General features: G+C 68.7%; 63 protein-coding genes. 5 read left to right on the forward strand and 58 right to left on the reverse strand.

Annotated features, from left to right (window positions below):
* Positions 1-128 precede the first annotated feature (128 nt).
* Positions 129-1,334, forward strand: coding sequence for a class I SAM-dependent methyltransferase (locus tag ACWD6P_RS25955; protein WP_451446581.1), 1,206 nt, complete (start codon positions 129-131; stop codon positions 1,332-1,334).
* 6 nt (positions 1,335-1,340) lie between these two features.
* Here the strand turns inward: ACWD6P_RS25955 and ACWD6P_RS25960 are convergent, their stop codons facing one another.
* From ACWD6P_RS25960 to tsaB, 4 genes are all read right to left on the reverse strand, one after another.
* Complete coding sequence (locus ACWD6P_RS25960; RefSeq protein ID WP_451446582.1) at positions 1,341-1,706, reverse strand: hypothetical protein; 366 nt, start codon at positions 1,704-1,706, stop codon at positions 1,341-1,343.
* Positions 1,707-1,811: 105 nt separating this feature from the next.
* A complete protein-coding gene (tsaD, locus tag ACWD6P_RS25965; protein ID WP_451446583.1) occupies positions 1,812-2,957 on the reverse strand; it encodes a tRNA (adenosine(37)-N6)-threonylcarbamoyltransferase complex transferase subunit TsaD in 1,146 nt (381 codons plus the stop codon).
* A gap of 5 nt (positions 2,958-2,962) precedes the next feature.
* Positions 2,963-3,436, reverse strand: coding sequence for a ribosomal protein S18-alanine N-acetyltransferase (gene rimI, locus ACWD6P_RS25970; RefSeq protein ID WP_451446616.1), 474 nt, complete (start codon positions 3,434-3,436; stop codon positions 2,963-2,965).
* Between the two features lie 80 nt (positions 3,437-3,516).
* Positions 3,517-4,176, reverse strand: a complete 660-nt coding sequence (tsaB, locus tag ACWD6P_RS25975) for a tRNA (adenosine(37)-N6)-threonylcarbamoyltransferase complex dimerization subunit type 1 TsaB (RefSeq protein WP_451446584.1) — start codon at positions 4,174-4,176, stop codon at positions 3,517-3,519.
* Positions 4,177-4,264: 88 nt separating this feature from the next.
* Here tsaB and ACWD6P_RS25980 point away from each other — a divergent pair, with 88 nt between their 5' ends.
* On the forward strand, positions 4,265-4,834 hold the full coding sequence (locus ACWD6P_RS25980; protein WP_451446585.1) for a L,D-transpeptidase: 570 nt from the start codon (positions 4,265-4,267) through the stop codon (positions 4,832-4,834).
* A gap of 42 nt (positions 4,835-4,876) precedes the next feature.
* Here the strand turns inward: ACWD6P_RS25980 and ACWD6P_RS25985 are convergent, their stop codons facing one another.
* The 9 genes from ACWD6P_RS25985 to ACWD6P_RS26025 all read right to left on the reverse strand — a co-directional run bounded on the left by ACWD6P_RS25985 (position 4,877) and on the right by ACWD6P_RS26025 (position 13,374).
* Positions 4,877-5,086 (reverse strand): hypothetical protein, encoded by a 210-nt coding sequence (locus tag ACWD6P_RS25985; RefSeq protein ID WP_451446586.1) that lies wholly within the window; start codon positions 5,084-5,086, stop codon positions 4,877-4,879.
* Between the two features lie 135 nt (positions 5,087-5,221).
* On the reverse strand, positions 5,222-5,743 hold the full coding sequence (tsaE, locus tag ACWD6P_RS25990; RefSeq protein WP_451446587.1) for a tRNA (adenosine(37)-N6)-threonylcarbamoyltransferase complex ATPase subunit type 1 TsaE: 522 nt from the start codon (positions 5,741-5,743) through the stop codon (positions 5,222-5,224).
* 58 nt (positions 5,744-5,801) lie between these two features.
* Complete coding sequence (locus ACWD6P_RS25995) at positions 5,802-7,154, reverse strand: alpha/beta fold hydrolase (protein WP_451446588.1); 1,353 nt, start codon at positions 7,152-7,154, stop codon at positions 5,802-5,804.
* Entirely contained in the window at positions 7,151-8,356 is a 1,206-nt protein-coding gene (alr, locus tag ACWD6P_RS26000) for an alanine racemase (RefSeq protein ID WP_451446589.1), read from the reverse strand. Before alr ends, ACWD6P_RS25995 begins: the two co-directional genes overlap by 4 nt.
* 59 nt (positions 8,357-8,415) lie before the next feature.
* Positions 8,416-9,303 carry a L,D-transpeptidase gene (locus tag ACWD6P_RS26005; protein ID WP_451446590.1) on the reverse strand — a complete coding sequence of 296 codons (888 nt, stop codon included), beginning with the start codon at positions 9,301-9,303 and terminating at the stop codon, positions 8,416-8,418.
* Positions 9,304-9,421: 118 nt separating this feature from the next.
* Positions 9,422-10,846 (reverse strand): NAD(P)H-hydrate dehydratase, encoded by a 1,425-nt coding sequence (locus ACWD6P_RS26010; RefSeq protein WP_451446591.1) that lies wholly within the window; start codon positions 10,844-10,846, stop codon positions 9,422-9,424.
* 11 nt (positions 10,847-10,857) lie between these two features.
* Positions 10,858-11,226 carry a holo-ACP synthase gene (locus ACWD6P_RS26015; RefSeq protein ID WP_451446592.1) on the reverse strand — a complete coding sequence of 123 codons (369 nt, stop codon included), beginning with the start codon at positions 11,224-11,226 and terminating at the stop codon, positions 10,858-10,860.
* Positions 11,223-13,070, reverse strand: coding sequence for a glutamine--fructose-6-phosphate transaminase (isomerizing) (gene glmS / locus ACWD6P_RS26020; RefSeq protein ID WP_451446593.1), 1,848 nt, complete (start codon positions 13,068-13,070; stop codon positions 11,223-11,225). The genes ACWD6P_RS26015 and glmS overlap by 4 nt, the downstream gene beginning before the upstream one ends.
* Before the next feature lie 25 nt (positions 13,071-13,095).
* The gene (locus ACWD6P_RS26025) at positions 13,096-13,374 is read right to left on the reverse strand and encodes a hypothetical protein (RefSeq protein ID WP_451446594.1); all 279 of its coding nucleotides are present in this window, start codon (positions 13,372-13,374) and stop codon (positions 13,096-13,098) included.
* Between the two features lie 196 nt (positions 13,375-13,570).
* Between ACWD6P_RS26025 and coaA the strand changes: the two genes are divergently transcribed.
* The gene (coaA, locus tag ACWD6P_RS26030; RefSeq protein WP_451446595.1) at positions 13,571-14,560 is read left to right on the forward strand and encodes a type I pantothenate kinase; all 990 of its coding nucleotides are present in this window, start codon (positions 13,571-13,573) and stop codon (positions 14,558-14,560) included.
* A 14-nt stretch (positions 14,561-14,574) separates the two neighbouring features.
* Complete coding sequence (locus ACWD6P_RS26035) at positions 14,575-15,516, forward strand: DUF389 domain-containing protein (protein WP_451446596.1); 942 nt, start codon at positions 14,575-14,577, stop codon at positions 15,514-15,516.
* A 58-nt stretch (positions 15,517-15,574) separates the two neighbouring features.
* Here the strand turns inward: ACWD6P_RS26035 and glmM are convergent, their stop codons facing one another.
* The 4 genes from glmM to ACWD6P_RS26055 form a co-directional block, all read right to left on the reverse strand.
* A complete protein-coding gene (glmM, locus tag ACWD6P_RS26040) occupies positions 15,575-16,933 on the reverse strand; it encodes a phosphoglucosamine mutase (protein WP_451446597.1) in 1,359 nt (452 codons plus the stop codon).
* Positions 16,934-17,091: 158 nt separating this feature from the next.
* Positions 17,092-17,601, reverse strand: a complete 510-nt coding sequence (rpsI, locus tag ACWD6P_RS26045) for a 30S ribosomal protein S9 (RefSeq protein ID WP_451446598.1) — start codon at positions 17,599-17,601, stop codon at positions 17,092-17,094.
* Positions 17,602-17,643: 42 nt separating this feature from the next.
* Positions 17,644-18,087, reverse strand: coding sequence for a 50S ribosomal protein L13 (rplM, locus tag ACWD6P_RS26050; RefSeq protein ID WP_042155907.1), 444 nt, complete (start codon positions 18,085-18,087; stop codon positions 17,644-17,646).
* A 242-nt stretch (positions 18,088-18,329) separates the two neighbouring features.
* Positions 18,330-19,958, reverse strand: a complete 1,629-nt coding sequence (locus tag ACWD6P_RS26055) for an ABC-F family ATP-binding cassette domain-containing protein (RefSeq protein WP_451446599.1) — start codon at positions 19,956-19,958, stop codon at positions 18,330-18,332.
* 56 nt (positions 19,959-20,014) lie between these two features.
* Here ACWD6P_RS26055 and ACWD6P_RS26060 point away from each other — a divergent pair, with 56 nt between their 5' ends.
* Positions 20,015-20,881: a hypothetical protein gene (locus ACWD6P_RS26060; protein WP_451446600.1), complete on the forward strand. Its 867-nt coding sequence runs from the start codon at positions 20,015-20,017 to the stop codon at positions 20,879-20,881.
* 45 nt (positions 20,882-20,926) lie between these two features.
* On the opposite strand, the gene truA is transcribed toward ACWD6P_RS26060, so the two are convergent.
* The 41 genes from truA to rplJ form a co-directional block, all read right to left on the reverse strand.
* Positions 20,927-21,790: a tRNA pseudouridine(38-40) synthase TruA gene (gene truA / locus ACWD6P_RS26065; protein ID WP_451446601.1), complete on the reverse strand. Its 864-nt coding sequence runs from the start codon at positions 21,788-21,790 to the stop codon at positions 20,927-20,929.
* Between the two features lie 116 nt (positions 21,791-21,906).
* Positions 21,907-22,371 carry a 50S ribosomal protein L17 gene (gene rplQ / locus ACWD6P_RS26070; protein WP_451446602.1) on the reverse strand — a complete coding sequence of 155 codons (465 nt, stop codon included), beginning with the start codon at positions 22,369-22,371 and terminating at the stop codon, positions 21,907-21,909.
* A gap of 163 nt (positions 22,372-22,534) precedes the next feature.
* Positions 22,535-23,557: a DNA-directed RNA polymerase subunit alpha gene (locus tag ACWD6P_RS26075; RefSeq protein ID WP_003956430.1), complete on the reverse strand. Its 1,023-nt coding sequence runs from the start codon at positions 23,555-23,557 to the stop codon at positions 22,535-22,537.
* A 133-nt stretch (positions 23,558-23,690) separates the two neighbouring features.
* Positions 23,691-24,317, reverse strand: a complete 627-nt coding sequence (rpsD, locus tag ACWD6P_RS26080) for a 30S ribosomal protein S4 (protein WP_451446603.1) — start codon at positions 24,315-24,317, stop codon at positions 23,691-23,693.
* A 29-nt stretch (positions 24,318-24,346) separates the two neighbouring features.
* Positions 24,347-24,751, reverse strand: a complete 405-nt coding sequence (rpsK, locus tag ACWD6P_RS26085) for a 30S ribosomal protein S11 (RefSeq protein ID WP_004571845.1) — start codon at positions 24,749-24,751, stop codon at positions 24,347-24,349.
* A 95-nt stretch (positions 24,752-24,846) separates the two neighbouring features.
* Entirely contained in the window at positions 24,847-25,227 is a 381-nt protein-coding gene (gene rpsM, locus ACWD6P_RS26090; RefSeq protein WP_451446604.1) for a 30S ribosomal protein S13, read from the reverse strand.
* A gap of 183 nt (positions 25,228-25,410) precedes the next feature.
* Positions 25,411-25,524, reverse strand: coding sequence for a 50S ribosomal protein L36 (rpmJ, locus tag ACWD6P_RS26095; RefSeq protein ID WP_003956441.1), 114 nt, complete (start codon positions 25,522-25,524; stop codon positions 25,411-25,413).
* A gap of 59 nt (positions 25,525-25,583) precedes the next feature.
* Entirely contained in the window at positions 25,584-25,805 is a 222-nt protein-coding gene (gene infA / locus ACWD6P_RS26100) for a translation initiation factor IF-1 (protein ID WP_003956442.1), read from the reverse strand.
* Between the two features lie 174 nt (positions 25,806-25,979).
* Complete coding sequence (gene map, locus ACWD6P_RS26105) at positions 25,980-26,816, reverse strand: type I methionyl aminopeptidase (RefSeq protein ID WP_451446605.1); 837 nt, start codon at positions 26,814-26,816, stop codon at positions 25,980-25,982.
* A gap of 99 nt (positions 26,817-26,915) precedes the next feature.
* A complete protein-coding gene (locus ACWD6P_RS26110) occupies positions 26,916-27,569 on the reverse strand; it encodes an adenylate kinase (protein WP_451446606.1) in 654 nt (217 codons plus the stop codon).
* Positions 27,569-28,882 (reverse strand): preprotein translocase subunit SecY, encoded by a 1,314-nt coding sequence (gene secY, locus ACWD6P_RS26115; protein WP_451446607.1) that lies wholly within the window; start codon positions 28,880-28,882, stop codon positions 27,569-27,571. The genes ACWD6P_RS26110 and secY overlap by 1 nt, the downstream gene beginning before the upstream one ends.
* Positions 28,883-29,110: 228 nt before the next feature.
* Positions 29,111-29,566, reverse strand: a complete 456-nt coding sequence (gene rplO / locus ACWD6P_RS26120) for a 50S ribosomal protein L15 (protein WP_393487431.1) — start codon at positions 29,564-29,566, stop codon at positions 29,111-29,113.
* Between the two features lies 1 nt (position 29,567).
* A complete protein-coding gene (gene rpmD, locus ACWD6P_RS26125) occupies positions 29,568-29,750 on the reverse strand; it encodes a 50S ribosomal protein L30 (RefSeq protein WP_384429910.1) in 183 nt (60 codons plus the stop codon).
* Positions 29,750-30,352 carry a 30S ribosomal protein S5 gene (gene rpsE, locus ACWD6P_RS26130; protein ID WP_006604888.1) on the reverse strand — a complete coding sequence of 201 codons (603 nt, stop codon included), beginning with the start codon at positions 30,350-30,352 and terminating at the stop codon, positions 29,750-29,752. The genes rpmD and rpsE overlap by 1 nt, the downstream gene beginning before the upstream one ends.
* Positions 30,353-30,398: 46 nt before the next feature.
* Positions 30,399-30,782, reverse strand: coding sequence for a 50S ribosomal protein L18 (gene rplR / locus ACWD6P_RS26135; RefSeq protein ID WP_030074793.1), 384 nt, complete (start codon positions 30,780-30,782; stop codon positions 30,399-30,401).
* 3 nt (positions 30,783-30,785) lie between these two features.
* Positions 30,786-31,325, reverse strand: a complete 540-nt coding sequence (gene rplF / locus ACWD6P_RS26140; RefSeq protein WP_451446608.1) for a 50S ribosomal protein L6 — start codon at positions 31,323-31,325, stop codon at positions 30,786-30,788.
* A 22-nt stretch (positions 31,326-31,347) separates the two neighbouring features.
* Positions 31,348-31,746, reverse strand: coding sequence for a 30S ribosomal protein S8 (rpsH, locus tag ACWD6P_RS26145; protein ID WP_006604885.1), 399 nt, complete (start codon positions 31,744-31,746; stop codon positions 31,348-31,350).
* Between the two features lie 236 nt (positions 31,747-31,982).
* Entirely contained in the window at positions 31,983-32,168 is a 186-nt protein-coding gene (locus tag ACWD6P_RS26150; protein WP_003956452.1) for a type Z 30S ribosomal protein S14, read from the reverse strand.
* Between the two features lie 5 nt (positions 32,169-32,173).
* Complete coding sequence (gene rplE / locus ACWD6P_RS26155) at positions 32,174-32,734, reverse strand: 50S ribosomal protein L5 (RefSeq protein ID WP_016571061.1); 561 nt, start codon at positions 32,732-32,734, stop codon at positions 32,174-32,176.
* Entirely contained in the window at positions 32,734-33,057 is a 324-nt protein-coding gene (gene rplX / locus ACWD6P_RS26160) for a 50S ribosomal protein L24 (protein WP_030062892.1), read from the reverse strand. The genes rplE and rplX overlap by 1 nt, the downstream gene beginning before the upstream one ends.
* A 3-nt stretch (positions 33,058-33,060) precedes the next feature.
* Complete coding sequence (rplN, locus tag ACWD6P_RS26165) at positions 33,061-33,429, reverse strand: 50S ribosomal protein L14 (protein WP_003998823.1); 369 nt, start codon at positions 33,427-33,429, stop codon at positions 33,061-33,063.
* A 104-nt stretch (positions 33,430-33,533) separates the two neighbouring features.
* A complete protein-coding gene (gene rpsQ, locus ACWD6P_RS26170) occupies positions 33,534-33,815 on the reverse strand; it encodes a 30S ribosomal protein S17 (RefSeq protein ID WP_006604882.1) in 282 nt (93 codons plus the stop codon).
* Entirely contained in the window at positions 33,815-34,039 is a 225-nt protein-coding gene (rpmC, locus tag ACWD6P_RS26175) for a 50S ribosomal protein L29 (RefSeq protein WP_046927445.1), read from the reverse strand. The genes rpsQ and rpmC overlap by 1 nt, the downstream gene beginning before the upstream one ends.
* Positions 34,039-34,458 carry a 50S ribosomal protein L16 gene (rplP, locus tag ACWD6P_RS26180; protein ID WP_004571829.1) on the reverse strand — a complete coding sequence of 140 codons (420 nt, stop codon included), beginning with the start codon at positions 34,456-34,458 and terminating at the stop codon, positions 34,039-34,041. The genes rpmC and rplP overlap by 1 nt, the downstream gene beginning before the upstream one ends.
* Before the next feature lie 5 nt (positions 34,459-34,463).
* Complete coding sequence (gene rpsC, locus ACWD6P_RS26185) at positions 34,464-35,291, reverse strand: 30S ribosomal protein S3 (protein WP_069567069.1); 828 nt, start codon at positions 35,289-35,291, stop codon at positions 34,464-34,466.
* A complete protein-coding gene (gene rplV / locus ACWD6P_RS26190) occupies positions 35,291-35,638 on the reverse strand; it encodes a 50S ribosomal protein L22 (RefSeq protein ID WP_009997296.1) in 348 nt (115 codons plus the stop codon). The genes rpsC and rplV overlap by 1 nt, the downstream gene beginning before the upstream one ends.
* Positions 35,639-35,682: 44 nt before the next feature.
* A complete protein-coding gene (gene rpsS, locus ACWD6P_RS26195) occupies positions 35,683-35,964 on the reverse strand; it encodes a 30S ribosomal protein S19 (RefSeq protein ID WP_016571057.1) in 282 nt (93 codons plus the stop codon).
* 12 nt (positions 35,965-35,976) lie between these two features.
* The gene (gene rplB, locus ACWD6P_RS26200) at positions 35,977-36,813 is read right to left on the reverse strand and encodes a 50S ribosomal protein L2 (RefSeq protein WP_451446609.1); all 837 of its coding nucleotides are present in this window, start codon (positions 36,811-36,813) and stop codon (positions 35,977-35,979) included.
* Positions 36,814-36,852: 39 nt separating this feature from the next.
* The gene (gene rplW / locus ACWD6P_RS26205) at positions 36,853-37,176 is read right to left on the reverse strand and encodes a 50S ribosomal protein L23 (RefSeq protein ID WP_042155860.1); all 324 of its coding nucleotides are present in this window, start codon (positions 37,174-37,176) and stop codon (positions 36,853-36,855) included.
* On the reverse strand, positions 37,176-37,826 hold the full coding sequence (rplD, locus tag ACWD6P_RS26210; RefSeq protein ID WP_451446610.1) for a 50S ribosomal protein L4: 651 nt from the start codon (positions 37,824-37,826) through the stop codon (positions 37,176-37,178). The genes rplW and rplD overlap by 1 nt, the downstream gene beginning before the upstream one ends.
* Before the next feature lie 8 nt (positions 37,827-37,834).
* A complete protein-coding gene (gene rplC, locus ACWD6P_RS26215) occupies positions 37,835-38,479 on the reverse strand; it encodes a 50S ribosomal protein L3 (protein ID WP_006604873.1) in 645 nt (214 codons plus the stop codon).
* A 14-nt stretch (positions 38,480-38,493) separates the two neighbouring features.
* Positions 38,494-38,802 (reverse strand): 30S ribosomal protein S10, encoded by a 309-nt coding sequence (rpsJ, locus tag ACWD6P_RS26220; protein ID WP_003948644.1) that lies wholly within the window; start codon positions 38,800-38,802, stop codon positions 38,494-38,496.
* Between the two features lie 417 nt (positions 38,803-39,219).
* Complete coding sequence (gene tuf, locus ACWD6P_RS26225; RefSeq protein WP_384429890.1) at positions 39,220-40,413, reverse strand: elongation factor Tu; 1,194 nt, start codon at positions 40,411-40,413, stop codon at positions 39,220-39,222.
* Positions 40,414-40,571: 158 nt separating this feature from the next.
* On the reverse strand, positions 40,572-42,692 hold the full coding sequence (gene fusA / locus ACWD6P_RS26230) for an elongation factor G (RefSeq protein WP_451446611.1): 2,121 nt from the start codon (positions 42,690-42,692) through the stop codon (positions 40,572-40,574).
* A 39-nt stretch (positions 42,693-42,731) separates the two neighbouring features.
* Positions 42,732-43,202: a 30S ribosomal protein S7 gene (rpsG, locus tag ACWD6P_RS26235; RefSeq protein ID WP_004571813.1), complete on the reverse strand. Its 471-nt coding sequence runs from the start codon at positions 43,200-43,202 to the stop codon at positions 42,732-42,734.
* 2 nt (positions 43,203-43,204) lie between these two features.
* Positions 43,205-43,576, reverse strand: coding sequence for a 30S ribosomal protein S12 (rpsL, locus tag ACWD6P_RS26240; protein ID WP_003948652.1), 372 nt, complete (start codon positions 43,574-43,576; stop codon positions 43,205-43,207).
* A 378-nt stretch (positions 43,577-43,954) separates the two neighbouring features.
* Positions 43,955-44,437, reverse strand: coding sequence for a DUF1707 and DUF4190 domain-containing protein (locus ACWD6P_RS26245; protein ID WP_451446612.1), 483 nt, complete (start codon positions 44,435-44,437; stop codon positions 43,955-43,957).
* 209 nt (positions 44,438-44,646) lie between these two features.
* The gene (locus ACWD6P_RS26250) at positions 44,647-48,558 is read right to left on the reverse strand and encodes a DNA-directed RNA polymerase subunit beta' (protein WP_451446613.1); all 3,912 of its coding nucleotides are present in this window, start codon (positions 48,556-48,558) and stop codon (positions 44,647-44,649) included.
* A 99-nt stretch (positions 48,559-48,657) separates the two neighbouring features.
* Complete coding sequence (gene rpoB, locus ACWD6P_RS26255; RefSeq protein ID WP_451446614.1) at positions 48,658-52,140, reverse strand: DNA-directed RNA polymerase subunit beta; 3,483 nt, start codon at positions 52,138-52,140, stop codon at positions 48,658-48,660.
* A 620-nt stretch (positions 52,141-52,760) separates the two neighbouring features.
* Complete coding sequence (gene rplL / locus ACWD6P_RS26260; protein WP_451446615.1) at positions 52,761-53,147, reverse strand: 50S ribosomal protein L7/L12; 387 nt, start codon at positions 53,145-53,147, stop codon at positions 52,761-52,763.
* A 109-nt stretch (positions 53,148-53,256) separates the two neighbouring features.
* Complete coding sequence (gene rplJ / locus ACWD6P_RS26265) at positions 53,257-53,784, reverse strand: 50S ribosomal protein L10 (protein WP_384429872.1); 528 nt, start codon at positions 53,782-53,784, stop codon at positions 53,257-53,259.
* Between the last annotated feature and the right edge of the window lie 327 nt (positions 53,785-54,111).

Consider the following 54,111-nt stretch of genomic DNA (forward strand, 5'->3'; position numbering starts at 1 on the left):
CACCAGGCCCCGGAGGACCGTCACCGGCAGCCGAACAGCCCCGCGCAGCGGCACCGCCCGCCGCAGGCGCAACGGCGACAAACCCCCACGGCGGGCCAGCCAAAAACGTGGGAAGAGACAATGGCTTCGTGACCGACCTCGACACCTTCGACGCTCTCCTCGCCCCGGAGGGGCAATCGCTCCTTGACGAGTTGCGGGACCACGACCCCGCCAACGAGCTGGCGGCGGCCACCCGGTTGCGCCGGGACCACCCGGCCCCGCTGGTCTCCGCCGCGCTCGGCCAGGCGCGGCTCCGGCAGCGGGCCGCGGCGAAGTTCGGGGCCGACGCCGGGCGGATGTACTTCACGCCGGGCGGGGTGGAGCAGTCCACCCGCGCCACGGTGGCCGCGTACCGCGCGGAGCGGCTCGCCGCGCTGGGCGTCCGTACGCTCGCCGACCTGTGCTGCGGAATCGGCGGCGACGCGATCGCGCTGGCGCGGGCCGGAATCCGCGTACTGGCCGTCGACCGCGACCCGCTGGCCTGCGCGGCGGCGCGGGCGAACGCCGAGGCGCTGGGGCTCGCGGAGCTGATCGAGGTGCGCTGCGCGGAGGTGGCGGAGGTGGACACCGCCGGATATGACGCGGTGTTCGTGGATCCGGCGCGGCGGAGCAAGGTGCGGGGCGGCCGGATCTTCGACCCGGAGGCGTACTCGCCGCCGTTGTCCTGGGCCGTCGAGGCGGCCCGTACGGCCCCGTTCGCGGCGCTGAAGATCGCGCCGGGGGTGCCGCACGAGGCGCTGCCCGAGGACGCCGAGACGGAGTGGATCTCCGACGGGGGCGAGGTGAAGGAGGCGGTGCTGTGGTTCGCGAAGTCCCCCGGCGCGCCCGGTCCGGCGCCCGGCGCCCGCCGCGCGACGCTTCTGCCGGCCGGTGACTCGCTGCTCGGCGCGGGCCTGCCCGACCCCGAGCCGGGTCCCGTGGGCCGCTATCTGTACGAGCCGGACGGCGCCGTCATCCGCGCCCATCTCGTCGCGGACGTCGCCCGGCAGGTCGACGGGCACCTGATCGATCCGACCATCGCGTATGTCACCGCGGACGCGCTGCGCCCGACTCCGTACGCCACCGCGTACGAGATCACCGACGTCCTGCCGTTCAACGTCAAGAAGCTCAAGGCGCTGCTGCGCGAGCGCGCGGTCGGCATCGCGGTGATCAAGAAGCGTGGCTCGGCGGTCGAGCCCGAGGAGCTGCGCAAGAAGCTGAAGCTGGGCGGCGGGGGCAACTCCTGCACCATCTTCCTCACCCGGGTCGCCGGCGCCCCCACCATGCTGCTGGGGCACCCGGCCGACGCGCGCTGACCGGTCTCACGCCAGGTCGGTGAGGTCCTCGGCGTAGATCTGGGAGAGCGGCTGCGGGCCGACGTACTGCTGGCAGGTGCACTGGCCGGCCTCGTACTGGACCGGCTTGTGGTCGGCGTCCCAGGCGACCGCGACCTCCACCCGCTCATGACACTTGCCCTTTTTGTCATGCTTGGCGAGGTGGTGGGTGCAGCCGCACACCGGCTCCGGCGGCTTGTGCGCGGCCGCCAGCTCCTGCCGCTCCTTGCGGGCGGACTCCAGGCGCTCCATCTTGCGCTCGTGGCGGGTGCGCAGGGCCGTACGGGCGGTGTCGGCGACCTTGGCGAAGCCGCCCGCCATGAAGAAGATGAAGACCCACCAGAACCAGTCCACAGCCTGCCGCCTCCCCACGCGCGCCCGGTGCCGCTCCAGGGTAAGACCTCGGGGCGGACGCGGGGCCGGAGGAGGCGGCGCTTGTCACCGATCCTCAGAAAGCCGTCACGAGTAGAGGTTCTGCTTGCTCGTCTCGTGGACGTGGTCATGGCTGTGGCCGTGGCCGTGATGGTGGTGCGCGGGCTCGTCCTCGGGGGCGGCGCCGGGCACATGCGGTTCGGTGACCGGGAGCGAGGAGTCCGCGGACAGGTCCCAGTGCGAGGCCGCGCGCCCGCGCGCCACCATCTCCGCGCCCAGGGCCGCGACCATCGCGCCGTTGTCGGTGCACAGCTTGGGGCGGGGCACGCGCAGCGTGATGCCCGCGTCCTCGCAGCGGCGTGCGGCCATGGCCCGCAGGCGGGAGTTGGCCGCCACCCCGCCGCCGATCATCAGATGCTCGACGCCGTTGTCCTTGCAGGCCCGTACGGCCTTGCGGGTCAGGACGTCGACGACCGCCTCCTGGAAGGACGCCGAGACGTCCGCGACCGGCACCTCCTCACCGGCCGCCCGCTTGGCCTCGATCCAGCGGGCCACGGCCGTCTTCAGGCCGGAGAAGGAGAAGTCGTAGACGGGGTCGCGGGGGCCGGTCAGACCGCGCGGGAAGCGGATCGCGTCGGGGTTGCCCTCACGGGCGTAGCGGTCGATGACCGGGCCGCCCGGGAAGCCCAGGTTGAGCACCCGCGCGACCTTGTCGAAGGCCTCGCCCGCCGCGTCGTCGATCGTCGAGCCCAGCGGCCGTACGTCGGAGGTGATGTCGGGGGCGAGGAGGAGGGAGGAGTGGCCGCCGGAGACCAGCAGGGCCATCGTGGGCTCGGGCAGCGGGCCGTGTTCGAGCTGGTCGACGCAGATGTGCGAGGCGAGGTGGTTGACGCCGTAGAGCGGCTTGCCGAGCGCGTAGGCGTACGCCTTGGCCGCCGAGACGCCGACCAGCAGCGCACCGGCCAGGCCCGGTCCGGCGGTGACCGCGATGCCGTCCAGGTCGCTCGGTGCGACCCCGGCCTCCTTCAGCGCCCGCTGGATGGTGGGGACCATCGCCTCCAGATGGGCCCGGGAGGCCACCTCCGGCACCACTCCGCCGAAGCGCGCATGCTCGTCGACGCTGGAGGCGACCGCGTCGGCGAGGAGGGTGTGGCCGCGGACGATGCCGACGCCGGTCTCGTCGCAGGAGGTCTCGATGCCGAGGACGAGCGGTCCGCCGCGTGAGTCAGCCATGATTCTCAAGTTCCTTGTACGGAGGGTGCTTCGGAGGAGGTCTGGGTGGTGCGGCGCATCACGAGGGCGTCGATGTTGCCGGGCTGGTAGTAGCCGCGGCGGAAGCCGATCGGCTCGAAGCCGAAGCGCTCGTAGAGGCGCTGGGCGCGGAGGTTGTCGACCCGCACCTCAAGCAGCACCTCATGGCACTCGAAGTCCGTTGCGGCGCCGAGGAGTTCGGTCATCAGCCGGGCACCGAGGCCGGTGCCCCACTGGTCGCGGGCGGTGGCGATGGTCTGGACGTCGCCGGTGCCGTCGATGGCGGCCAGGCCGGCGTAGCCCACGATCCGGCCTCCCAGCTCCGCGACCAGATAGCGGCGGGTGGCGAACGGGCCGCGGGCGTGCGCCAGCTCCGACCAGAACATGCCGGCCGACCAGGCGTCCTCGGGGAACAGCGCGCGCTCCAGCTCCAGCACCGGCGCTATGTCCCACCAGCGCATCTCGCGCAGCGCAGCGGATCGAGGGGTGCCGTCGCGCAGCGGCGCCGATGAGGGGCGGTGGTCGGGCGACGGGCGGGCGCTCACTTCGGGGTGACCACCTTGTAGTTGGCGGGCACCTGGGCGTCCGGGCGGCGCAGGTACAGCGGCCGCGGCGGCAGCAGCTCCTCGCCCGCGGCCAGCTTCTCGGCGGCCAGCGCGGCGAGGGCCGCGGCGGACTGGTGCTCGGGGCCCTCGCGCCGCAGGCCGGTGAAGACGGTGTCGTAGAGCACCGCGCCCGCGCCCACGGCCGGGACGCCGGCCACCTGGTCGGCGATGTCGGCGGGGCGGTCGACGGCCGGTTCGGTCAGCCGGGTGCGGGCATCGGCGTAGCGCGCCCAGTAGACCTCTTTGCGGCGGGCGTCGGTGGCCACGACGAAGGGCTCGGTCAGCCCGGAGGCGTAGGCCAGGCCGTCCAGCGTGCACAGGCCGTGGACGGGGACGCCGAGCGCCGCCCCGAACGTGTCGGCGGTCACCAGGCCGACCCGCAGACCGGTGTAGGGCCCGGGGCCCACCCCGACCACGATGTCGCTGACCTCGGCGAGCTTCCGGCCGGCCGCGCCCAGCACCCGGTCGACGGCGGGCAGCAGCAGCTCGCCGTGCCGGCGCGCGTCCACGTCGCGGGACTCGGCGAGGACGTCCGTTCCGTCATGGAGCGCGACGGTGACGGCGGGGGTGGCGGTGTCAAGAGCTAGCAGCAGCACGTCCTCAAGCCTACGGCGCGGCCGGTGGTGCCCCGTCCCCTGCTACCGTCGCCCCGAAGCAGGGGAACGTACGAAAGGTGGCACAGCGGTGCCCGCTAAGAGCAGCACGATCGTCACCGCGCTGACCGCGGCCGCCGTCGCCGTGGTCGGTTTCCTCGGGTACCAGGCCGCGGCGTCCGCCCCGGACACCCTCGCCCAGGTCCGCAAGGAAGGCCACCACGGCGCGCCCAAGGGCAGCGCGGACCGGCCCGGCAAGAAGGACAAGGCGCCGGCCCCGGTCGCGGTCCCCGCCTCCTCCGGCGAGGGCCAGCGGGTCGTCTACTCGCTGGGCGGCAAGCGGGTCTGGCTGGTCGGCGCGAAGGACCGGGCGCTGCGTACGTTCACGGTCGCGCCGAGCACGGTGAGCCCGCCGCTGGGCACGTACAAGGTCGGCTCGCGGTCGGTGAGCGTCACGGGCTCGGACGGGATCGCGATCGAGCACGTCGTGCGGTTCGCCGTCGTCAACAGCGTCACCGTCGGCTTCAGCGCGGCCGTCGACGGTTCCCGGCCCGACCCGGACTCGTCGAAGCGGACCGGGGGCATCCGCACGTCGCGGGAGGACGGCAAGGCGATCTGGGACTTCGCGCTGCAGGGCACCAAGGTCGTCGTGGTCTCCTGACCGCGCGCCGCCCCGGCCCCGCTGCTTCTTGGTCCTTACGGGCTACGCGGCGTCGCGTCCCCGGGTGGACGCGGGCCGGTCCCCGCCCTCCGCGGCGGGCCCGTCCGCGGGTCCGGCGGGCTTGCCCTTGCGGGGCGCACGGGCTTCCTCGGCGGCGTCAGGGGGCGTGGAGACGGCGTTGGCCGCGGCACACGCCGCCAGCAGCTCGTTCATCGTCGGCGTCTCGCGCGCATCGTGCTGGTGGGCGGACATGGACGCCTCCCGGGGCTCCTGGGGCAAGCGACAGAAGCTAGGCTCGCTACTTAGGCTGACCTAACTGAGGGTCTCCACCCATGTCACCACGCGCGGTACCGGCTGCGCAACATCTTACCGACGGCTTGTCGGAAACTACGGGACGAGCAGACCGTCCAGCTCGGTGCCCGACCACCGGGGGCCCAGGCCGGTGACCGTCACCTCGCGCACGTCGTCCACCTCTTCCTCCGGGTGCGGCGCATCGGCGCCCACCGCGCGGCCGATCACGACGTGCAGCCGGTCGTCGGACAGCTCCTCGACCTTGCCCTCGCCCCACTCCACGACCACCACCGACTCCGGCAGCGAGACATCGAGGTCCAGGTCCTCCATCTCGTCCAGCCCGCCGCCGAGGCGGTAGGCGTCGACGTGCACCAGCGCGGGGCCGCCGGTCAGCGAGGGGTGCACCCGGGCGATGACGAAGGTGGGCGAGGTCACGGCGCCGCGCACGCCCAGGCCCTCGCCCAGGCCGCGGGTCAGCGTGGTCTTGCCGGCGCCCAGCTCACCGGTGAGCAGCACCAGGTCGCCGGGGCGCAGGAGCGGGGCCAGCCTGCGGCCCAACTCCTGCATCTGGTCGGGGGACTTGACAGTGACATGGGCAATCGCGCCGGTGGAGCTCATGCCGCAAATGGTACGGCCCGACCACCGGCCCGCAACGACACCGCTGCGTCCCGCGCCGTCAGGCCCGCGCGTGCCGTGAGCTGCGGGCCGCCGCGCTCGCCCGCTCCACCAGCGACACCAGGTGCTCGTTGACCAGCTCCGGCCGCTCCAGCATCACCAGATGGCCGGCGCCCGGGACGCACACCAGCTCCGCGTCGGGCAGCACCTCGGCGATCGTCCGGCTGTGGTCGGCGGGGGTGATCAGGTCGTTCTCCCCGGCGAGCACCAGCGCGGGCACCGCGTCGTACGCCACCAGCGCCTCGGTCTTGTCATGGACCGCGAACGCCGGGAAGAACTCGGCGACCACATCGATCGGGGTCGCCTCGATCAGCCGCTCGCCGAACCGCGCGATGCCCGGGTCCACCTGCTCGGGCGACCCGAACGAGTACCGCTTGATCAGCCCGGCGAACAGATCGGCGGTGGCCCGCCGGCCCCGCTCGACGATCTCGTGCTGCCAGCCGAGCGCCCTGAGCACGCCCGGCGCAAGCCAGTGGAAGGCCTTCATGCCCATCGACGGCAGCCCGTAGCTGACCTCGCTGAGCCGGCCCGCGGACGTGCCGATCAGGGCCACGCCGACCACCCGCTCCGCGACGTACTCGGGGAACTGGTCGGCCAGCGCCATCACCGTCATCCCGCCCATGGAGTGCCCGACCAGCACGATCGGCCCCTCGGGCACCGCTGCGTCCAGCACCGCCTTCAGATCCCGGCCCAGCAGGTCGATGGTGACCTCTTCCGTGCCGTCGATCTGGCCGTGCCCGCGCGCCGAGCGGCCGTGGCTGCGCTGGTCCCAGTGCACGGTGCGCACCGTGCCGCGCAGCGCCGCGCGCTGGAAGTGCCAGGAGTCCTGGCTGAGGCAGTAACCATGGCTGAAGACGACCGTGGGGGCCGCCGAGCGCCGCCCCAGCGCCGCCGTCAGCCGCTTGCGCAGGCCGCCCTGGGCCTCCTGCACGGCGCGGGCCTCCTTGCCGCGGGGCGGCTTGGCGGACCGGTCGTGCTTGGTGCTGCGGCCGTGCCCGGCGGCGCCCTTGCCCGGCCGGCCGTCCCGCTCGGGCCGGTCCCCGTCGCCGCCCGGCTCGTCGACCTCGTAGTACAGCTCGGTGCCGTCCTCGGCGATCGCCGCGCCCGGTGTGCCGCGCAGCGTGCCGTACGGTCCCGCGGCGTCCAGCGCGAGCCGGGCGCGGCGCCGCATGCCGCGGCCGACCGTCATCCGCTCTATCGCCACACCGGCCGCGGCGCCCGCCGCGACCACGCCGATCGCGGCGCCGGCGAAGCCCGCGTGCCGGCCCGCCCTGGCCCAGTTGTTGACTGCCTCGGCCGCCGCCTCGGCGGCGTGCTCGACCGCCTGCGCGGCGGCCTCCTTGCCCTCGGTCATGCGGTACCCCCCGTGAGCGCGGTGTCTCCTTCGGCTTCTTCGGCTTCTTCCGCTCCGTTCCGTATGCCGCTGTCCACATAGACGCGCGGCACCCGGCTTCCGATGCGTGTGACGATTTCATAGCCGATGGTTCCGGCCGCGCGGGCCCAGTCCTCCGCGGTCGGCTCACCGCGGTCCCCCGGACCGAAGACAATGGCCGGATCTCCCGCCTCCGCGCTGTCGCCGCCGAGGTCGACCACGAACTGGTCCATCGCGATCCGCCCGGCGACCGTCCGCCACTTCCCGGCCACCAGGACCGGGCCGGTGCCCGAGGCGTGCCGCGGGATGCCGTCGGCGTAGCCGAGCGGGACCAGCGCCAGGGTGGTCTCCCCGGGCGTGGTGTACCGGTGCCCGTACGACACGCCGTGGCCGCCCGGGGTCCGCTTCACCGACGCCAGCGAGGCCTCCAGGGTCATCACGGGCCGCAGCCCGAAGTCCTGGGGGGTGCCGAGCTCGGGGCTGGGCGAGATGCCGTAGACGCCGATACCGGAACGGACCAGGTCGAAATGCGCCTCGGGGAGGGTGAGCAGCGCCGGGGTGTTGGCGATGTGCCGCACCTCGGGGCGCAGCCCGGCCGCCTCGGCGGTCCCCAGCGCCTCCCGGAAGGCGGTGAGCTGGGCGGCGATCGAGGGGTGGCCGGGCTCATCGGCGCAGGCGAAGTGCGACCAGACGCCGGTGACGGTCAGTGCGCCGGCGGCCTCGGCGGCGCGGGCCGCAGCGGTCAGCTCCGCCCAGTCGGCAGGCTGGCAGCCGCTGCGGCCCAGACCGGTGTCGATCTTGAGCTGGACCCTGGCGGTGCGGCCGCAGGCCCGCGCCGCGGCACTCACCTCGCGCAGCGCCCACAGCCCGCTCACCGAGACGTCGATGTCCTGCTCGACGGCCTTGCGCCAGGGCCCGCCCGGCGTCCACAGCCAGCACATCAGCCGCCCGGTGTCGCCGGCCGCGCGCAGCGCGAACGCCTCCTCGGGCAGCGCTGTGCCCAGCCAGCCCGCACCGGCCTCACGGGCGGCGCGCGCGCAGCGCACCGCTCCGTGCCCGTAGCCGTCGGACTTGACCACGGCCATCAGCTCTGCCCGGGGTGCGCGGTCCCGCAGTGCACGGACGTTCGACCGCACGGCGGCGAGGTCGATGGCGGCACGGGCGCGCTTCGCTGTCTCGTTCATCCCCCTCAGTGTCGCAGGCGACGCCGTGGCACCCGGGAGGACCGGCGCCGAAACCGTCCTCACCCGCTGGGCTTCCGCCCCCATACGTGCACGACATCGCGCGTCTTGAGGACGTCCCACAGTCTGCTGGCGTCCGTCCACGCCATGTTGATGCAGCCGTGCGAGCCGGCCCCCTGGTAGACGTCGTCGTAGACACCGTGCAGCGCCTCCCCGCCGTCGAAGAACTGCGCGAACGGCATCGGCGTGTGGTAGAGGTTCGACGTGTGGGCCCTTTTCCGCAGGTAGATCCGGTACGTACCGGTACGGGTCTCCCGCTTCGGCTGCCCGGACCGGATCGCCACCGGGTCGAAGACGACCCGCCCGCCCTGCTGCACCCACAGCAGCTGCCGGTTCAGATCGACGCACACGGTCCGCTCGCGGCGGTCGGGACAGTGCCCGGCCCGGTTGGGGTCCTTCCTGGCCCGCATCAGCCGCACCACCGCGCCGGTCACCGGCCCCGCGAAGCCGGTCGCCGGGGCGATGTGGTGCTCCTGCTGGAAGCGCCGGATCGCCCGGCAGTCCTCCTCGCTCTGCCGCCCGTCCGCCGCCCGCCGCAGATAGCGCTCGGCCTGCTGCTGGAAGGGCCCGGTGGACTCGCTGCAGTAGCCCTCCTCCCGGGTCTCCAGCCCCGCCTCGGACGGCGGTACGGCCTCCATGTGCAGCTGCCGCCCTCCGGGCCGCCCCGACAGCGGGCCCTGCGCCGTACGCTCCGACGCCTCCGACACCTCCGACACCTCCGCCGCGCGCGCCGCATCGCGCGGCTCGGGCCGCTGCGGGCCGGGCAGGACACCCGGCACCAGGTCGGAGTCCGCGTGCGCGGCCGGCGAGGGCGCGGCGGCCGCCTCGGGAAGTCCGGCCAGAGCGGGCAGCGAGGCGCACACCAGCAGCGCCACCAAGGAGCGTTTCATGCCCTCACGATGCCGCGACCGGGCCGCCGCACCGCCCGCCCCGGGGCCGGTTTCGCCCTGGTGCCCGCCTCTTTCCCCCGCCGGGCGTAACGCCGCGGGGGCGCAGGCCCGGCAGCTGTCAGCCCGTCACATCCCGCCAGGCGGCGTCCAGATGGTCCGCGACCTGGGAGGCGAGAATCGGCGCGCCGTCCGGCCCGGCGGCCCGGCGCGCCGCGAGGCCGTGCAGATAGGCGCCGACGGACCCCGCGTCAGGTGCCGTGAGCCCGGCGGCGAGCAGCGACCCGCACACCCCCGACAGCACGTCCCCGCTCCCGGCCGTGGCCAGCCAGCCGGTCCCCGTGGGGTTGACCCGCACCGGTCCGTCCGCGGCCGCGACCAGCGTCGTCGAGCCCTTGAGCAGCACCGTGGCGCCGTAGCGCGCCGCCAGCTCCCGTACGGACGCGAGCCGGGCCGCCTCGACCTCTTCCCGGCCCCGGCCGAGCAGCGCCGCCGCCTCCCCGGCGTGCGGGGTCAGCAGCGTTGCGGCCATGCGCCGGCGGACCCGCTGCGGCGTCAGCAGCCGCAGCCCGTCGGCGTCCACCAGCACCGGCACGTCCGACGCCAGTACGTCCTCCAGCGCATCCGACTCGTCCCCGATGCCCGGCCCGATCACCCACGACTGGACCCGGCCCGCCCTGTGCGGCGGCCCGGCGTGCACCAGCGTCTCCGGAAAGCGCGCCAGCACCGCGTCCGCGGCCGGCCCGACGTACCGCACGGCCCCGGCGCCGCCGCGCAGCGCACCGGCCACCGCCAGCACCGCCGCCCCCGGATACCGCGCGGACCCGGCGACCACACCGACCACCCCCCGCCGGTACTTGTCGCTCTCCGCCGACGGACGCGGCAGCAACTCCGCCACGTCCGCGTGCTGCAGAGCCTCGGCCTCGGCCGCCGCGGGCAGCGTGAGCCCGATGTCCACCAGCCGCAGCGCGCCCGCCCGCTCCCGCGCCGGATCGATCAGCAGCCCCGGCTTGTACGCGCCGAACGTCACCGTGGCATCGGCCCGTACGGTCTCCCCGTCCGCCTCACCGCTGTCCGCGTCCACCCCGCTGGGCAGATCGACCGCCACGACCAGCGCCGACTCCCGTGCCGCCCGCGCGAGTCGGGCCGCCTCGGGGCGCAGCCCGCCGCGCCCGCCGATCCCCACGATCCCGTCCACGACCAGATCGGCCCAGGCGATGTCGCGCAGCGCATCGTCCGAGACCCGGCCCCCGGCCCGGCGCAGCGCGGCGAGCCCGCCCTGGTGCGCCCGTTCGGGCGCAAGCAGCACCGCAACCACACCGGCGCCGCGCCGCGCCAGCCGGGCACCGGCGTACAGCGCGTCACCCCCGTTGTCCCCGCTGCCCACCAGCAGCACCACCCGGCTGCCGTACACCCGCCCCAGCAACTCCCCGCAGGCGACGGCCAGTCCGGCCGCCGCCCGCTGCATCAGGGCCCCTTCGGGCAACCGGGCCATGAGCTCCTGCTCGGCGGCCCGTACGGTATCGACACGGTAGGCAGTCCTCATGCCCTCAAGTCTCACCCCTCGGCGATCACCACGGCGGAAGCAACCCCCGCGTCATGGCTCAGCGACACATGCCACGACCGCACACCCAGCGCCTGTGCGCACGCCTCGACCGTGCCCCGCACCCGCAGCCGCGGCCGCCCGCTGTCCTCGACGTACACCTCGGCGTCGGTCCAGTGCAGCCCGGCCGGCGCGCCCAGCGCCTTGGCCACCGCCTCCTTGGCGGCGAACCGCGCCGCAAGGGAGGCGACCCCGCGCCGCTCACCGCTCGGCAGCATCAGCTCCGACTCGATGAACAGCCGGTGCGCCAGCTCCGGCGTACGGTCCAGCGCCGCGCCGAAGCGGTCGATCTCGGCGACATCGATCCCCACCCCGATGATCACTCCACCGTCACCGACTTGGCGAGGTTGCGCGGCTGGTCGACCTCGTTGCCGCGGGCGGTGGCCAGCTCACAGGCGAAGACCTGCAGCGGGATCGTGGACACCAGCGGCTGCAGCAGCACGGGCGTACGCGGAATCCGTACCAGGTGGTCCGCGTACGGCACCACCGCCTCGTCCCCCTCCTCCGCGATCACGATCGTCCGCGCCCCCCGGGCCCGGATCTCCTGGATGTTCGACACGATCTTGCCGTGGAGCACCGACCGCCCACGCGGCGACGGCACCACCACCACGACCGGCAGACCGTCCTCGATCAGCGCGATCGGCCCGTGCTTGAGCTCCCCCGCCGCGAACCCCTCCGCATGCATGTACGCGAGCTCCTTCAGCTTCAGCGCGCCTTCCAGCGCCACCGGGTAGCCCACGTGCCGCCCGAGGAAGAGCACGGTGTTCTTGTCGGCCAGCCCGCGCGCCAGCTCCCGCACCGGCTCCATCGTGCCGAGCACCTCCTCGACCTGGGTGCCGATGGCGGCCAGTTCGCGCACCACGTCCCGGATCTCGTCGCCCCACTTCGTGCCCCGCACCTGCGCGACGTACAGCGCCACCAGGTAGCAGGCCACCAGCTGGGTCAGGAACGCCTTCGTCGACGCCACCGCGACCTCGGGCCCGGCGTGCGTGTAGAGCACGGCATCCGACTCGCGCGGAATGGTCGAGCCGTTCGTGTTGCAGATGGCCAGCACCTTCGCGCCCTGCTCGCGCGCGTGCCGCAGCGCCATCAGGGTGTCCATGGTCTCGCCGGACTGGCTGATCGCGATCACCAGCGTCCGCCGGTCCAGGATCGGGTCGCGGTAGCGGAACTCGCTCGCCAGCTCCGTCTCGCACGGGATCCGCGTCCAGTGCTCGATCGCGTACTTGGCGATCATCCCCGCGTGGTACGCCGTCCCGCAGGCCACGATGACGACCTTGTCGACCTCGCGCAGCACCTCCGGCGCGATCCGCACCTCGTCCAGGGACAGCACCCCCGAGGCGTCGATCCGGCCCAGCAGCGTGTCCGCGACGGCCTTGGGCTGCTCGGCGATCTCCTTGAGCATGAAGTAGTCGTAGCCGCCCTTCTCGGCGGCCGACGCGTCCCAGTCGACGTGGTACTCGCGGACCTCCGCGGGCGCGCCGTCGAAGTCGGTGACCGTCACCGCGTCCCGGCGCAGCTCCACGACCTGGTCCTGCCCCAGCTCGACCGCTTCGCGCGTGTGCGCGATGAACGCCGCCACGTCCGAGGCCAAGAACGCCTCGCCGTCGCCCACGCCGACCACCAGCGGCGAGTTCCGCCGCGCCCCGACCACCACGTCCGGCTCGTCCGCATGCACCGCGACCAGCGTGAACGCGCCCTCCAGCCGCCGGCACACCTGCCGCATCGCCTCCGCCAGCTCGCCGCACGACGAGTAGGCCTCGGCGAGCAGATGCGCGACGACCTCGGTGTCCGTCTCGGACGCCAACTCGTGCCCGCGGTCGGTCAGTTCCCTGCGCAGCCCGGCGAAGTTCTCGATGATGCCGTTGTGCACGACCGAGACCCGCCCCGCGTTGTCCAGATGCGGATGCGCGTTCTCGTCGGTGGGCCCGCCGTGGGTCGCCCAGCGGGTGTGCCCGATCCCGGTCGACCCGGTCGGCAGCGGACGGTCCGCCAGTTCCTTCTCCAGATTGGCGAGTTTCCCGGCCTTCTTCGCCGCCGCCAGCCCCCCGTCGGCCAGCACCGCGACCCCCGCCGAGTCATATCCGCGGTATTCCAGCCGCTTCAGCCCGGCCAGCACGACGTCAAGGGCGCTCTGCCCGCCCACATATCCCACGATTCCGCACATGGAGGCAGCCTACGACGCCCGCAGATCAATACCCGCGCGCTATCCGGTGCTGTGCCTCGCGCACCGTCTCCAGGAACTCCTCGTCGGCCTCCTCGTCCGCCCCCGGGCCGCTGGACGGCTCGTAGCGTTCCAGGAAGTCGGCCAGGTCCTCGCCGAGGTCCTCGTCCGGAAGGTCTTCGGTCAGTTCGGCGTAGACCCGTGCGGCGAAGCCGTCCGGGGCGGCGTCCGGCCGCTGCTCGCCCGCCGTGTCCGTGCTCTTCCCCCAGGCCCGCGCTCGCAGCAGACCCGCCTTACGCGCTCGCAACCGCGCCCCCTGTCTCGTCCGCGGCCCGCACACCGGACCGCTTCCCCGCCGCCGACCGTACCGGGCAAAATCGCTCGGGTACAGACACGCAGGTAGTGAAGCACCCAAGCCCGCCCCGACTGCCACAACCCCGCCCCGACGCCCCGGTCGGCCACCCCGAGATGAACGGCGTGTGTCGGCTGCGCACAATGGGCGCGTGCCCCTGACGACCGATCCGCAGCAACGACGCCGCGCCGACAGCTCGCCGTACGTCGATCTGACACGCGCGCAGTGGAGCGCCCTGAGGGAGAAGACCCCGCTGCCCCTGACGGCCGACGAGGTCGAACGGCTGCGCGGTCTGGGCGATGTCATCGACCTCGACGAAGTGCGCGACGTCTACCTCCCGCTCTCCCGGCTCCTCAACCTCTACGTCGGCGCGACGAGCAATCTGCGCGGCGCGCTGAACACCTTCCTGGGCGACGCGGGCGGCGGCCAGGGCTCCCAGCCCGGCACCCCGTTCGTCATAGGGGTGGCCGGCAGCGTCGCGGTCGGCAAGTCCACCACCGCCCGCCTCCTGCAGGCGCTGCTGGCCCGCTGGCCCGAGCATCCGCGCGTCGAGCTGGTGACCACCGACGGGTTCCTCTTCCCCAACGCCGAGCTGCACCGGCGCGGTCTGATGTCCCGTAAGGGATTCCCGGAGTCCTACGACCGCCGCGCCCTGACCCGCTTCGTCGCGGACGTGAAGTCCGGCCGGGCGGAGGTCACCGCCCCCGTCTACTCGCACCTGATCTACGACATCGTGCCCGGCGAGCGGCTGACCGTGCACCGCCCCGACATCCTCATCGTCGAGGGCCTCAACGTGCTGCAGCCGGCGCTGCCCGGCAAGGACGGCCGCACCCGCCTGGGGCTCGCCGACTTCTTCGACTTCTCCGTCTACGTCGACGCCCGCACCGAGGACATCGAGCAGTGGTACCTCGGCCGCTTCCGCAAGCTGCGCGAGACCGCCTTCCAGAACCCGTTCTCGTACTTCCGCAAGTACACCCAGGTGTCGGAGGAGGAAGCGCTGGACTACGCCCGCATGATGTGGCGGACCATCAACAAGCCCAATCTGCAGCAGAACGTCGCCCCGACGCGCGGCCGCGCGAACCTGGTGCTGCGCAAGGGCCCCGACCACAAGGTGCAGCGGCTGTCGTTGCGCAAACTCTAGGGAGGCCGGACCCCGTGCTGCATCTGCGTCTGATCGTTCCCGCCGACCGTACGGACGACGTCCTGCGCCTGCTGGAGACGACCGTCGGGACCACGCACCTGGCGGTGCTGAGCGGGGCCGCCCGGGATCCGCAGGGCGATGTGGTGCTGTGCGACGTCGCCCGGGAGGCCGGGGACGGCCTGCTTGCCGCGCTGCGGGCGATGGAGCTGGACAAGACGGGTTCGATCGCGATCGAGAACATCGACCTCTCGCTGTCCCTGCGTGCGGACCGCGCGGAGGACGAGGCGCCGGGCGAGGGCGCCGACGCCGTGCTGTGGGAGTCGCTGACCGACGCCACCCACGAGGAATCCACCCTCTCGGCCACCTATCTGGCGTTCCTGACGGTCGCCACGATGATCGCGGCCTGCGGTGTGGTCCTGGACAACGCGATCCTGATCGTCGGCGCGATGGCCGTGGGGCCGGAGTTCGGTCCGCTGGCCGGCATCTGCACCGCGCTCGTCCAGCGCGCGCCACGGCTGGCCTGGCGCTCGGCGCAGGCGCTGCTCGTCGGGTTCGCGGTGGCCATGGCGGTGACCGTCGGCTTCAGCCTCTTCATGGACGCGGTCGGCCTCTTCCACGTCGAGGCGCTGGAAGCCGAACGGCCGAACACCAACTTCATCTACCGGCCCGACTGGTTCTCCTTCGTCGTCGCCGTCCTGGCCGGTGTCGCCGGGGTGCTCTCGCTGACCTCCGCCAAATCGGGCGCGCTGGTCGGCGTGGCGATCTCCGTGACCACCGTCCCGGCCGCCGCCAACGCCGCGGTCGCCCTCGGCTACACGGAGTACGGCCAGGCCTGGCACTCCATGGAACAGCTGCTGCTGAACCTGGCGGGCATCATCGTCGCCGGCTCACTGACCCTGGCGACACAGAAGCTGCTGTGGGCCCGGCACGAAAGGCACGCGGCCCGCCGCCGGTGATCCGGCGACGGGCCGAGGCAACGGACCGACCGCTAGGGCCTGTCCGATGGGTCAGGGCCTAGCCCAACGCTCGCTTCACCGCGTCAGCCAGCCGCTCCGCCACCGCCCGCGCCTGCTCGATGTCCGCCGCCTCCACCATGACGCGGACCAGCGGCTCCGTGCCGGAGGGCCGCAACAGCACCCGGCCGGTGGCCCCCAGCTCGCGCTCCGCCTCGGCGACCGCCGCCGTCAGCTCCGGCGAGCTGGCCACCCGCGACTTGTCGACGTCGGGGACGTTGATGAGGATCTGCGGCAGCCGCTCCATGGCGCCCGCCAGCTCCGCCAGCGAACGGCCGGTGGCGGCGACCCGGGCCGCCAGCATCAGACCGGTCAGCGTGCCGTCACCGGTGGTGGCGTGGTCGAGCACGATGACGTGCCCGGACTGCTCGCCGCCCAGCGCGAAGCCGTGCGCCTTCATCTCCTCCAGGACGTACCGGTCGCCGACCGCGGTCTGCACGAGGTCGATGCCCTCGCGCTCCATGGCCAGCTTGAAGCCCAGGTTGGACATGACGGTGGCCACGACGGTGTTCTTGCGCAGCGTGCCCGCCTCGCGCATGCCCAGCGCGAGGACGGTCAGGATCTGGTCGCCGTCGATCTCGTTGCCGTCCCGGTCCACGGCCAGGCAGCGGTCCGCGTCGCCGTCGTGGGCGACACCCAGGGCGGCACCGTGCTCGACGACGGCCGCGCGCAGCTGCTCGAGGTGGGTGGAGCCGCAGCCGTCGTTGATGTTCAGACCGTCGGGCTCGGTACCGAGGGTGACGACCTCCGCGCCGGCCCGGGCGAACGCCTCGGGCGAGACGCGGGCCGCCGCGCCGTGCGCACCGTCGATGACGATCTTCAGCCCGTCCAGGCGGTTGGGCAGTACGCCCACCAGATGCGCGACGTAGTTGTCGAAGCCCTCGTCGTACACGGTGACCCGCCCGACGCCCGCGCCGGTGGGCCGCTCCCACGGCTCGCCGGAGCTGTGCGCGCGGTAGGTCCGCTCGATCCGGTCCTCCAGCTCGTCGGCGAGCTTGTGGCCGCCGCGGGCGAAGAACTTGATGCCGTTGTCGGGCATCGGGTTGTGGCTCGCGGAGAGCATCACCCCGAGGTCCGCGCCCAGCGCACCCGTCAGATACGCGACGGCCGGGGTCGGCAGCACGCCCACCCGCAGAACGTCCACACCAGCGCTCGCCAGCCCGGCGACGACCGCCGCCTCCAGGAACTCCCCCGACGCCCGTGGGTCCCGCCCGACCACCGCCACCGGCCGGTGCCCTTCAAACGTCCCCGCTTCGGCCAGTACATGCGCCGCAGCGACCGACAGGCCGAGCGCCAGCTCCGCCGTCAGGTCCGCATTGGCGACGCCGCGCACACCGTCCGTGCCGAAGAGTCGTCCCACTGGTGTCCTCCGAGTTGTCGAGCTTGGACCAGAGCTTTGAATCCAGGTATACGCCCCTGGCTTCAGATATACGCCCCTGGTACCGGATAGCCGAACGCCCCGGCAGCACGGAGGTGCCACCGGGGCGTTCGCGCAGCTGCATGCTGCAGCGAGCGCGATTAGCGCTTGCTGTACTGCGGCGCCTTACGGGCCTTCTTCAGACCGGCCTTCTTGCGCTCGACCGCACGGTCGTCACGCTTGAGGAACCCGGCCTTCTTCAGCGCGGGGCGGTTGTTCTCGACGTCCGCCTCGTTCAGCGCACGGGCGACGCCCAGGCGCAGCGCACCGGCCTGGCCGGAGATGCCGCCGCCGGCGATGCGGGCGATCACGTCGTAGCGGTTGTCGAGCTCGAGCACCTTGAAGGGCTCGTTGACTTCCTGCTGGTGCACCTTGTTGGGGAAGTAGCCCTCGAGGGTGCGGCCGTTGATCTTCCACTGGCCGGTGCCCGGGACGATCCGGACGCGGGCGATGGCGTTCTTGCGACGGCCCAGGCCGGCGGCCGGCTGCGGGTCGCCGAAGCGGGACGCGAGGGACTCGGAGGTGTACTCCGACTCCACGACCTCGGTCTCGGTGGTGTACTCCTCGACCTCAACCTCGTCCAGCGGGGTCTCGGGGGTGGTCTCAGCCACGATGCTCCTCAGATTCTCTGTCGTCTTAGGGGGTGGCCGGACTTACTGCGCGACCTGGGTGATCTCGAACGGGACCGGCTGCTGCGCAGCGTGCGGGTGCTCGGCGCCCGCGTAGACCTTCAGCTTCGAGAGCATCTGACGGCCGAGGGTGTTCTTGGGGAGCATGCCCTTGATGGCCTTCTCGACGGCCTTCTCGGGGTTCTTGTCGAGGAGCTCGTCGTAGCGGACCGAGCGCAGACCACCCGGGAAGCCGGAGTGGCGGTAAGCCATCTTCTGCGTCCGCTTGTTGCCGGACAGGTGCACCTTGTCGGCGTTGACGATGATGACGAAGTCACCCATGTCAACGTGAGGGGCGTACACCGGCTTGTGCTTGCCCCGCAGGAGGGACGCGGCCTGGCTGGCCAGACGGCCCAGGACAACGTCCTGCGCGTCAATGATGTGCCACTGGCGCTGGACATCGCCGGGCTTGGGGCTGAACGTACGCACGTCTTAGCCTTCGCTTCTGAGTGAATGGGTCCTGTACTGGTCCCCTGGCTGATCACACAGCAGGGCGGCACTACGGGTGACGCAACCCGATCGTCCGCCGCTGGTCATCGGCCCGGTGGACCGGCGTAAGGGCCCCTCACGTGAGATAGAGCAAGCCAATACGCATAACGAACCAGCAGAATACCGGGCCGTCCCCAGCGGGGTCAAAACGCCCCCCGGCCGGCCCGGGACCGCCCCTTCTCCTACCGCTCCCGCGCCACACGGCGCTCGTCCCACACCGGCTCCGCCGTCTCCCGCACCACCCCGTCCGCGCCGAAGACCAGGAACCGGTCGAAGGACCGCGCGAACCACCGGTCGTGCGTCACCGCCACCACCGTCCCCTCATACGCCTCCAGCCCCTCCTGCAGCGCCTCCGCCGACTCCAGGTCCAGGTTGTCGGTCGGCTCGTCCAGCAGCAGGGCCGTGCTGCCCGACAGCTCCAGCAGCAGGATCTGGAAGCGGGCCTGCTGGCCGCCGGAGAGCCGTTCGAAGCGCTGCTCGGCCTGCTTCTCCAGCTCGTAGCGGCGCAGCGCGGACATGGCCTGGCCCTTGTCCTTGGCGTGCTCGGTCCACAGGATGTCCAGCAGCGGGCGGCCCATCAGCTCGGGGTGCGCATGCGTCTGCGCGAAGTGACCGGGGACGACGCGGGCGCCCAGCTTCCAGGTGCCGGTGTGCGGGACGGGCCGGTCGGTGTCCTGGGCCAGCAGACGCAGGAAGTGCGACTTGCCGGAGCCGTTGGAGCCGAGGACCGCGACCCGCTCGCCGTAGAAGATCTCCAGGGAGAAGGGCTTCATCAGGCCCGTCAGCTCCAGGTCCTCGCAGGTCACCGCCCGTACGCCGGTGCGCCCGCCGCGCAGCCGCATCGTGATGTCCTGCTCGCGCGGCGGCTCCGGCGGCGGCCCGGCCTCCTCGAACTTCCGCAGCCTGGTCTGGGCGGCCTGGTAGCGGGAGGCGAGGCCGTCGTTGTACGCCGCCTTGTTCTTGAGCGTGTGCACCAGCTGCCTGAGCTGGACGAGCTTCTCGTCCCAGCGCCGCCGCAGCTCCTCGAAGCGGGCGAAGCGCTCCTTGCGCGCCGCGTGGTACGTGGCGAAGCCGCCGCCGTGCACCCATACGTCGGAGCCCGCAGGACCCGGCTCGACGCTGATGATCTTCTCCGCGGCGCGGGCCAGCAGCTCCCGGTCGTGGGAGACGAACAGCACCGTCTTACGGGTCGTGCGCAGCTGCTCCTCCAGCCACCGCTTGCCCGGCACGTCCAGATAGTTGTCCGGCTCGTCCAGCAGCAGCACCTCGTCCGTGCCCCGCAGCAGCGACTCCAGCACCAGCCGCTTCTGCTCGCCCCCGGACAGCGTGCGCACCTGCCGCCACTGGGCCTTCTCGTACGGCACCCCCAGCGCCGCCATCGTGCACATGTCCCAGACCGTCTCGGCCTCGTAGCCCCGCGCCTCGGCCCAGTCGCTGAGCGCCTGCGCATAGGCCATCTGCGCGGCCTCGTCATCGACGGTCATGATCGCCGTCTCGGCCGCGTCCACCGCCGCCGCGGCCTGGCGAATCCGCGGCTGCGCCACGGAAACCAGCAGGTCACGCACCGTACGGTCGTCCCGTACGGACCCCACGAACTGCGGCATCACACCGAGCCCGCCGCTGACCGTCACCGCCCCGCCGTGCGGCTGCAGCTCGCCCGCGATCAGCCGCAGCAGCGTCGTCTTGCCGGCACCGTTGGCCCCCACCAGCGCGACCGACGCGCCCTCCCCGACCCGGAAGGACACATCCCCCAGCAGGACCCTCCCGTCCGGCAGGTAGTACTCCAGATGGCCGGCCTCAAGATGTCCCATGGGCGGGATTGTGACCCGCCTCCACGCCTTCTACCAACCGCATTAGGATGCGCGGCATGAGTTTCGGGCAAGGCGGGCCCTTCGACGGCCCCGGGGGATCATCGTCCACTCCTGACTGGGACGCGCTCGCCGAGGAGAGCGAGGCACGGGCCCGCCGCAAACGCTGGATATGGATCGGCGGCAGCGCCCTGGCGGGCCTCGCCGTGGCCGGCATCGTCACCGCCGCCGTCATGACCGGCGGCAGCGGTTCGACGGGCGGCCCGACGGCGGCCCCCACCTCGTCCGGCCAGGCCGCGGAGCCGGAGGACAAGCCGTCCTTCGACGAGGTCTCCGTACCGCCCCCGCCCAACCCGCAGGACTACATCTCCGACCCGAAGAAGGACACCGCGCCGCTCACCCCGGCCACCCTCTTCGCACAGAAGAGCATGATCATCGGCGGGCGCAGCTACCCGCGCACGAACACCGCCACCACCAAGGACTGCACCGCCGCCGCCCAGGGCGCGCTGGTCTCCTCGCTCTCCCACAACGGCTGCAAGCAGCTGGTGCGCGCCACGTACGCCAAGGGCGGCGTCGCGGTCACCGTCGGCATCGCGGTCTTCGACTCCCCCGCCAAGGCCACCAAGGTCATGAACGAGGCGAAGACCAACCTGATGCCGCTGCCCGGCAACGGCGTCCCCTCGGACTTCTGCCAGGGCCACAAGTGCCGGATGGCGTCCAACGCCACCGGCCGCTACGCCTACTTCACCATCGCCGGCTACCTCAACGGCAAGGACGTCGTCACGTCCGAGACCAAGGCCCAGCAGATCGCCCGGGACGCCGGCTCCTACGCCTTCGCGCGGATCACCCAGCGAGGCAGGGACCAGGCCGCCAAGGCCGCCGAGCGGCAGCTCAAGGAAGCCCAGAAGAAGGCCGGCCAGTCCTGACGCCCCCGGTGGCGCCGCCCCCGGCAGCGCCACCACCGGGCCCGCTCAGCAGCAGCCGCCCCCGGCCGCCCCCGGCAGGGTCCGCCTGTTCCGCGCCTCCTTGTTGCGGGCCATCAGCAGCTCGTCGGCCGGGTAGCCGACCTCCTCCAGCGTCAGCCCGTGCGGCCGTACGACATGCACCGCGGAGTCCCGTACGCCGGCCGCCAGCACCTTCCCGGGCCACTCCGGCGGGCGGTGCCCGTCGCCGACGAACAGCAGCGCGCCGATCAGCGAACGCACCATGTTGTGGCAGAACGCGTCCGCCCGCACGGTCGCCGTGATGATCCCGTCCGCGCCGCGCGCAAGGCTCAGCTCCTGGAGCGTACGGATGGTGGTGGCGCCCTCCCGCCGCTTGCAGTACGCCGCGAAGTCGTGCTCGCCCAGCAGCGACCGGGCCGCCTCGTTCATGGCGTCCACGTCGAGCGGCCAGTCGTGCCACAGCACATGGCCGCGCAGCAGCGGATCGACGCCGCCCGGGTTGTCGGTGACCCGGTAGGCGTACCGCCGCCAGATCGCGGAGAACCGGGCGTTGAAACCGCTGGGCGCCTCCCGCAGGGCCCACACCCGCACGTCCTTGGGCAGCCGCCCGGCGAGCCGCTTGAGCAGCTTCCCTCGGTGCTCGCCCCAGATCTCCAGCGGCAGATCCACATGGGCGACCTGCCCCCGCGCATGCACCCCGGCGTCCGTCCGCCCGGCCACGGTCAGCTCATACGTCGTCGACGACCGCGTCACGGTACGCAGCGCGTCCTCGATCTCCCCCTGGACGGTCCGCTGCCCGCGGGCCTGCTTGGCCCACCCGGAGAAGTCCTTGCCGTCATAGGAAAGGTCCAGCCGCACCCGGACATACCCGGGCTCCACCTCGTCACTCACGCAAGCAATCCTCTCAGTCCCACGGAAACGCGAAGCGGGCCCGCCCCCGAAGGGACGGACCCGCTCACAGCCAGGCAGCGCCTCAGGCGTCCTGATCACCTCCGCTTGCGCGGAGCTCAGGCGTCCTTCGACTCCTCGGCCGGAGCCTCGGCAGCAGCCTCGGACTCCTTCACCGCGCGCTTGGCCGCGGCCTCGGCCTCGGCGACGGTCGCCTTCTTGGCGATCTCGCCCTCGACCAGCTCGATGACCGCCATCGGGGCGTTGTCGCCACGACGGTTACCGATCTTGGTGATGCGGGTGTAGCCACCCGGACGCTCCGCGAAGCGCGGCGCGATCTCCGTGAAGAGCGTGTGGACGACGCTCTTGTCCGAGATCAGCTGCATGACCTGACGGCGGTTGTGAAGGTCGCCCTTCTTCGCCTTGGTCACCAGACGCTCCGCGTACGGACGCAGACGACGGGCCTTGGCCTCGGTCGTGGTGATGCGACCGTGCTCGAAGAGCGAGGTGGCCAGGTTGCGCAGCATCAGACGCTCGTGCGCGGCGCTGCCGCCCAGACGGGCACCCTTGGCGGGCTTCGGCATGGTGTTTCTCCTAGGTGTCTGCCCCGGCCGTATCAGGTACCGGAGTCAGTATCCGAGCAGGCGGTCGCCCGTCGGAGACCCCGCGCCCCCTAAGGGACGCGGGGAACTGCGCGACCCGCCACAGCGGATCGGCAGCCAGAATCGGACCGTCGGTCCCGAGCTCTCAGTACTGCTCGGTCTCGACGAAACCGGCGTCCGCGTCGTCATCGGCGCCGAACGCGTCAGCCGCGGCGGTCGGGTCGAAGCCGGGAGGCGAGTCCTTCAGCGCCAGGCCCATACCGGCCAGCTTCGCCTTGACCTCGTCGATCGACTTCGCACCGAAGTTGCGGATGTCGAGCAGGTCCGCCTCGGAGCGCGCCACGAGCTCACCCACGGAGTGGATGCCCTCACGCTTGAGGCAGTTGTACGAGCGGACCGTGAGCTCCAGCTCCTCGATCGGCAGCGCCAGGTCGGCGGCGAGCGCGGCGTCCGTCGGGGACGGGCCCATGTCGATGCCCTCGGCGTCGATGTTGAGCTCGCGCGCCAGACCGAACAGCTCGACCAGCGTCTTACCGGCGGACGCCATGGCGTCGCGCGGCCGCATGGCCTGCTTGGTCTCGACGTCGACGATCAGCTTGTCGAAGTCGGTGCGCTGCTCGACACGGGTCGCCTCGACCTTGTAGGTGACCTTGAGCACCGGCGAGTAGATGGAGTCGACCGGGATACGGCCGATCTCCTGGCCGACCTGCTTGTTCTGGACGGCGGAGACGTAGCCGCGACCGCGCTCGACGGTCAGCTCCATCTCCAGCTTGCCCTTGCCGTTGAGCGTGGCGAGGACCAGGTCGGGGTTGTGCACCTCGACACCGGCCGGCGGGGCGATGTCGGCGGCGGTGACCAGACCCGGGCCCTGCTTGCGCAGGTACATCACGACCGGCTCGTCGTGCTCCGAGGAGACGACCAGCTGCTTGATGTTGAGGATCAGGTCGGTGACGTCCTCCTTGACGCCCGGCACGGTGGTGAACTCGTGCAGGACACCGTCGATACGGATGGACGTGACCGCCGCACCCGGGATCGAGGACAGGAGGGTCCGACGCAGGGAGTTGCCGAGGGTGTAGCCGAAGCCCGGCTCCAGCGGCTCGATCACGAACCGGGAGCGGTATTCGTCGACGACCTCTTCGGTCAGAGAGGGACGCTGAGCGATCAGCATGTGTTTCGATCCTTCAGTCGTGGGCGCCCGCTATTTGACGCCCGCTGTACTGACAAGGGTACGGGCGGTACGGCGCCATCGGCCCCGTACCGCCCACACCGGCCAGCTCTTACCTGAGTAGAGCCGACGAGCCTTACTTCGAGTAAAGCTCGACGATCAGCTGCTCCTGCACCTGGGTGTCGATCACCGGGCGCTCGGGCAGGCTGTGCACCAGGATCCGGAGGTTCGACGGAATCGCTTCCAGCCAGGCCGGAACCGTCTTCTCGCCGGCCTCGGCCTTGGCCACCTCGAAGGGGGTCAGGTTCCGAGAGCTCTCGCGGACCTCGATGATGTCGTTCACTGCCACACGAGCCGACGGGATGTCGGTCTTGCGGCCGTTCACGGTGATGTGTCCGTGACGGACCAGCTGACGGGCGTGGTCCCGGGACTTGGCGAAGCCGGCCCGGTAGATCACGTTGTCGAGACGGGTCTCAAGGATGCGCAGAAGGTTCTCACCGGTCTTGCCGGTCTTCTGGTTCGCTTCCTTGTAGTAGTTCACGAACTGCTTCTCAAGGACACCGTAGATACGGCTGCACTTCTGCTTCTCACGAAGCTGGAGCAGGTACTCGCTGTCCTTGGTGCGCCCGCGACCGTGCTCACCCGGGGGGTAAGGACGGATCTCGATCGGGCACTTCGCGCTCTCGCACTTGCTCCCCTTGAGGAAGAGCTTCTGCTTCTCCCGACGGCAACGCTTGCAGTCGGCCCCGGTGTAACGCGCCATTTTCCAGTTGTCTCCGTTACCTCAGTGCGTCAGACGCGCCGGCGCTTCGGCGGGCGGCATCCGTTGTGCGGGGTGGGGGTGACGTCCTGAATGGAGCCGACCTCGAGGCCGGTCGCCTGGAGCGAACGGATGGCGGTCTCGCGACCGGAACCCGGGCCCTTGACGAAGACGTCAACCTTGCGCATGCCGTGCTCCTGCGCGCGGCGGGCGGCCGACTCGGCGGCCATCTGCGCGGCGAAGGGGGTGGACTTGCGCGAGCCCTTGAAGCCGACGTGGCCGGCAGAGGCCCAAGAGATCACGTTCCCGGTCGGGTCGGTGATCGAGACGATCGTGTTGTTGAACGTGCTCTTGATGTGAGCGTGCCCGTGGGCGACGTTCTTCTTCTCCTTGCGGCGCACCTTCTTGGCGCCGGCCGTACGGCCCTTCGGAGGCATTCATTACTCCCGTGGAGGTGGTCGGTCCTACAGCGAAGACCGCTTGGGGGGTTCTGGGGGGCATCCCCCAGAACACACGTGCGTCCTGCTGAGGACTACTTCTTGCCCGGCTTCTTCTTGCCGGCGATCGCGCGACGCGGACCCTTGCGGGTACGAGCGTTCGTGCTGGTGCGCTGACCGTGCACCGGCAGACCGCGACGGTGACGCAGACCCTGGTAGCAGCCGATCTCGACCTTGCGGCGGATGTCGGCCTGGATCTCGCGACGGAGGTCACCCTCGGTGCGGAGGTTGGCGTCCACGTACTCGCGGATCTTGACCAGGTCCTCTTCGGGCAGGTCACGAACGCGGGTGTTGGGGTTCACACCGGTCGCGGCGAGCGTCTGCTGCGCCAGCGTGCGGCCGATGCCGAAAACGTAGGTGAGGGCGACCTCCACGCGCTTTTCACGCGGGATGTCAACACCTGAAACGCGTGCCATTCAATGGCTCCTGTGTTGATTCGGGGGTCTTCCACAAAGCCGCTCCCAGCCGCCGTACCAGGTACGTTCTGGGTCCCCGGCCCCCGCCGGAGGTGTCGTCGGCCGTCAGGCCGGACGGGCTCTGCTTATGTACATGTGTGCTTGCGTCGCGCGAACTGCGAAATTGCAGGTGGTCGGCGTGCGTCAGCCCTGGCGCTGCTTGTGGCGCAGGTTGTCGCAGATGACCATGACCCGGCCGTGACGGCGGATCACCTTGCACTTGTCGCAGATCTTCTTGACGCTCGGCTTGACCTTCATGGGTGTGAGGTTCTCCGGGTCAGTGCCGCCACCCCACGGGAGCGGGGTGCCGACAAGATCTACTTGTAGCGGTAGACGATCCGGCCACGCGTCAGGTCGTACGGAGAAAGCTCCACCACGACCCGGTCATCCGGGAGGATGCGGATGTAGTGCATCCGCATCTTGCCGCTGATGTGCGCGAGGACCTTGTGACCGTTCTGGAGCTCCACCTTGAACATGGCGTTCGGCAGGGACTCGATCACGGTGCCCTCGATTTCGATGGCACCTTGCTTCTTGGCCACGCTTCGCCCTTCGAATCGGCTACCTTGATCAACTCTCGTGATGTATCCGGTGCACTTTCAAGAATGTCTCCTATCTTGGAGACAGGCATACGGATGCACGAGAGCCGACGCGTCAGTCTACGTCAGTGCCTAGGAAAAGACGAATCCTGGATTATTGCCCACCCGGGGTGATCCTTACGCCAGCGGGTCGGGCGCCGCGGTGATCCCCAGCTCGGCCAGCTTGGCCTTGCCGCCGTCCGGTGCGGTCAGCACCAGCGGGCCGTTCTCGGTCAGCGCGACCGAGTGCTCCCAGTGCGAGGACCAGCTGCCGTCGTTCGACTTGACCGTCCAGTCGTCGTCGAGGACGTGGGTCTTGGCCGTGCCGAGATTGACCATCGGCTCGATCGCGATGCAGAAGCCGGGCACCAGCTTGGGGCCGCGGCCGCGCTTGCGGTCGACGTAGTTCAGCAGATGCGGGTCCATGTGCATCTGCGAGCCGATGCCGTGGCCGCCGTAGTCCTCGACGATGCCGTACTTGCCGCAGGACGGCCGGGGCTGGCGGCGGATGTAGCCCTCGATCGCCCGGGAGATGTCCACCAGGCGGTTGCCCTTGGCGACCGCCGCGATGCCGGCCCACATCGACTCCTCGGTGACCCGGCTGAGCTCGACCAGCTCCGCGGAGTGACCGGATCCGACGAAGGCGGTGTACGCGGCGTCGCCGTGCCAGCCGTCGATGATCGCGCCGCAGTCGATGGAGATGATGTCCCCGTCCTGGAGGACCGTCTCGGTGTCGGGGATGCCGTGGACGACGACGTCGTTCACCGAGGTGCAGATCGTCGCGGGGAAGCCGCCGTAACCGAGGAAGTTCGACTTCGCGCCGTGCTCGGCGAGCACCTTGCGCGCCGCGTCGTCCAGGTCCTTGGTCGTGGCGCCCGGTACCGCGGCCTTGCGGGTGGCGGCGTGGATGGCGGCGACCACCAGCCCCGCCTCGCGCATCTTCGCGATCTGCTCCGGGGTCTTGATCTCCACCATGCCGGCGTTCCGCCTTCGTTCTCGTCCTGCGTCTGTTCTGACCAACAGTACGGCCGCGGTACCCGGACTGGGCAACCGCGGCCGTACGGAGCTGCTGGCCTACTCGCCGCTCTGGAGCGCAGCCATGGCGCGCTCCGTGACCTCTTCCACCTTGCCGAGGGCCGGGATCGTCACGACCAGGTCCTGGGCCTTGTAGTAGTCGATGATCGGCTCGGTCTCCGTGTGGTAGACCTCCAGCCGCTTGCGGACGGTCTCCTCGCGGTCGTCGTCACGCTGGTACAGCTCGCCGCCGCAGACGTCGCAGACGCCCTGGGTCTTCGGCTTGTTGTACTCCGCGTGGAAGACGTGGCTGCTGTCCTTGCGGCAGATGCGCCGGCCGGCGATCCGCTTGACGACCTCGTCCTCCGGGACCTCCAGGTCCAGGACGGCGTCGAGCTTGAGGTTCCGGCCCTTGAGGAACTCGTCCAGCGCCTCGGCCTGGCCGAGGTTGCGCGGGAAGCCGTCGAGGAGGAAGCCCTCGGCGGCGTCGGCCTGCTCCATGCGGTCCTCGGCCATGCCAATCGTGACCGAGTCGGGCACCAGGTTGCCGGCGTCCATGTACGACTTCGCCTCGACACCCAGGGGCGTGCCCTGACTGATGTTGGCGCGGAACAGGTCCCCCGTGGAGATGTGCGGGATCGCGAGGTTCTTGGCAAGGTACGCAGCCTGCGTACCCTTGCCGGCCCCCGGGGGTCCGACGAGGACGATTCGCATCAGCGGAGGAACCCTTCGTAGTTGCGCTGCTGAAGCTGGCTCTCGATCTGCTTCACGGTCTCCAGGCCCACACCCACGATGATGAGGATGCTCGTCCCGCCGAACGGGAAGTTCTGGTTCGCGTTGAACAGCACCAACGCCACTGTTGGTACGAGCGCGATCAGCCCCAGGTACAGCGAGCCCGGCCACGTGATCCGGTTGAGCACGTAGCTGAGGTACTCGGCCGTCGGGCGACCAGCCCGGATACCCGGGATGAAGCCACCATACTTCTTCATGTTGTCGGCAACTTCTTCGGGGTTGAAGCTGATGGCGACGTAGAAGAAGGCGAAGAACACGATCAGCAGGAAGTACGTAACGATGTAAACCGGGTGGTTTCCCTTGGTGAAGTTGGTGGCGATCCAGGTCGCCCATGCCGCCTTCGACCCGCTGAACTGTGCGATGAGGGCTGGAATGTAGAGCAGCGATGACGCGAAGATGACGGGAATCACACCCGCCTGGTTCACCTTGAGCGGGATGTACGTGGACGTACCGCCGTAGGACCGGCGCCCGATCATCCGCTTCGCGTACTGCACCGGGATGCGCCGCTGAGCCTGCTCGACGAAGACCACCAGGGCGACCATCGCCAGGCCGACCACGATCACCGCGAAGAACTCGATCCAGCCGTCGGCCAGCTTGCCCTGGAGCTTGATCTGCCACAGGGCGCCCGGGAAGCCGGCGGCGATCGAGATGAACATCAGGATCGACATGCCGTTGCCGATGCCGCGGTCGGTGACGAGCTCACCGAGCCACATGATCAGGGCGGTGCCGGCGGTCATCGTGATGACCATCGTGATGGTGGTGAAGATCGAGTCGCTGGGCACGATCTCGGTGTTGACCGGGCAGCCCTGGAAGAGCGCACCGCTGCGGGCGGTGGCCACCAGGCCGGTGCCCTGCAGGATGGCGAGCGCCACGGTCAGATAGCGGGTGTACTGGGTGATCTTCGCCTGGCCGGACTGCCCCTCTTTCTTGAGGGCCTCCAGCCTGGGGATCACCACGGTCAGCAGCTGGAGGATGATGCTCGCCGTGATGTACGGCATGATCCCCAGCGCGAAGATCGTGATCTGCAGCAGCGCACCACCGCTGAACATGTTCACCAGGGCGAACAACCCGCTACTGCCGCCGGCCTGCTTCATGCAGGTCTCGACGTTCGCGTAGTTCACCCCGGGGACCGGGACGTGCGCTCCGATCCGGTAGAGCACGATGATGCCCAATGTGAACAGCAGCTTCTTGCGCAGGTCGGGCGTCTTGAACGCTCGGGCGAACGCGGTGAGCACGGTGCCTCCTGCGCCCCCCGCCTCATAGCGGGAGGTGACGGTCTTGAGGATCGACGAATACTAAGCGGCCAAAAACCGCGTGGACACGGCCCACGCGGCGAGGGCCCGGGACCAGGGCCCCGGAAAAACAACAGTGCCTGCCACCTTACCGGCGACCGTACCCCCGTGGAACGACCAACCGGGGATGCCCCAATCGATGGGCATCCCCGGTCAGTTGAACCAACGAACTCAGATGAGTTCGGTGACGGTGCCGCCGGCAGCGGCGATCTTCTCCTTGGCGGAGCCGGAGACGGCGTCAACCGAAACCTGCAGCGCCACGGAGATCTCGCCCTGGCCCAGGACCTTGACGAGCTCGTTCTTGCGCACCGCGCCCTTGGCGACCAGGTCGGCCACCGTGACCTCGCCACCCTGCGGGTAGAGCGCGGCCAGCTTGTCCAGGTTCACGACCTGGAACTGCTTGTGAGCGGGGTTCTTGAAACCCTTCAGCTTCGGGAGGCGCATGTGGAGGGGCATCTGGCCACCCTCGAAGCGCTCCGGAACCTGGTAACGGGCCTTCGTACCCTTGGTACCACGACCAGCGGTCTTACCCTTGGACGCCTCGCCACGACCCACGCGGGTCTTGGCGGTCTTGGCGCCCGGGGCAGGACGGAGGTTGTGGACCTTGAGCGGGTTCTGCTCCGCCATGTCAGTCGACCTCCTCAACCGTCACGAGGTGGCGGACGGTGTGCACCATGCCGCGGAACTCGGGGCGGTCCTCCTTGACAACCACGTCGTTGAGCTTCTTCAGGCCCAGCGAACGAAGGGTGTCGCGGTGGTTCTGCTTGCTACCGATGTAGGACTTCGTCTGCGTGATCTTGAGGTGCGCCATTACGCGGTCACCCCTGCACGCGCCCGCAGCAGAGCGGCGGGAGCAACGTCCTCCAGCGGCAGGCCACGACGGGCCGCGATCTCCTCGGGGCGCTGCAGGCCCTGAAGCGCGGTCACCGTGGCGTGCACGATGTTGATCGGGTTGGACGAGCCGAGCGACTTGCTCAGCACGTCGTGGATGCCCGCGCACTCCAGAACGGCACGCACGGGGCCACCGGCGATCACACCGGTACCGGGGGAAGCCGGCTTGAGCAGGACGACGCCCGCAGCCTTCTCGCCCTGGATGGGGTGAGGGATGGTGCCCTGGATACGGGGGACCTTGAAGAAGTTCTTCTTGGCCTCTTCCACGCCCTTGGCGATGGCAGCCGGAACTTCCTTGGCCTTGCCGTAACCGACACCTACGGTGCCGTCACCGTCGCCCACCACGACCAGCGCGGTGAAGCTGAAACGACGACCACCCTTGACAACCTTGGCGACGCGGTTGATCGCGACAACGCGCTCAACGTACGCGGTCTTCTCGGCGGCAGCGCCACCGTCGCGACCCTTCCGGTCCCGCCGCTCGCCGCCACCGGCACCGCTCCCGCGGCGCTGGGGTCCAGCCATTGGATTTACCTCTCTCTGTTACGTCCGCTAGCTCCGGAACCGGGGCTTAGAACTTCAGCCCGGCTTCGCGGGCGGCGTCGGCCAGAGCGGCAATCCGCCCGGCGTACTGCTTGCCACCACGGTCGAACACGACGGCCTCGACACCGGCGGCCTTGGCACGCTCGGCGACCAGGGAGCCGACCTTCTGGGCCTGGGCGCTCTTGTCGCCCTCGCCACCACGGATCGACGCGTCCAGGCTCGACGCCGAGGCCAGCGTGTGGCCCGCGATGTCGTCGATGACCTGCGCGGTGATGCCGCGGTTGGACCGCGTCACAACCAGACGCGGACGCTCCGGGGTACCCGAAATCCGCTTGCGGATGCGGATGTGGCGACGCTTGGCGGCGGCGCGCTTGTAGGCGTCACCCTTCGCGATCTTCACACCGTATGCCATGGCTTACTTACCAGCCTTTCCGACCTTGCGGCGGATGACCTCGCCGGCGTACTTGACGCCCTTGGCCTTGTACGGGTCAGGCTTGCGCAGCTTGCGGATGTTCGCCGCCACCTCGCCGACCTTCTGCTTGTCGATGCCCTCGACGCTGAGCTTGGTCGGGGACTCGACCTTGAAGGAGATCCCCTCGGGGGCCTCGATCAGGATCGGGTGGCTGTAGCCCAGGGCGAACTCCAGGTTGGAGCCCTTCGCCTGGACGCGGTAACCGACACCGCTGATCTCGAGCGCCTTGCTGTAGCCCTGGGTCACGCCGGTGATCATGTTCGCCACCAGCGTGCGGGACAGGCCGTGCAGGGCCTTGTTCTGACGCTCGTCGTTCGGGCGGGTGACGTTGATAACGCCGTCCTCACCCTTGGCGACCTCGATGGGCGCGGCGACGGTGTGCGAAAGGGAGCCCTTGGGACCCTTCACGTTGACCGTGCGGCCTTCGATGGTGACGTCCACACCAGCGGGAACCTGGATGGGCAGCTTGCCAATACGCGACATTAGCTATTCCTCCGTTCCCTGGTTACCAGACGTAGGCGAGGACTTCCCCACCCACGCCCTTCTTGCTGGCCTGCTGACCGGTCAGGAGACCGTGGGACGTGGAGATGATCGCCACGCCCAGGCCGCCGAGCACCTTCGGCAGGTTGGTGGACTTTGCGTAGACCCGCAGGCCCGGCTTCGAGATCCGCTTGATGCCGGCGATCGAGCGCTCGCGGTTCGGGCCGAACTTCAGCTCGAGGACGAGGTTCTTGCCGACCTCGGCGTCCTCGACGCGCCAGCCGGTGATGTAACCCTCCTGCTGGAGGATCTCCGCGATGTGCGACTTGATCTTGCTGTGCGGCATCACGACGGTGTCGTGGTACGCCGAGTTCGCGTTCCGCAGACGGGTCAGCATGTCTGCGATGGGGTCAGTCATGGTCATGAATTGGCCTTCGGCCTCTCTCGCCGGGGTTTCCTATGTGCGCCATCCCTCTCCCCGATCAGAGTCGGGACGGGTGCGGCGCGGGGACCTACGGCGTAGTAAGCGACGTTATGCGGGCTTCGCCCGCGGTCGGTCTCGGGCGGCGGGACGCCCAAACCCCTCTACCTTACGGGAAAAGGGTGGGACTCCCGCCGACCGATTGCTTACCGAGAGCCCCGGTCATCCCAACTAAGGGATTACCAGGAGCTCTTGGTCACGCCCGGCAGCTCGCCACGGTGAGCCATCTCACGAAGGCACACGCGGCACAGGCCGAACTTGCGGTACACGGAGTGCGGGCGGCCGCAGCGCTGGCAGCGGGTGTACGCGCGCACACCGAACTTCGGCTTGCGAGCAGCCTTGGCAATCAGAGCCTTCTTCGCCATCTCGCTCACGCCTCCTTGAACGGGAAGCCGAGGTGACGAAGGAGAGCGCGGCCCTCATCGTCGTTGGTCGCCGTGGTGACCACGGTGATGTCCATACCCCGGGTACGGTCGATCTTGTCCTGGTCGATCTCGTGGAACATGACCTGCTCCGTGAGACCGAAGGTGTAGTTGCCCCGACCGTCGAACTGCTTCGGGGACAGACCACGGAAGTCGCGGATGCGCGGCAGCGCGAGCGACAGCAGGCGGTCCAGGAACTCCCACATGCGGTCACCGCGGAGGGTGACGTGGGCACCGATCGGCTGGCCCTCACGCAGCTTGAACTGCGCGATGGACTTACGGGCCTTGGTGACGGCCGGCTTCTGGCCCGTGATCGTGGTGAGGTCGCGGATGGCGCCCTCGATCAGCTTGGAGTCGCGGGCGGCGTCGCCCACACCCATGTTGACCACGATCTTGGTCAGACCGGGGATCTGCATGACGTTCTCGTAGGAGAACTCGTCCTTCAGCTTCCCGGCGATCTCTTCGCGGTAGCGCGTCTTGAGACGCGGCGCGTTGGTGGTGGCAGTCATCAGATGTCCTCACCGGTCCGCTTGGCAACGCGGATCTTGTTGCCCTCGTCGTCGAAGCGGTATCCGACGCGGGTAACGACCTTGTTGCCGTCCTTCTCCACGACCAGCTGAACGTTGCTGACGTGGATGGGGGCCTCGGTCGTCACGATGCCGCCGGTCTTCGACCCACGAGCGGTCTGTCCGGCCTTGGTGTGCTTCTTGACCCGGTTGACACCCTCGACCAGGACGCGGTCCTCGCGGGGGAAGGCCTGGATGACCTTGCCCTGCTTGCCCTTGTCCTTACCGGTGATGACCTGGACCAGGTCGCCCTTCTTGATCTTCATCGGTTACAGCACCTCCGGCGCGAGCGAGATGATCTTCATGAACTTCTTCTCGCGCAGTTCCCGGCCCACGGGGCCGAAGATGCGGGTGCCGCGGGGGTCGCCATCGTTCTTGAGGATGACGGCCGCGTTCTCGTCGAAGCGGATGTACGAGCCGTCCGGACGGCGGCGCTCCTTGACGGTGCGAACGATGACCGCCTTGACGACGTCACCCTTCTTCACGTTGCCACCGGGGATCGCATCCTTGACGGTGGCGACGATGACGTCACCGATGCCCGCGTAGCGGCGACCGGAACCACCGAGAACACGGATGCAAAGGATCTCCTTCGCACCAGTGTTGTCGGCGACACGCAGTCGCGACTCCTGCTGGATCACGTCTATCTCCTGTTTGTCTGCCGGTTCCCGGCGAGAAGCGCGAGTGCTTCGCGCTTCTCGCCGAGCCTGGCGGAACTGTTCCTAGGGGGTCCCCCTAGGAGGGATTACTTGGCCTTCTCGAGGATCTCGACGATGCGCCAGCGCTTGGTGGCGGACAGCGGCCGGGTCTCCATCAGGAGGACGCGGTCGCCGACGCCGGCAGCGTTCTGCTCGTCGTGCGCCTTGAGCTTGTTGGTACGGCGGATGACCTTGCCGTACAGCGCGTGCTTGACGCGGTCCTCGACAGCGACGACGACGGTCTTGTCCATCTTGTCGCTGACGACGAGACCCTCACGGGTCTTGCGGAAACCGCGCTCGTTCGTCTCAGTCACATTCTTCTCGCTCATCAGGCGCTCTCCACCGTCTCGATGCCCAGCTCGCGCTCACGCATCAGGGTGTAGATCCGGGCGATGTCCTTGCGGACGGCCTTCAGCCGGCCGTGGTTCTCGAGCTGTCCGGTCGCCGCCTGGAAGCGGAGGTTGAACAGCTCTTCCTTGGCCTCACGGAGCTTGGCAACGAGGTCCTCGTTGTTCAGCTCGCGCAGCTCGGACGCCTTGGTAACGGCCGACATCACGATTCACCTGCCTCGCGCCGAACGATGCGGCACTTCATCGGAAGCTTGTGGGCGGCGCGGGTCAGCGCCTCCTTAGCAACCTTCTCGTTCGGGAAGGACAGCTCGAACATCACCCGACCGGGCTTGACGTTCGCGACCCACCACTCCGGGGAACCCTTACCGGAACCCATGCGGGTCTCGGCAGGCTTCTTCGTCAGCGGGCGGTCCGGGTAGATGTTGATCCAGACCTTGCCGCCACGCTTGATGTGACGGGTCATCGCGATACGAGCGGACTCGATCTGACGGTTCGTCACGTAGGCCGGGGTGACGGCCTGGATTCCGTACTCACCGAAGGCCAGCTCGGTGCCACCCTTGGCCATACCGTTGCGCTTCGGGTGGTGCTGCTTGCGGTGCTTGACCCTGCGAGGGATCAGCATGTCGGTCAGGCCTCCGTTCCGGGGGTCTCCGCCGGAGCAGCGGCAGCGGCCTCGGCCTTGGGGGCCTCGGCAGCGGCGCTCTGCTGCTGCGGCTTGCGGCCGCCGCGGCCGCCGCGCTCGCCACCGCGACGCGGGCGGTCGTTGCCGCCACCGCGGGCCGGGCGGTTGCCCGCACGGGCGGCGGCGTTCTCGGCGCGCACCTCGGCGATGTTCTTGACGTCGCCCTTGTAGATCCAGACCTTCACGCCGATGCGGCCGAAGGTGGTCTTGGCCTCGAAGAAGCCGTAGTCGACGTTCGCGCGGAGCGTGTGCAGGGGCACACGGCCCTCGCGGTAGAACTCCGAGCGGGACATCTCGGCGCCGCCGAGACGGCCACCGCACTGGATCTTGATGCCCTTGGCGCCGGCCTTCATCGTCGACTGCATGCTCTTACGCATGGCGCGACGGAAGGAGACGCGGGAGGACAGCTGCTCGGCGACGGCCTGGGCCACCAGCTGAGCGTCGGTCTCGGGGTTCTTGACCTCGAGGATGTTCAGCTGGACCTGCTTGCCGGTCAGCTTCTCCAGCTCGCCGCGGATGCGGTCGGCCTCGGCGCCGCGGCGGCCGATGACGATGCCCGGACGAGCGGTGTGGATGTCAACGCGGACGCGCTCACGGGTGCGCTCGATCTCCACCTTGGAGATACCGGCGCGCTCCATGCCCTTCGTCATCATGCGACGAATGGCGACGTCTTCCTTGACGTAGTCCTTGTACAGCTTGTCGGCGTACCAGCGGGACTTGAAGTCCGTCGTCACGCCGAGGCGGAACCCGTGCGGGTTTACCTTCTGGCCCATTACCGGGTTCCTTCCTTGCTGCTGACGACCACGGTGATGTGGCTGGTCCGCTTGCGGATCCGGTAGGCACGACCCTGAGCACGCGGACGGAACCGCTTCAGGGTCGGGCCCTCGTCGACGTACGCCTCGCTGATAACCAGCGTGGAGGCGTCCGTGTGGTCGTAGTTGTGCGCGGCGTTGGCAATGGCGCTGTCCAGCACCTTGCCCACCGGCACGCTCGCGGCCTGCGGGGCGAAACGCAGGACCGCCTGAGCCTCCGTGGCATCCATGCCACGGATAAGGTCCACCACGCGGCGGGCCTTCATGGGCGTGACGCGGATGTACCGCGCCTGGGCCCTGGCTTCCATGGTTGTCCCTTCGGTGTCAGTCATAGTCTTCGCACTCCGGTCGATCAGCGACGACGCGACTTGCGGTCGTCCTTCTCGTGGCCGCGGAAGGTGCGGGTCGGCGCAAACTCGCCGAGCTTGTGGCCGACCATCGACTCGGTGACGAACACCGGGACGTGCTTGCGGCCGTCGTGCACCGCGATCGTGTGGCCGAGCATGGCCGGGACGATCATGGAGCGGCGGGACCAGGTCTTGATGACGTTCTTGGTGCCTGCATCGTTCTGTACGTCCACCTTCTTGGCGAGGTGGTCGTCGACGAAGGGCCCCTTCTTGAGACTGCGCGGCATCTAAACCCGCTCCTAGCGCTTCTTGTTCGTCTTGCGGCGGCGGACGATGTACTTGTTGCTGGCCTTCTTCGGCGAGCGAGTACGACCCTCCTTCTGGCCCCAGGGCGAGACCGGGTGGCGACCACCGGAGGTCTTGCCCTCACCACCACCGTGCGGGTGGTCGACCGGGTTCATCACGACACCACGCACGGTCGGGCGGACGCCCTTCCAGCGCATACGGCCGGCCTTACCCCAGTTGATGTTCGACTGCTCGGCGTTGCCGACCTCGCCGACAGTGGCGCGGCAGCGGACGTCGACCAGGCGGATCTCACCGGACGGCATGCGCAGGTGGGCCATCCGGCCCTCCTTCGCCAGCAGCTGCACGGAGGCACCGGCCGAGCGGGCGAACTTCGCACCGCCGCCCGGACGCAGCTCGATCGCGTGGATCGTCGTACCCACGGGGATGTGACGCAGCGGCAGGTTGTTGCCCGGCTTGATGTCGGCGCCAGGGCCGTTCTCAATCCGAGCGCCCTGCTCCAGGCCACGGGGCGCGATGATGTAGCGCTTCTCGCCGTCTGCGTAGTGCAGCAGCGCGATGCGCGCGGTGCGGTTCGGGTCGTACTCGATGTGCGCGACCTTGGCCGGCACGCCGTCCTTGTCGTGACGACGGAAGTCGATCACGCGGTAGGCGCGCTTGTGGCCACCACCCTGGTGGCGAACGGTCACACGACCGGCGTTGTTACGGCCGCCCTTGCTGTGCAGCGGGCGGACCAGCGACTTCTCCGGCGTGGACCGCGTGATCTCGACAAAGTCGGCGACGCTGGAGCCACGACGGCCCGGGGTCGTCGGCTTGTACTTGCGGATACCCATTTCTCAGTCCTCGTCCGATTCCGGACGACTCGGACTCCGTTAGGAGACCGGGCCGCCGAAGATGTCGATACGGTCGCCCTCGGCGAGGGTCACGATGGCGCGCTTGGTGTTGGCGCGCTTGCCGTAACCGGTGCGGGTGCGCTTGCGCTTGCCCTGCCGGTTGATCGTGTTGACCCCGGTGACCTTGACCGAGAAGACCGCCTCGACGGCCTGCTTGATCTGGGTCTTGTTCGCGCCGGGCGCGACGATGAACGTGTACTTGTTCTCGTCCAGCAGCGCGTAGCTCTTCTCGGAAACCACCGGCTTGACGAGAACGTCGCGCGGGTCCGTGAAGGTCTTGCTGGTGACGACGGCCTCAGTCATCAGGCGTCGCTCCCTTCGGTCTCAGCGGCCTTGGGGCCAGACACGAAGGACTCGAAGGCGGCCTTGGTGAAGACCACGTCGTCGGAGACGAGCACGTCGTACGTGTTCAGCTGGCCCGGCTCCAGGATGTGAACCTGGGGCAGGTTGCGGGCGGACAGCCACGCGGCCTCGTCGCTGCGCTCGGCGACCAGGAGCACGTTCTTGCGCTCGCTGACCTTGCCGAGAAGAGCCTTGGCGGCCTTGGTGGAAACCGCGCCCTCGACCACGCCGGAAACGACGTGGATGCGGCTGTTGCGGGCCCGGTCGGTGAGGGCACCGCGCAGGGCGGCGGCCTTCATCTTCTTCGGGGTCCGCTGGCTGTAGTCACGCGGCACGGGGCCGTGGACGATGCCACCGCCGGCGAACTGCGGCGCACGGGTCGAACCCTGACGCGCCCGGCCGGTGCCCTTCTGGCGGTACGGCTTCTTGCCACCGCCGCGGACCTCGCCGCGAGTCTTGGTCTTGTGCGTGCCCTGACGGGCCGCGGCCAGCTGCGCGACAACGACCTGGTGGATCAGCGGAACGCTGACCTTGGCGTCGAAGATCTCCGCGGGGAGCTCGACGGACCCGGCCTTGTCGCCTGCCGGCGAAAGGATGTCAATGGTGCTCATCGGTTACCTCAGGCCCCCTTGGCCGCGGTACGGACCAGGACGAGGCCGCCGTTCGGACCAGGAACTGCGCCCTTGATGAGCAGCAGACCCTTCTCCGCGTCAACGGCGTGGACGGTCAGGTTCTGGGTGGTGACCCGCTCATTGCCCATACGGCCGGCCATCCGCATGCCCTTGAACACGCGGCCCGGGGTGGCGCAGCCACCGATGGAGCCCGGCTTGCGGTGCACGCGGTGGGCACCGTGCGAGGCCTTGCCGCCGTGGAAGCCGTGACGCTTCATGACACCGGCGAAGCCCTTGCCCTTGCTCTTGCCGGTCACGTCCACCTTGACGCCGGACTCGAAGGTCTCAGCGGTCAGCTCCTGGCCGAGGGTGTACTCACCGGCGTCGGGAGTACGGACCTCGACGAGGTGACGACGGGGGGTGACGTCGGCCTTCGCGAAGTGGCCCTTGAGGGGCTTGTTCACCTTGCGCGGGTCGATCTCGCCGAAGGCGATCTGGACGGAGTCGTAACCGTCCTGGTCATTGGTGCGCACCTGGGTAACGACGCAGGGGCCGGCCTTCACCACGGTCACCGGGACGACACGGTTGTTCTCGTCCCAGACCTGGGTCATGCCGAGCTTCTCGCCCAGGATGCCCTTGATCTGCTTAGCCATCTCTTCCGCGCCTCTCAGAGCTTGATCTCGATGTCAACGCCGGCCGGAAGGTCCAGGCGCATCAGCGAGTCAACGGTCTTGGGCGTCGGGTCGAGGATGTCGATCAGGCGCTTGTGCGTGCGCATCTCGAAGTGCTCGCGCGAGTCCTTGTACTTGTGCGGCGACTTGATGACGCAGTACACGTTCTTTTCAGTGGGCAGCGGCACCGGGCCCGCGACCGACGCACCAGTACGGGTCACCGTCTCGACGATCTTCTTCGCCGAGGAGTCGATGACCTCGTGGTCGTAGGCCTTGAGCCGGATGCGGATCTTCTGTCCCGCCATGGCTACTTCGTAGTCCTGTCTCTCGTAACGCTCTGGGACCCGGGAGGTTCGCGTTCTTCTCCGACCCACGCGGTCGGGCGTGTCGCACCCCTTCTCGTAAATCTCCGCACGAGAGATCCCTCAAGAAGGAGAGGCAGGGGAAGAACACCCACCGGGCGCCTGGCCGAGGCACCCCGCTGACACTTCCCGGAAGATTCCCGTATTTCCGGCCCTGAGAAGGGACGACGAATACCTGGGACTCGCTTCCGGTCCTCCCGGCGGGAGGCGCGCAGCATCGGCACTCAACCGAGCAACCTGGACAGTGTGCCATACGCGGGACGCGTAAGGCCAATCGGACCCCAACTGTCAAGGAGCCCCGCCCACCTGATGGTGGACGGGGCTCCCTGGAAACTGCTACCGGATCAACCGGATCAACAATTACTTGTTGATCTTGGTGACCTGGCCGGCGCCGACGGTCCGGCCACCCTCACGGATGGCGAACTTCAGGCCCTCCTCCATGGCGACCGGCTGGATCAGCTCGACCGACATCTCGGTGTTGTCGCCCGGCATGACCATCTCGGTGCCCTCGGGGAGGGTCACGACGCCGGTCACGTCCGTGGTACGGAAGTAGAACTGCGGGCGGTAGTTGTTGAAGAACGGGGTGTGACGGCCACCCTCGTCCTTCGACAGGATGTACGCCTGAGCCTCGAACGAGGTGTGCGGCGTGACCGAGCCCGGCTTGATGATGACCTGGCCGCGCTCGACGTCCTCGCGCTTGATGCCACGGAGGAGCAGACCGACGTTCTCACCGGCCTGGCCCTCGTCGAGGAGCTTGCGGAACATCTCGATGCCGGTGACCGTGGTGGTGGTCTTCTCGGTCTTGATGCCGATGATGTCGACGGTCTCGTTGACCTTGAGGACACCACGCTCGATACGACCGGTGACAACGGTGCCACGGCCGGTGATCGTGAAGACGTCCTCGATCGGCATCAGGAACGGCTTGTCGACGTCACGCTCGGGCTGCGGGATGGACTCGTCGACGGCCTTCATCAGGTCGAGGACGGACTTGCCCCACTCGGCGTCGCCCTCGAGCGCCTTGAGCGCCGAGACCTTGACGACCGGGACGTCGTCGCCCGGGAACTCGTACTCGGAGAGGAGCTCACGGACCTCGAGCTCGACGAGCTCCAGGATCTCCTCGTCGTCCACCATGTCGGCCTTGTTCAGGGCGACAACGATGTAGGGAACGCCGACCTGGCGGGCCAGGAGCACGTGCTCCTTGGTCTGCGGCATCGGACCGTCGGTCGCGGCGACCACGAGGATCGCGCCGTCCATCTGGGCGGCACCGGTGATCATGTTCTTGATGTAGTCCGCGTGACCGGGGCAGTCGACGTGGGCGTAGTGACGCGACTCGGTCTGGTACTCGACGTGCGCGATGGAGATGGTGATACCGCGCTGGCGCTCCTCAGGAGCCTTGTCGATCTGGTCGAAGGCCGAGGCCTCGTTCAGGTCCGGGTACGCGTCGTGCAGCACCTTGGTAATGGCGGCCGTGAGGGTCGTCTTACCGTGGTCAATGTGACCGATGGTGCCGATGTTGACGTGCGGCTTAGTCCGCTCGAACTTCGCCTTCGCCACTGGGGTCCTCCTGTGGAGTGGTTCTGTACGCCTTACTCATCGGCGCCAGGTGATCTTTGCTGGGGTGCCGGCTGCCGGGGCATTCCTCACGGATTGCGGGGATTACCCCGGCAGACGGTGTCAAGCCTAAAGCGTGTTCCGACTCGTGGGAGACGGAGCTACTCGCCCTTGGCCTTCGCGATGATCTCCTCGGCGACGTTCCGGGGAACCTCGGCGTAGGAGTCGAACTGCATCGAGTAGCTTGCGCGACCCGACGTCTTGCTGCGGAGGTCTCCGACGTAGCCGAACATCTCCGAGAGCGGAACCAGGCCCGTGACGAGCTTGGCGCCGGCGCGGTCCTCCATGGACTGGATCTGACCACGGCGGGAGTTGATGTCGCCGATCACATCGCCCATGTAGTCCTCGGGCGTGGTGACCTCGACCTTCATCATCGGCTCGAGCAGGGCCGGGGAGGCCTTGCGGGCGGCCTCCTTGAAGGCCATCGAACCGGCGATCTTGAACGCCATTTCCGACGAGTCGACCTCGTGGAAGGCACCGTCGAGAAGGGTGACCTTGACACCCGTCAGCGGGTAGCCGGCGAGGACACCGAACTCCATGGCCTCCTGGCAGCCCGCGTCCACGGACGGGATGTACTCCCGCGGGATACGGCCACCGGTGACCTTGTTCTCGAACTCGTACCCGTCGCCCTCGAGCGGCTCGAGCGCGATCTGCACCTTGGCGAACTGGCCGGAACCACCAGTCTGCTTCTTGTGCGTGTAGTCGAGACGCTCGACGGCCTTGCGCAGGGTCTCGCGGTAGGCGACCTGCGGCTTGCCGACGTTGGCCTCGACCCGGAACTCGCGCTTCATACGGTCGACCAGCACGTCGAGGTGCAGCTCGCCCATACCCGCGATGATGGTCTGGCCGGTCTCCTCGTCGGTGTGCACCTGGAACGAGGGGTCCTCTTCGGCGAGGCGCTGGATGGCGACACCCAGCTTCTCCTGGTCGCCCTTGGACTTGGGCTCAATGGCGACCTGGATGACCGGCGCCGGGAAGTCCATCGACTCCAGGATGACCGGGCTGCCCGCGTCGCAGAGGGTCTCACCGGTGGTGGTCTGCTTCAGACCCATGACGGCGACGATGTCACCGGCACCCACCGACTCGATCTCCTCACGCTTGTTCGCGTGCATCCGGTAGATCTTGCCGATGCGCTCCTTCTTGCCCTTCACCGAGTTCTGCACCTGCGAGCCGGCCTCAAGGCGGCCCGAGTACACCCGGATGAAGGTGAGCTTGCCCAGGTGGGGGTCGCTCGCGATCTTGAACGCGAGGGCCGACAGCGGCTCGTCCTCGGACGGCTTGCGCTTGACGACCTCCTCCGGGTCGTTGACCGCGTGGCCTTCGATGGCCTCGACGTCCAACGGGGAGGGGAGGTAGCGCACGACCGCGTCGAGCAGGGGCTGGACGCCCTTGTTCTTGAACGCGGTACCGCAGAACACCGGGGTGACGGTGGTCGTGTCGGCCTTGCCGGAAGCGATCGTGATACGGCGGATCGCCGCGTACAGCTGCTCCTCGGTGGGCTCCTGGCCCTCCAGGTACAGCTCCATGATCTCTTCGTCGTTCTCGGCGACGGTCTCGAGCAGCTTGCCGCGCCACTCGTCGGCGGCCTCGGTGTGCGTGGCCGGGATGTCGACGACGTCGTACATCTCGCCCTTGGCGGCCTCGGCCGACCAGACCAGGGCCTTCATCTTCACGAGGTCGACGACGCCCTTGAAGTCCATCTCGGTGCCGATCGGCAGCTGCATCACGATCGGGGTCGCGCCGAGGCGGTCCGTGATCATGTCGACACAGCGGTGGAACTCGGCACCCGTACGGTCGAGCTTGTTGACGAAGCAGATGCGCGGCACGCCGTAGCGGTCCGCCTGACGCCAGACAGTCTCGGACTGGGGCTCGACACCGGCGACGCCGTCGAACACCGTCACCGCACCGTCGAGCACGCGCAGCGAACGCTCCACCTCGACGGTGAAGTCGACGTGGCCGGGCGTGTCGATGATGTTGATGGTGTGATCGACATCTTCGAGCGGCCAGTGACAGGTCGTCGCGGCGGACGTGATCGTGATGCCGCGCTCCTGCTCCTGCTCCATCCAGTCCATCGTGGCAGCGCCGTCGTGGACCTCACCGATCTTGTACGACACGCCGGTGTAGAACAGGATCCGCTCGGTGGTGGTCGTCTTGCCCGCGTCGATGTGGGCCATGATCCCGATGTTGCGGACCTTGGCCAGGTCAAGCGAAGTGGTGGCCATAGTGGCTCAATCTTCTCTCGGTCTCGATGTGGGTTGCGACTACCAGCGGTAGTGCGCGAAGGCCTTGTTGGACTCGGCCATCTTGTGCGTGTCCTCGCGCTTCTTGACCGAAGCGCCGAGGCCGTTGGAGGCGTCGAGCAGTTCGTTCATGAGGCGCTCGGTCATGGTCTTCTCGCGACGGGCGCGGGAGTAGCCCACGAGCCAGCGGAGCGAGAGGGTGGCCGCGCGGCCGGGCTTGACCTCGACCGGGACCTGGTAGGTCGCGCCACCGACGCGGCGGGACTTGACCTCAAGGGTCGGCTTGATGTTCTCGAGCGCGCGCTTGAGCGTGATGACCGGGTCGTTGCCGGTCTTCTCGCGCAGACCCTCCATGGCGCCGTAAACGATGCGCTCAGCGGTGGAGCGCTTGCCGTTCAGCAGAACCTTGTTGATGAGGGAGGTCACCAGAGGAGAGCCGTAGACCGGGTCGATGATGACCGGGCGCTTCGGGGCGGGGCCCTTACGAGGCATTCTTACTTCTCCTTCTTGGCGCCGTAGCGGCTGCGAGCCTGCTTGCGGTTCTTGACGCCCTGCGTGTCGAGGGAGCCGCGGATGATCTTGTACCGAACACCCGGCAGGTCCTTCACACGGCCGCCACGCACGAGCACGATCGAGTGCTCCTGGAGGTTGTGGCCCTCACCCGGAATGTAAGCGGTGACCTCGATCCCGCTGGTCAGACGCACACGCGCGACCTTACGCAGGGCCGAGTTCGGCTTCTTCGGGGTGGTGGTGAAAACACGCGTGCAGACGCCACGGCGCTGGGGGGAACCCTCGAGCGCGGGCGTCTTGTTCTTCTCGACCTTGTCCTGCCGGCCCTTGCGGACCAGCTGCTGGATCGTAGGCACCGTTTCTCCGGTTTCTGTGTGCCAGTCTCGGTAAAGCTAACCTGGAACGTTCCCGACCCACGCGGTCGGGTGTGTCGAATACTGCAGTCCGGTCCTCGCTGGAACGAGTGAGGCAGCAGATTGCGGTGTCAAAAACCCGGCTTCCGTGGTGGCGGCGCTCCCAGCCGTAAGGCTTGAGGAGGTTGCGCGCACGGCAGGCCAGGGACACCCCAGGCACAAGGTCAGAGCGTACCTACCGCATTGGCTGCGGTCAAAACAAATGCACACGCGAAGGACACGCCGGACTCGTCACGGCGATGCGGCCACCGTAGTGCGATCCAAGGCCGTACGGAAGAAGGCGCCACACCCCCGCAACACACCGCGGGCGGCCCGGGAAGGTCAGAGGCCGACCGCCGCCGACAGGATGAAGATCAGCAGGAACAGCGCCCAGCCGCCGATCGCCAGCCAGCCCAGGATCAGCCCGGTGATGGCCTGGCCGTCCCCGCCCTGTCCGGTCCGGCGGATCTCGGCGCGCGCCTTGTGCCCCAGGATGACCGCCGGGATCGCCGTCAGACCCCAGGTCACCGGCGTCATGATCCCGCAGACCAGCGCGCCGGTCGCCGAGCTGTTCGTCGTCACGGGCATCGGCATCTGCATCGGCATGAACGTCGCCGGCACCACCGGACGCTGCGGCATGAACTGCGCCTGCGGCACCGGTCCCACCGGAAGGTCCGCGACCAGCATCTGCAGCTCGGAATGGGTCTGCGCCTTGTAGGCGCGCCCAAGCCGCTGCTCGTACTCCGGCTGCTGCAGTCGCCCCTCGGCAAACCCCGCCTTGAGTACGTCGATCGCCCGCTCACGATCGGCGTGCGACGCGCGCATGGCAGGCACCTGATGCTGCGGCTGAGCGGGCTGCCCACCTTGCCACGGCTGGAATGCCACTTCGCGAACCTCCCCCCGCTCGACAGTTCTCCCCATCTTCTCATCACAGACGCAGCAATGGGGAGACAAGTTCCCCCGCTCGGCCCCCAATGCCGCAGGGCGGCCACCCCCAAGGGGTGACCGCCCTGTTGCTGTCGTGCGTACCAGGACTACTGGTTGTACGGACCGTAGTCGTAGTCCTCCAGCGGGACCGCCTGGCCGGAGCCGGTGCCGAAGGGCGAGTAGTCGATGTCGTCGTAACCGACGGCCGAGTACATCGCGGCCTTCGCCTCCTCGGTGGGCTCGACCCGGATGTTGCGGTAGCGGGACAGGCCCGTACCGGCCGGGATGAGCTTACCGATGATGACGTTCTCCTTGAGGCCGATCAGGGAGTCCGACTTGGCGTTGATCGCCGCGTCGGTCAGGACCCTGGTCGTCTCCTGGAAGGACGCCGCCGACAGCCACGACTCGGTGGCCAGCGAAGCCTTGGTGATACCCATCAGCTGCGGACGGCCGGAGGCCGGGTGGCCGCCTTCCGCCACGACGCGACGGTTCTCGCCCTCGAACTTCGTGCGCTCCACCAGCTCGCCCGGCAGCAGCTCCGCGTCGCCGGACTCGATGATCGTCACACGGCGCAGCATCTGCCGGATGATGATCTCGATGTGCTTGTCGTGGATCGCCACGCCCTGGCTGTTGTAGACCTTCTGGACCTCGCCGACCAGGTGGACCTGGACGGCGCGCTGGCCGAGGATCCGCAGCACGTCGTGCGGGTTGACGGCACCCACGGTCAGCGGCTGGCCGACCGTGACGTGGTCACCCTCGGCCACCAGGAGACGGGCGCGCTTGGAGACGCCGTACGCCGTCTCGTCGCTGCCGTCGTCCGGGGTGACGACGACCTTCTTGGTCTTCTCGGTCTCCTCGATCCGGACGCGGCCGGCCGCCTCCGAGATCGGGGCGACGCCCTTGGGCGTACGGGCCTCGAAGAGCTCGACGACACGCGGCAGACCCAGGGTGATGTCGTCACCGGCCACACCACCGGTGTGGAAGGTACGCATCGTCAGCTGGGTACCGGGCTCACCGATGGACTGGGCGGCGATGATGCCGACCGCCTCACCGATGTCGACCAGCTTGCCGGTGGCCAGCGAACGGCCGTAGCAGTAGGCGCAGGTGCCGACCGCGGACTCACAGGTCAGGACCGAGCGGGTCTTGACCTCCTCCACGCCCGCGTTGACCAGCGCGTCGATGAGCACGTCACCGAGGTCCACGTTGGCCGGCGCGACGACCTTGCCGTCCACCACGACGTCCTCGGCCAGCATGCGGGCGTAGACGCTGGACTCGACGTCGTCCGCCTTGCGCAGGACGCCGTCGGCGCCCTTCGAGGCGATCCGCAGCTTGAGGCCGCGCTCCGTACCGCAGTCCTCCTCGCGAATGATGACGTCCTGGGAGACGTCGACCAGACGACGGGTGAGGTAACCGGAGTCGGCGGTACGCAGAGCGGTGTCCGCCAGACCCTTACGGGCACCGTGCGTGGAGATGAAGTACTCCAGCACGGACAGACCCTCGCGGAACGACGCCTTAATGGGACGCGGGATGGTCTCGTTCTTCGCGTTCGACACCAGACCGCGCATACCGGCGATCTGCCGCATCTGCATCATGTTTCCTCGGGCACCCGAGTCAACCATCATGAAGATGGGGTTGGTCTTGGGGAAGTTCTCGTTCATCGCCTCGGCGACCTCGTTGGTCGCCTTGGTCCAGATGTTGATCAGTTCCTGAGTGCGCTCGTCCTTGGTGATCAGACCGCGCTCGTACTGCTTCTGGACCTTCTCGTCCTGGGCCTCGTAGCCCGCGACGATGGCCTTCTTGGCCTCCGGCACGACGATGTCCGACACGGCGACGGTGACGCCGGAACGGGTCGCCCAGTGGAAGCCGGCCGCCTTCAGGTTGTCGAGCGTCGCCGCCACGATGACCTTCGGGTAGCGCTCGGCCAGGTCGTTGACGATGGCGGAGAGCTGCTTCTTGCCCACCGAGTAGTCGACGAACGGGTAGTCCTCGGGCAGCAGCTCGTTGAAGAGCGCGCGACCCAGGGTCGTCCGCAGGCGGAAGCTGTCACCCTGCTGCCACTCGCTCGCGGCGAAGCCCTCGGCCTCGTCCGCGGCCGGCGGGGTCCAGCCACGCGGCGGGACGGTGCCGATCGGGAAGCGGATGTCGACCTTGGCCTGGAGCGACAGCTCGCGGGCGTCGAAGGCCATGATGGCCTCGGCGACCGAGCCGAAGGACCGGCCCTCGCCCTTGACCTCGCGCTCCTCCTCGTCCGTGGTGAGGAAGAAGAGACCGAGCACCATGTCCTGGGTCGGCATGGTGACCGGACGGCCGTCGGCCGGCTTGAGGATGTTGTTCGAGGACAGCATCAGGATGCGGGCCTCGGCCTGGGCCTCCGCGGACAGCGGGAGGTGGACGGCCATCTGGTCACCGTCGAAGTCCGCGTTGAACGCGGTGCAGACGAGCGGGTGAATCTGAATGGCCTTGCCCTCGACCAGCTGCGGCTCGAAGGCCTGGATGCCCAGACGGTGCAGGGTGGGCGCACGGTTCAGCAGCACCGGGTGCTCGGCGATGACCTCTTCGAGCACGTCGTACACGACCGTGCGGCCGCGCTCGACCATGCGCTTGGCGCTCTTGATGTTCTGCGCGTGGTTCAGGTCCACCAGGCGCTTCATCACGAACGGCTTGAAGAGCTCCAGCGCCATGGCCTTGGGCAGACCGCACTGGTGCAGCTTGAGCTGCGGGCCGACGACGATGACGGAACGCGCCGAGTAGTCGACTCGCTTACCGAGCAGGTTCTGACGGAAGCGGCCCTGCTTGCCCTTGAGCATGTCGGACAGCGACTTCAGCGGACGGTTGCCGGGGCCCGTGACCGGGCGGCCGCGGCGGCCGTTGTCGAAGAGCGCGTCCACGGCCTCCTGGAGCATGCGCTTCTCGTTGTTCACGATGATCTCGGGCGCGCCGAGGTCGAGAAGCCGCTTCAGGCGGTTGTTGCGGTTGATGACGCGGCGGTACAGGTCGTTCAGGTCGGAGGTCGCGAAGCGGCCACCGTCCAGCTGCACCATCGGACGCAGGTCCGGCGGGATCACCGGGATGCAGTCCAGCACCATGCCCTTGGGGCTGTTGCGGGTCTGCAGGAAGGCGGAGACGACCTTGAGGCGCTTGAGCGCACGGGTCTTCTTCTGGCCCTTGCCGGTACGGATGATCTCGCGGAGGCGCTCGGCCTCCTCCTCGAGGTCGAAGGTCTCCAGGCGCTTCTGCAGGGCAGCGGCACCCATGGAGCCGTCGAAGTACGTGCCGAAGCGGTCACGCAGCTCGCGGTAGAGGAGCTCGTCGCCCTCCAGGTCCTGGACCTTGAGGTTCTTGAAGCGGTTCCAGACCTCGTCGAGACGGTCGATCTCGCGCTGCGCACGGTCGCGCAGCTGCTTCATCTCACGCTCGGCGCCCTCGCGCACCTTGCGGCGCACATCGGCCTTGGCGCCCTCGGCCTCCAGCTCGGCCAGGTCGGTCTCGAGCTTCTTGGCGCGGGCCTCCAGGTCGGAGTCGCGGCGCTGCTCGATCTGCTGACGCTCGACGGAGACGTGGGCCTCCAGCGAGGGCAGGTCGCGCGTACGGCGCTCCTCGTCCACGTACGTGATCATGTACGCGGCGAAGTAGATGACCTTCTCGAGGTCCTTGGGCGCGAGGTCCAGCAGGTAGCCCAGCCGGCTCGGCACACCCTTGAAGTACCAGATGTGGGTAACGGGAGCGGCCAGCTCAATGTGGCCCATCCGCTCACGACGCACCTTGGCGCGAGTGACCTCGACGCCGCAGCGCTCGCAGATGATGCCCTTGAAGCGGACGCGCTTGTACTTACCGCAGTAGCACTCCCAGTCCCGGGTAGGACCGAAGATCTTCTCGCAGAAGAGCCCGTCCTTTTCCGGCTTGAGGGTGCGGTAGTTGATGGTCTCCGGCTTCTTGACCTCACCGTGGGACCACTGACGGATGTCGTCAGCGGTGGCGAGGCCGATCCGCAGCTCGTCGAAGAAGTTGACGTCGAGCACTATGCGTCAATCCCTCTCAGGGTCGTGTCTCTATGGTCTGTACGGGGTCCGGGGCGGGGCCGGGACCTCCTCTGCACGAGGCGGTCCCGACCAGACCCGTCAGACCTCTTCGACGCTGCTCGGCTCGCGCCGCGACAGGTCGATGCCGAGCTCCTCCGCAGCGCGGAAGACGTCCTCGTCGGTGTCGCGCATCTCGATGGACATGCCGTCCGAGGACAGCACCTCCACGTTGAGGCACAGGGACTGCATTTCCTTGATGAGCACCTTGAAGGACTCGGGAATGCCGGGCTCGGGGATGTTCTCGCCCTTGACGATGGCCTCGTAGACCTTCACGCGGCCGGTCACGTCGTCGGACTTGATCGTCAGCAGCTCCTGGAGGGCGTACGCGGCGCCGTAAGCCTCCAGCGCCCACACCTCCATCTCACCGAACCGCTGACCACCGAACTGAGCCTTACCACCCAGCGGCTGCTGGGTGATCATCGAGTACGGACCGGTCGAACGCGCGTGCAGCTTGTCGTCGACCAGGTGGTGCAGCTTGAGGATGTACATGTACCCGACCGAGATCGGGTCCGGGAACGGCTCACCGGAACGGCCGTCGAACAGCTGCGCCTTGCCGGAGCTCTTGACCATCCGCTCGCCGTCGCGGTTGGGGAGCGTCGAGTCGAAGAGACCCGCCAGCTCGTCCTCGCGCGCACCGTCGAAGACCGGGGTCGCGACGTTGGTGCGCGGCGCGACGTCGTCGGCGCCGATCGCCTGCAGACGCTGCTGCCAGTCCTCGGCACCTTCGACCTTCCAGCCCTGGCTGGCGAGCCAGCCCAGGTGGATCTCCAGGACCTGTCCCGGGTTCATTCGGGACGGGACACCCAGCGGGTTGAGGATGATGTCGACCGGGGTGCCGTCCTCGAGGAAGGGCATGTCCTCCACGGGGAGGATCTTCGAGATGACACCCTTGTTGCCGTGGCGGCCGGCGAGCTTGTCACCGTCGGTGATCTTGCGCTTCTGGGCGACGTAGACGCGGACCAGCTGGTTCACGCCCGGGGGCAGCTCGTCGCCCTCTTCGCGGTCGAAGACGCGGACGCCGATGACCTTGCCGATCTCACCGTGCGGCACCTTCAGGGAGGTGTCGCGCACCTCGCGCGCCTTCTCACCGAAGATCGCGCGGAGCAGACGCTCCTCCGGGGTCAGCTCGGTCTCACCCTTGGGCGTGACCTTGCCGACGAGGATGTCGCCGGCGACGACCTCGGCACCGATACGGATGATGCCGCGCTCGTCGAGGTCGGAGAGGACCTCCTCGGAGACGTTCGGGATGTCCCGGGTGATCTCCTCGGGGCCGAGCTTGGTGTCACGGGCGTCGACCTCGTGCTCCTCGATGTGGATCGAGGAGAGGACGTCGTCCTGCACGAGGCGCTGCGACAGGATGATCGCGTCCTCGTAGTTGTGGCCCTCCCACGGCATGAACGCGACGAGCAGGTTCTTGCCGAGCGCCATCTCGCCCTGGTCCGTGGACGGACCGTCGGCGAGGACCTGGCCCTCGATGACCCGCGCGCCCTCGTCCACGACGACCTTCTGGTTGAAGGAGGTGCCCTGGTTGGAGCGGGTGAACTTGGCGACGCGGTACGTGGTGTACGTGCCGTCGTCGTTGGCGACGGTGATGTAGTCCGCGGAGACCTCCTGGACCACACCGTCCTTCTCGGCCTTGATGACGTCACCGGCGTCGACCGCGCAGCGGTACTCCATGCCGGTGCCGACCAGCGGCGACTCCGCCTTGATCAGCGGAACGGCCTGGCGCATCATGTTCGATCCCATGAGCGCGCGGTTGGCGTCGTCGTGCTCGAGGAACGGGATCATGGCGGTCGCGGCCGACACCATCTGGCGCGGCGAGACGTCCATGAAGTCGACCTCGTCGGCGGGGACCAGGTCGACCTCGCCGCCGCGGCGGCGGACCAGCACACGCGCCTCGGCGAAGCGCATGTCGTCGGTCAGCTTCGCGTTGGCCTGGGCGATCAGGAAGCGGTCCTCCTCATCAGCGGTGAGGTAGTCCACCTCCTCGGTGACCTGGCCGTCGACGACCTTGCGGTACGGCGTCTCGATGAAGCCGAAGACGTTGACCCGGCCGTAGGAGGCCAGCGAACCGATCAGACCGATGTTGGGACCCTCAGGGGTCTCGATCGGGCACATACGGCCGTAGTGCGACGGGTGCACGTCACGGACGTCCAGACCGGCCCGCTCACGGGAGAGACCACCCGGGCCCAGCGCCGACAGACGGCGCTTGTGGGTCAGACCCGACAGCGGGTTGGTCTGGTCCATGAACTGGGACAGCTGGCTGGTGCCGAAGAACTCCTTGATGGAGGCGACGACCGGCCGGATGTTGATCAGGGTCTGCGGCGTGATCGCCTCGACGTCCTGGGTGGTCATGCGCTCGCGCACGACGCGCTCCATACGAGCCAGACCCGTGCGGACCTGGTTCTGGATGAGCTCGCCGACGTTGCGCAGACGGCGGTTGCCGAAGTGGTCGATGTCGTCGGTCTCGACGACGATCGAACGGCCGCTCTCGCCCATCGTCTCGGTCTCGCCGGCGTGCAGCTTGACCAGGTACTTGATCGTCGCGATGACGTCGTCGGTGGTCAGCACACCGGCGTCGAGCGGCTCGTCGCCGCCGAGCTTCTTGTTGACCTTGTAGCGGCCGACCTTGGCGAGGTCGTAGCGCTTGGGGTTGAAGTACAGGTTCTCCAGCAGCGTCTGCGCGGCCTCACGGGTCGGCGGCTCGCCCGGACGCAGCTTGCGGTAGATGTCCAGCAGCGCGTCGTCCTGGCCCTGGGTGTGGTCCTTCTCCAGGGTGGCGCGCATGGACTCGTACTCGCCGAACTCCTCGAGGATCTGGTCGGTCGTCCAACCGAGAGCCTTGAGCAGAACGGTCACGGACTGCTTGCGCTTGCGGTCGATGCGCACACCGACCATGTCGCGCTTGTCGATCTCCATCTCCAGCCAGGCACCCCGGGACGGGATGATCTTGGCGGAGAAGATGTCCTTGTCGGACGTCTTGTCGATGGAGCTGTCGAAGTAGACGCCCGGCGAGCGGACCAGCTGCGAGACGACGACACGCTCGGTGCCGTTGATGCAGAAGGTGCCCTTGTTCGTCATGAGCGGGAAGTCGCCCATGAAGACCGTCTGGGACTTGATCTCACCGGTCTCGTTGTTCGTGAACTCCGCCGTGACGAAGAGCGGGGCGGCGTACGTGAAGTCGCGCTCCTTGCACTCGTCGATGGAGTTCTTCGGGGGCTCGAAGCGGTGGTCGCGGAACGTCAGCGACATCGACCCGGAGAAGTCTTCGATCGGGGAGATCTCTTCGAAGATCTCTTCGAGACCGGACTTGGTGGGAACTTCCTGCCCACTCTCCAGCGCAGCCTCGACGCGACCCTTCCATGCGGCATTGCCGAGCAGCCAGTCGAAGCTTTCGGTCTGCAGCGCAAGGAGGTTCGGAACCCCGAGGGGCTCCTTGATCTTCGCAAAAGAGATGCGCAGCGGGGCGGTGCTGTCGCCGTTGTTCGTATTGGCAGTCGAGGCGTTGCGCGAGGCGGCCAAGAGGGGGTCCTTCCGAGGGCTCGGACTCACTACGCGCGTACCGGTCCCGAATCGAGCAGACTGAGGAAAAGCCCAGGTCAGGGCGGATCATCCAGCTTTGCTCGGGCTCGGATATGCCCCTGGTGACGGGCAGGGAGCAGCTAACAGGCAGCGCAAAGGGTCAGTGTAGCCACTTGGCACACTGATGTCCAGAGCGAGTTTCCGGAGACCGGTTCAACACCGTGATACCGATCTTCTCCCTCCGGGAGGTCGCGTCCTCCGCGGCGGAGGATCCCCTCGTTTGTTCTTCTCATGCCCTGCGCCTGCCGAAAGCCCCGCGCCATTGGCGCACACCGATGCTTCCCTCTTCGTCGGCGATCCATGCCTCGAACCCTGGATCGCTTCTGCGTCGCGTCCCGAGAATTGCGCGCCGCGTGCGGTTCGTCAAGGCCCCCCACCTCCGCGAGATCGTCACATGGGGGCACGTCCGCGCAACGAAGATCACCATACTCGCACTCCGGGCCGGGGCAATGCAGCCGTGGCGAGCACGCCGAAGGGCGACCACCCGCATGGGTGATCGCCCTTGGCTGCCGTCCGTTACGCCTCAGGCGCTCAGGACGTGAGTCAGAGACTCAGTGGGGTCACTTGACCTCGACGGAGGCGCCGGCGCCCTTGAGGGCCTCGGCGGCCTTGTCCGCGGCGTCCTTGGCGACCTTCTCGAGGACCGGCTTCGGGGTGCCGTCGACGAGGTCCTTGGCCTCCTTCAGGCCCAGGGAGGTCAGCTCACGCACGACCTTGATGACCTGGATCTTCTTGTCACCGGCGCCGGTGAGGATGACGTCGAACTCGTCCTTCTCCTCGACGGCCTCGGCGGCGCCACCAGCGGCACCACCGGCGACGACGACCGGCGCGGCGGCGGCGGCGGTGACGTCGAACTTCTCCTCGAACGCCTTCACGAACTCGGAGAGCTCGATGAGGGTCATCTCCTCGAACTGCGCGAGCAGGTCTTCCTGGCTGAGCTTCGCCATGATGGCGGTCCTTCCACTAATTCGGCTGGTGCCGGATGTACATGTCGGCGGGCGTACGTTGGGCCCGCTACGACCGTCGCCTCAGGCGGCGGTCAATGTGCGAGCCGAATTACTCGGCACCGCCCTGCTCGGCCTGCTTGGCGCGAAGCGCGTCCACGGTGCGGACGAGCTTCGACGGGAGCGCCTGGAAGACCGAAGCAGCCTGGGACTGCTTGGCCTTGAAGGCACCCGCCAGCTTGCTGAGCAGAACCTCGCGGGACTCGAGGTCCGCAAGCTTCTTGATCTCGTCGGCGGACAGCGCCTTGCCGTCAAGGACACCGCCCTTGATGACGAGAGCGGGGTTCTCCTTGGCGAAGTCACGAAGACCCTTCGCCGCCGTGACCGGGTCACCGGTCACGAAGGCGACAGCGGTCGAGCCCTTGAGGTGCTCGTCCAGCTGAATCCCGGCCTCCTTGGCCGCGATCTTGGTCAGCGTGTTCTTCACCACACGGTACTGAGCGTTCTCGCCGAGAGAACGACGCAGCTCCTTGAGCTGCGCCACAGTCAGTCCGGTGTAAGAAGTCACAACAGCTGCGTTGGATTCACGGAGCTTCTCAGTGATCTCCGCAACGGCTGCGTTCTTTTCAGACGTCGCCATGAGCCTCGGCCTCCTTCCGGGTGATGAGGACCGCGCAGAAGGGGCTGGGCAAAACAAACGCCCCGGCGCAGGCGCACGGGGCGATACTCGACCAGGCATACGCCCGGGAGCTCTTCCTCATTCACACCTGCGCAGGCCGTCCGCAGCTAGCGGATCCTTCGGCCACCACACGCCCGGTATCGGACGCGCAGAGACAACCAGCGGTCTTTGGCTTCGCGGATACGGTACGGGAGCCGCCCGCGTCAGGCAAATCGGCGGGGGGCCGGTGTCCTGGCGGCCACGGCATCCCCGCACTCCGTGCCCGCGCTCGCCACCGCCCTCGTACTG

This window comes from Streptomyces sp. NPDC002446 (genome assembly GCF_053595675.1).

Excerpts from the sequence above, each read along its gene's own strand:
- rplR (WP_030074793.1), bottom strand. The coding sequence starts at position 30,782 with ATGGCATACGGTGTGAAGATCGCGAAGGGTGACGCCTACAAGCGCGCC.
- ACWD6P_RS26245 (WP_451446612.1), bottom strand. The coding sequence starts at position 44,437 with ATGCGCGCGTCGCACGCCGATCGTGAGCGGGCGATCGACGTACTCAAG.
- rplL (WP_451446615.1), bottom strand. The coding sequence starts at position 53,147 with ATGGCGAAGCTCAGCCAGGAAGACCTGCTCGCGCAGTTCGAGGAGATG.
- rpsH (WP_006604885.1), bottom strand. The coding sequence starts at position 31,746 with ATGACCATGACTGACCCCATCGCAGACATGCTGACCCGTCTGCGGAAC.
- rplE (WP_016571061.1), bottom strand. The coding sequence starts at position 32,734 with ATGACTGCCACCACCAACGCGCCGCGTCTCAAGACGCGCTACCGCGAA.
- rplC (WP_006604873.1), bottom strand. The coding sequence starts at position 38,479 with ATGGCTAAGCAGATCAAGGGCATCCTGGGCGAGAAGCTCGGCATGACC.
- rpsC (WP_069567069.1), bottom strand. The coding sequence starts at position 35,291 with ATGGGCCAGAAGGTAAACCCGCACGGGTTCCGCCTCGGCGTGACGACG.
- ACWD6P_RS26010 (WP_451446591.1), bottom strand. The coding sequence starts at position 10,846 with ATGAGGACTGCCTACCGTGTCGATACCGTACGGGCCGCCGAGCAGGAG.
- rpsQ (WP_006604882.1), bottom strand. The coding sequence starts at position 33,815 with ATGAGCGAGAAGAATGTGACTGAGACGAACGAGCGCGGTTTCCGCAAG.
- rplB (WP_451446609.1), bottom strand. The coding sequence starts at position 36,813 with ATGGGTATCCGCAAGTACAAGCCGACGACCCCGGGCCGTCGTGGCTCC.
- ACWD6P_RS26005 (WP_451446590.1), bottom strand. The coding sequence starts at position 9,303 with ATGAAACGCTCCTTGGTGGCGCTGCTGGTGTGCGCCTCGCTGCCCGCT.
- rplD (WP_451446610.1), bottom strand. The coding sequence starts at position 37,826 with ATGAGCACCATTGACATCCTTTCGCCGGCAGGCGACAAGGCCGGGTCC.
- ACWD6P_RS26075 (WP_003956430.1), bottom strand. The coding sequence starts at position 23,557 with ATGCTGATCGCTCAGCGTCCCTCTCTGACCGAAGAGGTCGTCGACGAA.
- rpmJ (WP_003956441.1), bottom strand. The coding sequence starts at position 25,524 with ATGAAGGTCAAGCCGAGCGTCAAGAAGATCTGCGACAAGTGCAAGGTG.
- ACWD6P_RS26110 (WP_451446606.1), bottom strand. The coding sequence starts at position 27,569 with ATGCGAATCGTCCTCGTCGGACCCCCGGGGGCCGGCAAGGGTACGCAG.
- rimI (WP_451446616.1), bottom strand. The coding sequence starts at position 3,436 with ATGCGCTGGTGGGACATAGCGCCGGTGCTGGAGCTGGAGCGCGCGCTG.
- rpsJ (WP_003948644.1), bottom strand. The coding sequence starts at position 38,802 with ATGGCGGGACAGAAGATCCGCATCCGGCTCAAGGCCTACGACCACGAG.
- rplW (WP_042155860.1), bottom strand. The coding sequence starts at position 37,176 with ATGACTGAGGCCGTCGTCACCAGCAAGACCTTCACGGACCCGCGCGAC.
- map (WP_451446605.1), bottom strand. The coding sequence starts at position 26,816 with ATGGTGGAGATCAAGACCCCGGAGCAGATCGCGAAGATGCGCGAGGCG.
- ACWD6P_RS25985 (WP_451446586.1), bottom strand. The coding sequence starts at position 5,086 with ATGTCCGCCCACCAGCACGATGCGCGCGAGACGCCGACGATGAACGAG.
- rplV (WP_009997296.1), bottom strand. The coding sequence starts at position 35,638 with ATGGAAGCCAGGGCCCAGGCGCGGTACATCCGCGTCACGCCCATGAAG.
- rplQ (WP_451446602.1), bottom strand. The coding sequence starts at position 22,371 with ATGCCGAAGCCCGCCAAGGGTGCCCGTCTGGGCGGCAGCGCCGCGCAC.
- fusA (WP_451446611.1), bottom strand. The coding sequence starts at position 42,692 with ATGGCCACCACTTCGCTTGACCTGGCCAAGGTCCGCAACATCGGGATC.
- rpsK (WP_004571845.1), bottom strand. The coding sequence starts at position 24,751 with ATGCCTCCGAAGGGCCGTACGGCCGGCGCCAAGAAGGTGCGCCGCAAG.
- rplF (WP_451446608.1), bottom strand. The coding sequence starts at position 31,325 with ATGTCGCGTATTGGCAAGCTGCCCATCCAGGTTCCCGCTGGTGTGGAC.
- rpsS (WP_016571057.1), bottom strand. The coding sequence starts at position 35,964 with ATGCCGCGCAGTCTCAAGAAGGGGCCCTTCGTCGACGACCACCTCGCC.
- ACWD6P_RS25995 (WP_451446588.1), bottom strand. The coding sequence starts at position 7,154 with ATGACCGAGGGCAAGGAGGCCGCCGCGCAGGCGGTCGAGCACGCCGCC.
- rplP (WP_004571829.1), bottom strand. The coding sequence starts at position 34,458 with ATGCTGATCCCTCGCAGGGTCAAGCACCGCAAGCAGCACCACCCGAAG.
- rpsE (WP_006604888.1), bottom strand. The coding sequence starts at position 30,352 with ATGGCTGGACCCCAGCGCCGCGGGAGCGGTGCCGGTGGCGGCGAGCGG.
- alr (WP_451446589.1), bottom strand. The coding sequence starts at position 8,356 with ATGAACGAGACAGCGAAGCGCGCCCGTGCCGCCATCGACCTCGCCGCC.
- ACWD6P_RS26060 (WP_451446600.1), top strand. The coding sequence starts at position 20,015 with ATGAGTTTCGGGCAAGGCGGGCCCTTCGACGGCCCCGGGGGATCATCG.
- rpmC (WP_046927445.1), bottom strand. The coding sequence starts at position 34,039 with ATGTCGGCCGTTACCAAGGCGTCCGAGCTGCGCGAGCTGAACAACGAG.
- tsaD (WP_451446583.1), bottom strand. The coding sequence starts at position 2,957 with ATGGCTGACTCACGCGGCGGACCGCTCGTCCTCGGCATCGAGACCTCC.
- rplX (WP_030062892.1), bottom strand. The coding sequence starts at position 33,057 with ATGAAGATCAAGAAGGGCGACCTGGTCCAGGTCATCACCGGTAAGGAC.
- tsaE (WP_451446587.1), bottom strand. The coding sequence starts at position 5,743 with ATGAGCTCCACCGGCGCGATTGCCCATGTCACTGTCAAGTCCCCCGAC.
- rpsD (WP_451446603.1), bottom strand. The coding sequence starts at position 24,317 with ATGGCGCGTTACACCGGGGCCGACTGCAAGCGTTGCCGTCGGGAGAAG.
- rplJ (WP_384429872.1), bottom strand. The coding sequence starts at position 53,784 with ATGGCGACGTCTGAAAAGAACGCAGCCGTTGCGGAGATCACTGAGAAG.
- rpmD (WP_384429910.1), bottom strand. The coding sequence starts at position 29,750 with ATGGCGCACCTCAAGATCACGCAGACGAAGTCCTACATCGGTAGCAAG.
- rpsG (WP_004571813.1), bottom strand. The coding sequence starts at position 43,202 with ATGCCTCGTAAGGGCCCCGCCCCGAAGCGCCCGGTCATCATCGACCCG.
- glmS (WP_451446593.1), bottom strand. The coding sequence starts at position 13,070 with ATGTGCGGAATCGTGGGATATGTGGGCGGGCAGAGCGCCCTTGACGTC.
- ACWD6P_RS26055 (WP_451446599.1), bottom strand. The coding sequence starts at position 19,958 with ATGGGACATCTTGAGGCCGGCCATCTGGAGTACTACCTGCCGGACGGG.
- ACWD6P_RS26150 (WP_003956452.1), bottom strand. The coding sequence starts at position 32,168 with ATGGCGAAGAAGGCTCTGATTGCCAAGGCTGCTCGCAAGCCGAAGTTC.
- rpsM (WP_451446604.1), bottom strand. The coding sequence starts at position 25,227 with ATGGCACGCGTTTCAGGTGTTGACATCCCGCGTGAAAAGCGCGTGGAG.
- rplO (WP_393487431.1), bottom strand. The coding sequence starts at position 29,566 with ATGGCGGAGCAGAACCCGCTCAAGGTCCACAACCTCCGTCCTGCCCCG.